Origin of the sequence: Clostridium sp. LS, assembly GCF_002760435.1 — a bacterium.
GTDB lineage: Bacteria > Bacillota > Clostridia > Clostridiales > Clostridiaceae > Clostridium.
The window spans coordinates 1-57671 of the sequence record NZ_AUUU01000111.1 but is presented as its reverse complement, the minus strand read 5'-3'; the positions used below and the strand labels follow the sequence as shown (position 1 = coordinate 57671).

Genomic DNA, 57671 nt, shown 5'->3' with positions numbered 1-57671 from the left:
ACATGCTTTGAAAGAAAAGGAATCTGCTTTCTATAATCGAATTTCAAATTGGGATGATTCTAAACTTAAAAATTTCATTGATTTACTAAAAGATTATAATGATTGTAATAATAAATAACATTCATTTCTATATTAATTTCATAAAATAAAAACGTTAATTGAAGGAAATCTGTTTTTATAGATGCTACATTTAACGCTTTTTATCCGATTAAATTTTTTACGTTGCCTATAATACTTAACGAATTATACTGTTTCTTGATTAATTAACTTGAATTTTTATTGCAAAACAAAAGGCCCTCAACAATTCTGTCAAGGGTTTTATTATCAATAGCAAGCATAACTTTTCACATGCTTAAGTTTTGATTAGTTTATTCATTAATTGTACTATTATAATTTGTGCAATCTCTAAATAAACAATTTAACATATTAACGCATTTTTCAATACATAAATCTATATCTTTAAATTCATTGTTAAATTTAATCTTATGACACAGCTCATCAATTAAAAAAAATGTATAATGATAAAATATTTTTTCTTCCTCTTCATTATTAAAAGGTAAAGATAAAGCCTTAAAAATTTCTTTTACCTTGATCCTTCTTTTTTTATCATATTCCTTTCTAACAGCAGCTATATCTTCATCTAAAAGCATTAATGCCTCCATTTCATCATGAAAAGTTTTAGAAAAATCATGATGCTTTAACATTAATTTTATAAATACTTTAAATATTTCTTTTGCCACCTCAAGATTATCTAGTTGTTTATCTACATGTTCTAACCAAAAAGTGTGAGTTGGATAATCAAATTTTTGATTAAGTCTTTCAATTACCTTAATATAAATTTCCTTCTTATCTTCAAAGTAAGCATATACTGAACCAGTGGCAACATTTGCTTCTTTAGAGATGTCTGCTGTTGTAGTGTTATAATATCCTTTTTCATTAAATAGTTTATAAGCGGCTTCTAATATCTTCTCATATTTTTCTAAAGCTCTTTTTTGTGTTGGTATCCTTGTTTTTCTCTCCATTTTTATCACCTATTTTAATAATAAGAGATAAAAAAATAAAAGTCAATAAAATATGAAATTCATTTCATGTATTGACTTTTAAATTTTTCAAGCATATTATATGAATATGAAGTTAATTTCATATTATAAAATAAAGATATTGGAGGATATTATGAATAAAAAACAAAAAATATTAGCATTTATTTCATTAGCAATAGCTTGTTTCTTGACTGTATTAGATTCAACTATAGTAAATGTATCATTGCCATCCATGGCTGATTATTTCAAAACAGATATAACAGGAATATCTTGGGTAAGTACAGCCTACCTAATTCCATTTTCTGCTCTATTAATAAACTTTTCAAAAATTGCAGATATTTTTGGAAGAAAGAAACTTTTTTTAATTGGTCTTTTAGTATTTGGTTCTTCATCTATACTCTGTGGACTTTCTACTTCACTTTCTATGATTATTACTTTTAGAATCATGCAAGGTATTGGAGCTGCTATCCTTGCACCACTATCCATTCCCTTAGGCATCGAATTATTTGGTAAAGATGCCATGTCAAAGCTTGCTATCGTAATTGGTATGACAATTTCTATAGCAGCAGCTTCTGGGCCTGTTGTTGGCGGAATTTTAAATGAAGCATTTGGTTTTAAAGCTATATTCTATGTGAATGTACCTTTTATTATTATTTCTTTAATTTTTGGTTCACGACATTTAGGAGAATGCTATGATAGGACAATTGAAAAGAAAATAGATTTTATTGGTTCTATATTATTAGCTTATGGTATTGGAGCGTTAACTTTTCTACTTGTTAAAGGAAGTTCTTATGGCTGGGGAAGTACAAAAATTATTACTCTGATTATAACTTCTGGAATTTCAATTATTGCATTTTTAATTTATGAATTTAAATCAAAAAATCCTATGATAGAATTTAGATTATTTAAAACAAGAAGCTTTACTTCTTCAATAACAATAATTGGAGTAATATTCTTTGCTTATATGCCTATTTCATATTTAATGAATTTCTATCTAGAAAATCAATTGGGTTATTCAGTATTAAAATCTGGAATGATACTAGGAATAGTAAGTTGTGTTTCATTCCTTACCTCTCCGATTTTTGGTCTTATATCCAAGAAATATGGTGCTAGAATTATCTCTTTTTCAGCAATAGTTTTTGTATCTATAGGTGATCTTATGTTTGTATTTATGAATGATTCTAACAATATACAGATAATTTTTAGTGCCTTCATTATAGTAGGCCTTGGTGTTGCTTCAACTTCACCACTGTATAAAAGTGCTTTTGATGAAATATCAAAAGATAAAAACGGTATTGCTTCTGGAATATTAAATAGCTTTAGACAATTGACTGCATGTTTAGCCATAGCCCTGGTTTCAACCCTAAGCAGCATGTATACTACCCAAGCTATAGATAATTCAAAAAGCAGAATAATAAATATAGTTAATAACAATGTAGTCCTTGAAGACCAAGTTAAATCCACAATAATCGATAAAATAAAGACGTCTGATACCAGTAAAAACTCTTCTTTTTCAAAGGAAATGGTTGATAAATTAATTGAAGAAAAAGAGGACTCAGTGTTAGCTTCTGTTCCGGATAATGCAAAGCCAACTATTATTGAAAACTTTAAAGTTCAAACACAAGAAATTCATAAGGTTTTAGACGAAGCTATCACAATAAAAAATGATGAAAGCAATAAGGTTTATAATAAATGCTTCTTACTCACAGCTGTTATTGCAATCTTTGGACTTATAGCAGTACCTTTTAACAAAAAGAAGGAACCTAAATTAAGTACAATAAAAGCAGAACTGGCATAACAGGGATTTGGCATATATGCACTCATAAACTTCATAACATATATGCCTCTTCTATTACATAATTAATTGACTTTTTAATTGCTCTCTATCCAAGGTATATTCCAATTTATTAATTTCTTTCCCTTGTTCCAAGACAACAACTTCTGGAGCATTTTTTATCGCATATTTCTCTACAAGATTTTTCTTTCTTGATGTGTCTACTTCTACAATCCTATAAGTATCATTTAATTCTCTATTAGCCTCTTCTAATAAGGTTCTAAACTCTAAACTCTTATTAACTAAGGCATCACTAAATAATAACAATACTTTTTTTTCACTTTTCAAAACATCTTCATTGAAACTATTCAGTTCTTCAATATAACGTTCAGCTGCTACAGCTGCAGTTGCTCCATCACCAGCAGCCGAAACTACTTGTCTTAAATATTTGACTCTATTATCTCCAACGGCATAAACTCCTTCTATCTGCGTTTCCATTTGGTCATTTACAGGAATATACCCCCTTGAATCCATTCCAATATCACTATTTTTGAGAAAATGCGTAGATGGCACCATACCTATAAAGAAAAACACTCCCTGGCAGCTAATCTCTTCGACTTTTCCAGTCTTTAAATTCTTAATTTTTACTCCCTCAACATTCTCTGTGCCTAGAACTTCCTCAATTGTTGAGTTCCAGATAAACTCCATCTTCTTATTACTAAAAGCTCTTTCGCTGCTTAACTTATTGCAATCAAGAATACCTTCATCGTGCAGTACTATGACAGTAACCCTATTCGCAAACTTAGTAATATACATTCCTTCTTCAATTGCCTGATCACCACTGCCTACAACTACAACATGTTCCCCTTCAAAGAACTCAGCATCACAGGTTGCACAATAAGCAACACCCGCACCTTGAAGTCTTTTTTCTCCAGGAATATCTAGTAATCTGGGTTCACTTCCGCAAGCTATAATAACAGCCTTAGCCAAAAATTCCTTCCCTTTTTTTGTTACAATCTTTTTTTCATTTTCAGATAATTTAGCCTCTACAACTTCGTCTCTTAAAAATTCAACTCCAAAGCCTTCAGCATGTTTCTTAAAATTATTCATAAGCTCTGGACCACTAATTTGATCATAGCCTGGATAATTCACTATTTCTCTCGTTGTATTTACTAAACCGCCAATGATTCCTTTGTTTATTACTAGGGTCTTAAGCTTAGCTCTTCCTCCATAAATTGCTGCCGAAAGACCTGCTGGTCCACCGCCTATAATAATTAAATCATAGGAATTCGTTATATCAACCATACCCCTAATCACTCCTCAAAAATTTCAGAAATCTTTTCTTCGATTTGATCATCTTCCACATGACCAGTTAGTTTTCCTTTATATTCTCCTTCTTTAAAAAATAGGATTTGAGGAACACCTTTTAAAGAAAATCTCTGAAATAAATTCTTTTGTTCCTCAACATCAACATAATAAAAACTATACTTCTCATCATATTTTAATTTTAAATCTTCTAGAATTGGCACTACACCTTGACATATTGTGCAGCTTTCCCTAGAAAAGATAACCAAGCTTGGCTCAGCATTATCATATATAATTTCATCAAACTGATTTGAATTTATATGTTGCAAAGACATATTATTCACTCCTCTATAATTATTTTTAAATTGTATAGGATGCACTTAAAACAGCTATCAGAGTGCTATTTTCTGATAGCTGCCCACATAACTCTTTATTAAATTTCTTCTGAGAATATCTGATAAATCGGAGCTCCTTCACACTGTGCTGGATATCGTAAACCAAGTAATACAGAAACTGAAGGCGCAACATCTACTTGCCTGATAATACGTTCAGTTGTAAATCCTGATTTAATACCTGAGCCTGCCGCCACAAAAATAGGTGAAACTGATGTATCAAAATACCCTTCTGAAGTTGAAATACTATCTCCATGGAGCCTATTATATTTTTCTTCAATAGAGAAGAATATGTCACCACATTCTGGTCCATGAGTACCAATTAAAACAGCATCTTTATTTCTAAGGCATATACCAACTACTCGTTTACCAGTTTTATCATCTCGATAATTATACAAATCAGAGATTATTTGTTCTTCCAAATCGTATTTATCTTTCGGATCAACAATACCATATTTATCTCGTCCTTTTAGATTAATATAAATATAATTACTACGAATTTGAACAGCCCTAGTTTTTTCCCAATCTACTTCTCTTGTTAAATTACCATCTTTGTCTTTTTTCAAAACTGTATAGCCAAGCTCTTCCATAACTTTTGTATTTAAACCACCATACTCACCTAAAATTGGAGGAACATTTTCTCCAACCATAAGACCATGATCACTTACAAGTAATACAGTCCAGCCTTCATCTAATAAATGAAGAAATTCCCCAATATAATCATCTGTTTGAATATAAAATTTTTCAATAAATCCTTGATATGTTTTTTCATCTGTGTAATCCCATGGCTGTAGTGTCTTTGCAAGATGCCATAACTGATGACCTGCGCAGTCCACATTATGAAGATGTGAAAATATAACTTCATATTTTTTCTCATTAATGCAGTAATTAAGACAATCAGCCTGCCACTTATTATAAATTGCCCAAGACGGTTCAAAGATTTCTCTTACAAGTTCATCATCTTCTCCACCAATTAAACTAACAGGTGGGACATGACCAACATTCTCAATAATATCTTTATATAAAGATTTTTGATGCCATAATTGATCATTTGAGATGTCAAGAGCATTACTAATCCAAACTCTAACTTTATTCCCTTGTGGATCAAGTTCTAAAATCTTCATAGAGCGGCATGCAGGCTTAGTTACTTCTTTTTTTGTAACATCATCAATTATACCTGTTACCATCTTATATCTCTCTAAAATAACAATTGGAGCATCTGATTTCTTATTTTTATAAATTGCTACTCTATCATACTCACCAGCTTCATTTTTTAGAATTAAGGCTGGACGTCTAGTTACACCACTTGAAGTTATTATAGTGAATTCTTTAGAACCTTCTGGCGCATTCTTCCATCCTTTTGCATCTTTGAGAGGCGAATTTACAATATCATAAGCTACCTTGCTTCCGATGACAATTTCCGTATCATTATCATCCATAATATAGGTTTTAATTTCCCCACCTTGACGGGCTTTATCTCCCCACCAAAGTTCCATCATTTCATCATCAACTTCCTCATCTAAAGTGCCTTCTAAATCTGTAATTATGCAACCAACACCTGCTGGCTTTTCTACTCTTGGCGCATAACGAACCTCTTCAATTTCAGGTGTAGCAACAATAATTTTTTCCCAATCAAGCTGTGCCACCCCCATATTAACAGACCCTGGCTGAGTTCCATCTACAACACTTAAGTTATCGCTATGAGAAGTTGGTGGCCAAGAACTGCCTGGCCAATGCCAAACTAGTGTTTTTAAATCTGCCTCTGATGTAATATTCCAAACTTGTTCAGCTGTACAATTACGCGAATCCATATTATAAACAACTGCATCAAGATTTTCAGGCGATTGTCTCCAATAACAAGTGATTCCATGAGTTCCTGGATAAGCACCTGTAGCAAGTGTTGTCCAACAAGGTGGCGTGATTGTTGGTATCGCGCCAATTTGTCTTAAATCTTCTCTTGCCGAACCACGTTCAATTAATTTTTTTAAATTCGGCATTTTTCCATCCTTTAAAAATTTCTGACTCACTCTTGGATCCATACCATCTACACCTAAGACCAATAATTTTTGAGTAAGTGCCGCCCTTTTCATAATATTCAACTCCTTTTATTAACTTTTCTTTATACGCATTAAAATTTTACGTTATTAAATGAAATGGACTTATTTTCAACTTTTCAAAAATATATTTAAGAACTTTTAATTTCAATATACTTCATGCGACTTTTACCATAATCAGTTATCTTATAAAACATTTTAAGTTTACCGTTCTTATCTGTAATAGCATTGGTAAGCTCTATAATACCAACAGCTTTTAACGAAAGGAGATACTCTTCAACATTTCTTTCGTTTATACTTCGATCAAAAGGATACTCATTATTAAGAATTTTTAGTATTTCTAGATTTGATACTCCTTCATTCTGGTAAATAACTTGTGCTACTCTAAATTTTATCGGAATCTTATTCATAGCAATGCCCCCTTAATAACTCCTTAAGTTAACTAAATCTTTCGGATTTCCTATTGTAAGGATTGTTCCAAAAGAAATGATCACAACTCCTATAATTAAGTTGGGCGTTATATGTAAATCATCTAACAGCCACCCGAAAAATACTGACCATAAGGCAAAAGTCACATTTAAGCCCATTGCTCTGCTTACACCAATCATATTCATCCCTTTATACCAAGATAAAAATGAAATTCCTCCAACAAAACCAACAAATGCAATGCACCAAACAGAACTTGTCATAAAACTATCAAAAACAAGCTGATAACCTGCTCCGCGAAATATAGGTAAGATACCAATAGTATACATAAAAAAAGAGGAAGCTTCCCTTATTCCAATTGCAATATCAGAATCGATTAAATCCATACCATAAGTTGATATTACACCTTCTAATGCCCACCCTAAGGTGGCAACCACCGCCAGCCCAATACCAACATAGAAATTAGGATAACTTAATCCTTCTGGTGGAATAAATCCAACAATAAACGCTCCAATAATAGCTAATATTATTCCAGCCCATACTCTTGTTGATATTCTTTCTTTTAGAAAAATATATCCTAATATAGCACCTATAGCTGGATATGCAGCAGTAATTGCAGCAGTGTAGGATGCACCAGAAAAATAAATTGCTAGCAAATTGCCAGACATTCCAATAGGGCCACCAAGAATAGCTGCCAATACTATCATTTTACCAGGTTTTGTCTTAACTGTTCGCATATACTCACGCCATTTGCCTTTAATTACATTATTGATAAATATCCACAATGCAGAAAATCCATCATGCAGACAAGCTCCAACCAATGGAACAAGGAATATATTGATATTATTTTTGAATGGCGCTAAGCCTAGCACCATTCCCATTAATACACCATCTAATCCCCAAGCAGCACCAGCAAGTAATCCTCTAACAATTCCTCTTTTAGTATAACTTAAATCGATATTTTGTAATAATAATTGCGTTTTATGATCCATTTCCTTCAAAACTCCTTAATTGTCGTGCTTCTATGCTAACTATGAATGCAAAGATAGTAAATTTTTTAAAGAATACATTTTCAAAATTTATTATTCTAAATCAGAATATACACATGATTTTTTAATCTTCGCTTTCTAAATCATTTCCTTGAATCAATTTAATTAATGAATCTCTAAGTTCTCCGAACTCTTCTGAAGATCTAATTTTTTTAAAACTATTATTATCATATTGTTGGAGTGGGTTCCTAAAATCACTAACAATTCTTCCCGGATTAGCATTCATTACAATAATCCTGTTTGATAAAAGAATCGCTTCCTCTACATCATGTGTAATAAAGAAGAAGCATTTGTTTGTATCTTTCCATATCTTCTTTAAATGCTTTTGCATAGATTCTCTTGTTAAAGCATCTAATGCACTAAAAGGTTCATCTAGTAGAACTACTTTTGAATCAGTAGCTAATGTTCTTGCTATTGCTGCACGTTGCTTCATACCACCAGACAATTGGTGAGGAAGCAGTTTTCTAGCTTTATCTAAACCTACTAAATTAATATAATGATTTACGATTGCTGCTCGTTCTTTCTTGGGAATGCCTTTCATCTTAAGTCCAAATTCTACATTCTTCTCTACGCTTAACCATGGAAAGATATTGGGTTGTTGAAAAACAACCCCAACATCTGGATTTGGCTTAGTGTGTGGTACCCCATTTATAAGTACTTGTCCTGAGATATCTGTATTATATCCAGCGATGGCATTTAATAATGAAGTTTTTCCACACCCAGACGGCCCAAGAACACAAACGAAATCATCATCAAATAATTTTAGATCAATATCATTTAATACATTCAAATATTGTTTTCCATTCTTATATATTAAATTAACATCCTTTAATTCAACAGAACAATTTACACTTCTTTCTTCTACTTCATTTTTCTCTATTAAGGATTCCATAATGTATCTCCTCTACTATTTATATAAATCATTTCTTACTGCTTTCTTGAATACTTCAACATCTGGTGAAGCGGTAACTGCTTTTTGAGATAACAAGAAATCACTTGTGTCTTTTAGAATTTGAGGCAGTGTACCTTGCTTGTCTGCAGTTCCTATATATTGTGCTTGCTGTGACTTATCTAAAACTGAAATTTGATTCATTGCTTGTTTTGTATCCTCTACACTAAGACCAAGTTCTGATGATAATGTCTTTACTACGTCATCTGTCTGTGTTTTATATGACTTAGTAGATTCATCTAATATATCAATATATGCTTTAACTACATCTGGATATTTAGATGCAAAATCATTACTTACAATACCAAATTCACCTGTAACTGCTCCTTTACTCGCAACATCTTGAGATGTAAGTATAACTTTTCCACCATCAGAAAGAAGTTTTGATTGTGCTGGCTGCCATATATAAGCACCATCAATTTCACCTCTGCTCCATGCTGCTATAATGTCTTGAGCATTCATATCTAAAATAGTTACATCTTTTTCTGAAATATTATTTTGTTTTAATGCAGAAAGTAAGCTAAAGTGTGAAGTTGACCCAAATGGAGTTGCAATTTTCTTACCTTTTATATCTCCGATTGAGTTGATTCCAGATGCATTTTTAGCAACAAGTGCTTCACTTGCACCAATAATATCATGTAAATAATAAATTTTATACGGAAGATCATTAACAATTCCACTTGTTCCTGGAGGTGTTCCAATAGTTGCTATATCTATAGATCCACTAGCCATTGCAGTGTTTACATCACGCCCTACATCAAATTGAACATATTTAATTGCCACTCCAGGGAATTTTTTTTCAAGTAACTTTTCGCCTTTTGCCAGAAGTTCCCCATTTGGAGACTGAAAATATCCCAAACGTATTTCTTTAGGCAGCGCTGAATCTGCTGATTTAGTAGCTTCTGCTGTACTGGATGTCTTCGGTGATGAGCAACCTGTTGTTAAAATCCCTATGGATAAAATAGCCGCCAAGAATATTGAATATTTTTTAATTTTCATAAATAACACTCCTTCAAATTAAATATAAACTTTGTTTTTTATTAACACTTAAAATTACAAGACTTTCTTACTTACTTTATTTCTGTAACCATGGTGAAGCTTTTCTAATTAAAAATCTCACAAAAGAATCTAGAATAATTGCTATAATTCCCATAATTATAACTCCTACATAGACAATATCATTTCTAAGATACTTACTTGCATCTAATACCATCCATCCTATTCCTGATACTGCCGCTACCATTTCTGCTGCAACTAGAGTTGCATAAGCGACACCAATAGCTGTTCTAAGGCTTGTCAATATATCTGGTAAGCATGATCTAAAAATAACACTAATAAAAAGATTAAATCCACTTGCCCCTAATGATTTAGCTCCATTAATTCTATCTACGGGAACTTTCTGTACGCTAAATATAACCCCAATTAATAAAGGTGCAAAAGCATTTAAAAATAATAAGATAATTTTTGATTCATCTCCAATTCCAAACCAAAGCACAATTAATGTGTAGTATGCTAACGGTGGAAGAGGACGATAAAATTCAATAAACGGATCTATAATTGCTCTTACAAGCTTTGAACTTCCTGCAGCTAGTCCTAAAGGAACACCGATTATTATTGCAAAGAAAATAGCGATAAAAAGTCTCTCCATACTTATAGCAATATGTGATACTAGGCTTTCTCCTTTATAACCTTGCTGAACTAATTCAACAAATGCCTGCCACACTTTTTGAGGTGTTGGAAGAAATACTGGATTAATCAAGCCTTTGCTAGTAGTAATTTGCCATATACAAAAAAACACTAGCACAGAGACAAATGAAACACCAAGATAAAAGCTTTTGCCTTTTTTTCTTTTTATTACTTTTACCGTTGTATTCTGATTATTCATAGTAGATGACTACACCTCCCTGTTTCTTTCCGTATTTATTTTTAAAATTCCTACTGTTCATACATACCCCCTAATCCATTTTTAGTATTCTTATCGATATACTATGTTTTACTGCTAAGTCTATATTACTAAATCCTCCAACCATTGTCAATAAAAATACCCCCAAAAACATATCGAAGAACTATGTTTTTGTTTTTTTAGATTTTTTTGAACATAAAATTATTTTTAGATAAATATATTTATTGTTCTTAAACCTTGACAACTACAGTCTTTAAAAGGTTCATTATTTGAACACATTTATATTATCATTGTTCATTGTTCAACACAATGAGTTCATAGAAAAATGTATAAAAACTCCTGCTGCAGTAAATATCTCTAATACTTATTGATTGCAATTCCCCATTTTATCCCATTTATACCTATTAATATTCAGATAAGTTATAACATATTTGGTTAGTTCCGAATTATGGGATTTTAAATTTTTTATCTAACCGACTTGCAGTATATATCTAAAAGATATATACTAAGTATATCTTTTAGATATATAGGAGGAATAAACCAATGAATGAACTTTTTATTTTAGGTGAATTAATGGAAGAACCCCAAAGTGGTTATGACCTACGTAATGCATTGCAGGTTACTTTAGGCCGTCACCGTAAAGTCAGCTATGGAGTGATTTACCCCCTACTTGAAAAATTGGAAAAAGAGGGGCTTGTAGAAATAACCAATATAGGATCAGACGGAAAAAATAAGAAGCTGACTACAATCACTGAAAAAGGAACAAAGCGTTTTTTTGAACTAATGAAAATGCCAGTTCCAAGCGGCGCCCATAATGCTGATATCTATTTAATAAAGCTTGACGTAATGCAACATCTTGCTATTGATGAACAAATACAAATATTAGATCAATTCTATCAGGAGCAAAAAGATATTATCGAAGATACGCAAAATGCATTGGAAAAACTAGCTGAAGAAAACTCAAAAGACCACTGGTATGCAACTAAGAAATTTGAGTTACGATTACATCAAGCAAATGTAGCAATTGAATGGATTGAAAGATTTAAACTGGAAATGCAGAAAGAATGGTGAACATAATGACAAAAGAAATAAAAATAGCCTTACTAATGGCTGCAAGCCTCTTTATGGAGATTTTAGATGGAACAATTGTAACTACTGCCCTTCCTAGAATGGCCCAATATTTTAGTACGAGTTCTGCAACAATTGCATTACTCGTCAGTGTGTATTTAATTACCGTTGCCGTTTTTATCCCTTTAAGTGGATGGATGGCTAATCGATTTGGTAAAAAGAAAATCTGGATTATTGCCGTTATAATTTTTACTCTTAGTTCATTAAGCAGTACAATAGCACCTAACTTCTCTTTCCTTTTGATAATGAGAATTATACAAGGAATTTCTGGTGCATTGATGACACCTACGGCAAGACTTATTGTATTAGAAAAAACACCAGCTTCACAGCTATTAAGGATGTTTAGCTATCTTATTTGGCCTGCACTTATAGCTCCAGCAATAGCACCAGTAGTTGGAGGATTTATTATTACTTACTGGAACTGGCAATGGATTTTCTTAATTAATATACCAATAGGATTAATTATAGTATTAATTGGAATAAAACTAATCGATAATGATAAAGAAAAAGAGAAAACTCCTTTTGATTTTTTAGGATTTATAGAAATTGCATTTTCATCTGGTATTATTTTACTTGGAGCAGAAGTAGCTACTCATGGAGAAAATTATTGGCTTATTGCATTAGGATTAATTATTTTAGGATTGATATTTGGCTTTGTTGTTTTCAAGCACCTAAAAACAATAGACAATCCATTATTTTCACTAGATTCATTAAAAGTAACTTCTTTTAGAATCTGCCAAACAAGTGGTTCTGTTATGTGGCTATGTGTTGGAGCATTACCTTATATATTAACAATCTTTTTACAAACTGTCCTTCATTGGTCTGCAGTAAAATCTGGCAGCTATGTGCTATTTATTTTTGTTGGAAATATAGGAATCAAGCCTTTCACTAATCCGATTATTCGCAAATTAGGTTATCGAGGTTCATTATTATCATCATTTGGAATGGTATTTATTACATCAATTGCCTTAGCATTTATTCAAATTGATACCTTACCTATTTGGATAATGTTTCTTGCATTAGTCTCCGGTGTTGGACGTTCATTAGCTTTAACTGCTTACAGTGGATTAAGTTTTTCTGAAATAGCTCCTAAAGATCGTAACAGTGCAAATACTTTAAATGCTGTTGTTTCAACATTAGCTCAAGGCATGGGAATATCACTTATTACTGTAATCGTGAATTTACTGCAAATTTTCTTTTCAATCACTATAGCATATAAATTAGGTTTTATTTTCCTTGGTCTATTGATGCTGTTTCCAGCAATTGAAGTACTGTTTCTACCTAAAAATATTGGACATGCTACAATTAACTAATTTCACTTACTGCCTAGATTGTTGAATGTAGATATTCACCTAATAAAAAAAATATATGATAATGGATATCTATGGTATATTTTCAGAAGCTAAATAAAATCAATAAAACTTATTAAATTTTGATTTTTGAGGAGACCTCTATAATAAAATCTTTAAATACTTTAGCTGAAAGAGTCATATATCCATTCTTTTACTATCCCATATGAAAAGTTCTGTGACAATAAGGTTCTTTCATTTTTAATACTGATAATTCATCTGTTATTAAATTTGTGGTATTAGGAACTATAGAAAAACCAAGATCAAACTTACCCTCCTTAGGGCCTTTTAAAATATCAAAATTTGATTTAACGAAAAATATTTATATTTTTGTACTTTTGCCATATATCTTAGATAAATCTGTAACTAAATCTACGGAATGGAAATAGCAGAACACCTGATATTGATGGGGAAGCTTTTGATATGATAAGATACTATTTTAGTTCTATACAGATTATCGTATTATAGTGGGTTTAATTGTAACGAGGAGAGGATTATCATTTAAAATCCTCTCCTTTTTACAATCAGCTACTTTAAAAATAATATTATAACTTTAAACAAATCTCCATCCACTTCTACATTAAAAGCTCCTCCTTGAGCTTCCACAAAACTTTTTGCAATTGCAAGGCCAAGACCTGAGCCTTCTGTATTTCTTGATTTATCTCCTCTTTGAAATCTTTCTATTATATCATGTGAGTCAAAATTTATTTCTTCAGCAGACATATTTTTTATTGTAATTTCAACTTTATCTTTTGCTTCTATTATGTCAACATAAACTCTTGTATCTTTCATTGCATATTTCGATACATTATTTAATAAATTTTCAAAAACCCTAAAAGTCTTTTGGCTATCTAATTCCAAGATTACTTTATTTTCAGAAAAATTGTTCTTTATTTTTAAATTTGCATTATTTAATTTATCTTCTAATTCAAACTGTGTCTGCTTCATTAATTCTACTATATCAACTTTATCTAAATTTAAAGTAATATTTCCGCTTGTTGCTTTACTCACTTCAAATAAATCCTCAATTAAAAATTTTAGTCTTTGGGACTTTTTATCTAATGTATCAATATATGATCTTTTATCTTCTTTTGTAATATTTTCATCCTTAAGTAAATTAACGTAAGTTATTATTGATGTTAATGGTGTCTTTAAGTCATGAGAAACATTTGAAATAAGCTCTGTTTTCATCCTTTGGCTTTTAACCTCTTCCTCTACTGCTTTTTTAAAACCTTTTTGTATCTTTTCAATTTGCTCTTTAATCGGATTAAACAACCCTACATCCTCAGCTATACTTGCTTCTAAATCTCCTTCCGCAATTTTATTTGTAGCGTTTAGCAGTATTTCAAATTTATTTCTTATATCATTTAATATTTTTCTAATTAAAATAAATAGAATCACGCAATAAAACGAAACTAGTAATATCGGACCTAAAAATATAGCAAACATTTCACTATTAGTTATAACGCATCCACCAATCCACAAGGCTAGTATAATTATTAGCATAATTATATTAATGGAAATTAGTTTGATAATAAGTCTATTAGATTTATCATTTAAATCTATATTTTGGGTTACAATACTAATATTTTTATATGCTTTTTGGATGTTTCTTTTGATCCATAAAATGATAATACCTATAAGAGTTTTTTCTTTAATGTACTTTATTAATCCTATGCTAAATATATTTTTTACTGATATTGTACACATAGCTGTTAAAGTAAAGAATATTGACCAAAAAATCAGATTAAATATGTAAACTGCGGGTTTACCGATAATTGGATCAATTCTAAGAATTTCAGATAAAGCAGTATTTACATATGCTCCATTTAAAGAATCACGTATTACTTCTGGAGCTGCTGAAATTATCAAAGCAATGATAGAACTCGTTAAAATAATTATGATTTCACATGGCAAGCTAAAAAACTTTTTGTATAAACTAATTTCATTTTCATATCTTAAAGGAATGCCTAAAGTTAAAAGAATAATAATTCCTGAAAAAATAAGAATATATGTATAAGTTACATTCTCATAGCCACTGCCTTCTGATCTAAGACTAGTTGAAATCTTATCAGAATATTTTAATTTATTATTTATTGCATATATAAAAGTCATATTTTTTATTGGATTTACAATATCATAATTATCTGTATAAACTAATTTTCTTAATACTAAGTCATTTACCGCACAATCCTCTGCTCCATAAATATTATTTGCATAGAACTGTCCATTTTCATCAAACCTAATAGCAATACAAAAAGAATATTTATCTCCTAATGAAGAAGTATTATTTGAATTAATTACTGAACTTAAATCATTACCATTATTTGATTTAATTACATTTCCGTCTTTGTCCAATACTGCATAATCAATATTTAAAAAATTATTCTCAAAATCCTTTTTCCAATATTTAATATAATCGTTTATTTTATCTTTTAAAACATTGTAATCATTACTATTATCAAATTCAGATTCAGGTTTGAGGTAAATATAACTTGCATCAATGGCTTTGCCTTGCATATTTTCCAAAGCTTCTTTATAAAGCACAAAAGTATTTTTTGAAAAATCTTCATCAAATTCTTCACTATGTGTATATATAAATAAATTATGATCGTTATTTCCTGCTTCATCTATCTTGGGGTAAATCCCTATCATAGCTATTCCAATTATTAAAATTGTAATTATAGCAACAAAGTTTGTAATGTTTCGTTCTTTATTTTTTATAAGTTTTTTTGCCTCAATTTTATTGTCTTTCAATTTTATATCCAACTCCCCACACCACCTTTAAATACTTGGGATTTTTTCTATCTATCTCTATTTTTTCTCTAATATTTCTAACATGTACCATTACTGTATCAGTATTTATAGCTTGTTCATTCCAAACTAATTCATATATCTCTTCTGCTGAGAAAACTCTGCCTGGACTTTTCATAAGCAATTTTAAAATTTTGAATTCTATTGGAGTTACCTTAACTTCTTCGCCATCTAAAATAACTTCCTTGGCATCTAAATTTAATTCAAGCCCACCAATTACATAGCTATTTTCATTTGACTCTAAATTATTTAATATATTTAAATATTTTGAATATCTTCTTAATTGAGAATTTACTCTTGCTAAAAGTTCCATTGGATTAAACGGCTTGGTTACATAATCATCAGCACCAATATTAAGCCCTATTATCTTGTCCATTTCTTCTGATTTTGCAGTTAACATTATTACCGGAAATTCATTATCCTCTCGAAGCTTCATAACCATTGTTGTACCATCCATTTTAGGCATCATAATGTCAACTATAGCTAAATGAATTGTCTCATTTTCTATAATTTCAAGCCCTTCTATTCCGTTACTAGCCTTGAAAACATTATATCCTTGATTTTTTAAATAAATTCCTATACCATCACATATTTCTTTTTCATCTTCCACTATTAAAATATTATACAAATTCATATTTTCATCCTCACATTTATACTTCATATGCCATGCACTCTCGCATTATATACTATTATATAACATTAATAGATAAAATAACTAATTATTAAGTTTAAGCCCTACAATGTTCTGAGCACAATTATAAATATATATGCTTAACCTAAAGGAATTCATTAGAAAAAACGAAAGAATTTCTAAAGATTTTTATATAATTTAATCCATTAATGGCTAATATTATAAATACCCATGATATAATATATGAATATCTAGGCTGTGCTTCTGTTATTAAGTAAGTTAATCCATAACCACAAAGAATTAAATAAAATAAGTTAATCTCTCTAATTAATTTTAGAGTACTTTTATTAAATAATCCTGCTAAAACTAACATCAACACCAATACGTATATAATTTGAAATATTGTTGATAATGGAATGTTAATGTTTTTTAATTCTTTCACCGGAAACATTATTGTATTTTCATTAACATCCTTTTGAGACCAAAGAACTCCTGAACAATCCCCTGCACTCCAAACAAGTGAGAATTTTTCTAGATAAAATATTCCTAATTTAAAAAATGAAGTATTTGCCAATCTTTCTCTTATAATTTTCTTACTTAAATTTTCTAATCCTTCATAATTGCCAATATTATCATCTATTATTTTTGCATCTTCTGCATTCCAAGCACCCAAACTGTTATAATTGGTTCCTTTGAGTACACTTGTTATATTAGGTTCACTCCCCTTCCATAAGGGATACTCTGTAATCCTTAATATTTGAAGCGTTGAACTAATAATACAGATAATAATAGCATAAGATGCTATGAGTAATGATATTTCCTTAAATTTTTCAAATAGTTTATTTCTTAAATACATTAAAATATATATTACATATGATACCAAAACAATAACAGCAACCATTCTAAATAAATTTCCTAATGCTAGAGTTACGCCACATAAAATATACAATCTAAGTTTATTTTTAATTTGAACTGCATTTAAAAATAAGCAAATGCTCAATAAATAAAAAGGCATAGCTAAATTTTCACTGCAAAATACTCCAACATAGCTTATGAATGGTGGAAAGATTGCGCCTATTAAAGCTCCTTTTAATGCGTATTCTTTATTCATATATAATTTATTGGTAATGTAATAAATTAAAATTAATACAAGAATGCTGCATATTAAATTTATAAGCTTAACAATCAATAAGTTGCTGACTGGAAACATATATCTTATGAATGCCATGTACAAAGTTATTATAGTTAAATGCGGAAATCTTCCGAAATAAGAAGTTCCATAAAACATTGACCTGTCACCATTAATAAAATTTCCCGCACTATCAAAAATTATCTTAAAATCTGAAGTTGGAATACTGTTAACATTTAATAGCCATAATACTCTAAGTGATAATCCAATTATTAAAATAAGTACCAGCTTATTCTTTGAACTTGTATTTATATTTATAAATTTATATCCCAAAAAAGCTGCTAATAAAGCTGTAAATCCAAATACTAAAACACTCGTATTAAAACCTTCTATGCTAATCCCTATAAGTCCAACAGCCACAATTACATCAATTATTAATAAAAATATAATTGAACCGCGCATAAATGTTGTAAATTTATTGATTAATTTAGCCATACTCGATCTCCCCTTGAGTTCAATATAGCTACACGAATTTTAATATTATCTTACTTAGTCACTTTTTGAGTATATTAAAATTCTAATATTTACAACTTAAGATAATATGTATTAAATTTTAAAGAAAAACAAAAGACTTTCAAAACATTTGTTTATTTTTTGAATATATATACAATAATAAAAGTTCTTTTAATTAAATTTTTACAAAAGTAAAAATGCAGCTTAGCGTGCCATAATATATTGACATACTAAACTGCAATAATAAAATTTATTAATCTATAAGTGTATACATTAGCTTTTTCAGTTCGCCTTTATCTCTACCGTTTCTTTCTGCATAATCATCAAATTGGTCCTTATCTATTTTATTAATGTCGAAATACTTTGCGTCTTTATTTCCGAAATAAAGACCACATGTGCTTGCCGTAGGAGACATCATATAACTTTCAGTAAGCTCTACTTTAAGCTCACCTTCTTTATCTAACAAGTTAAATAATTTAACCTTTTCTGAATGATCTCTAAGTGAAGGATAACCAATTGCAGGTCGTATTCCTCTATAATTACCCTTAAATATATCTTCCATAGATATGCTTTCATCTGCTGAATATGCCCAGTATTCTTTTCTTACTTTTTCATGAATATATTCTGCAAAAGCCTCTGCAAGTCTATCAGCAAGTAAAATAACCATTGTTGCACTATAATCATCACCTGAGGCTTTAAGCTTATCAGCATATTCTTTTGCACCTATTCCTCCAGTTGTGATGAAAGCACCTATATAATCCTTTATTCTAGTATCTTTAGGAGCAACAAAATCAGATAAACACATATATGTATTATCTTTTTTCTCCTCTTGTTGTCTAAGGAGATTAAAGGTAACTACTTCTGAATTATTATAAACTTCAATATCGTCTCCAATTGAATTTGCTTCAAATATACCAAAGGCTGCATTTGCTTTTAGAATATTTTCACTTTCTATTTTATCAAGCATTTTTTCAGCATCAGCTAATAGTTTTTTAGCTTCCTCGCCATACTTTGGATCATTAAGTATTTGTGGATATACCATTCCCATATCCCAAGCAATAAAGAAAAAGCTCCAATCAATATACTTTCTTAACTTTCCTATAGGGAAATCAATATATTTCTTAATTCCTAACATTTTAGGTTTATCTATCTCTTCTTTATCCCATTCCTTCTTAAAGTTATTTTTCCTCGCATATTCTAATGGGACAAATTTTCTAGGTGCTTTATTGAAAAGTTCTCTTAATTTTTCATATTCGGCTTCCAACGCTTTAAGATACTCTTCTTTTTTCTCCTTATTTAAAAGTAATTTTGCAGCTTCAACAGCTTTTGAAGCATCAGTTGTATGAATTACCCCACCTGAATACTTAGGTGCAATCTTAATTGCTGTATGGGCCTTAGAAGTAGTAGCTCCTCCAACCATAAGTGGAATTTTAAAGCCTTGCTTTTCCATTTCCTCAGCAACATTCGCCATTTCTTCTAAGGAAGGAGTTATAAGCCCACTTAAGGCAATAATATCTGCATTTTCTCTCTTGGCTGTTTCTAAAATAACTTCTGACGGTACCATTACCCCAAGGTCAATAACTTCGAAGTTATTGCAAGAAAGCACTACGGACACAATATTTTTTCCTATATCGTGAACATCACCTTTTACTGTGGCAAAAACCACTTTTCCGGCACTAATACTTCCTCCGCTACTCTTTTCTTCTTCTAAATAAGGCATTAAAACTTCAACTGCCTTTTTCATAACTCTAGCACTTTTAACAACTTGAGGTAAGAACATCTTTCCATCGCCAAAAAGTTTACCTACTTCATTCATACCATCCATAAGAGGTCCTTCTATTACTTCTAAAGATGTGCTATATTCTAATCTTACTTCCTCTACATCATCTTTAATATATTTATCTATACCTTTTATTAAAGCAGTTTTTAATCTCTCTTTTACATTTTCATTTCGCCAAGCTTCCTTGTTTTCTTCTGCCTTATTATCTACCTTATTAAAGCTGGCTGCAAACTCTAAAAGTTCATCAGCTGCATTTTCACTTTTATTAAAAATAACTGCCTCCACTTTTTCAAGTAAGCCTTTATCAATTTCATCATAAATTTGTATCATTCCAGGGTTAACAATACCCATATCCATTCCAGCCTTTATCGCATGATATAAAAACACTGAATGCATAGCTTCCCTTATTACATTGTTACCTCTAAATGCAAAGGAAAGATTACTTACACCACCGCTTACTTTTGCATGTGGTAAATTTTCTTTTATCCACTTTGTTGCATTAATAAAATCTACAGCATAATTATTGTGTTCTTCTATTCCTGTTGCAATTGTTAAAATATTAGGATCAAATATTATATTTTCTGGCAAGAATTTAACTTCATTTACTAAAATATCATAAGCTCTTTTACAAATATTAATTTTTTTCTCATAGGTGTCTGCCTGACCATTTTCATCAAAGGCCATCACAACAACAGCTGCTCCAAAGGCTTTTATAACTTCCGCCTGTCTTTTAAATTCCTCTTCTCCTACCTTAAGACTTATAGAGTTTACTATTGGCTTTCCTTGCAAAGCTTTAAGCCCAGTTACAAGAACTTCAAACTTAGAGGAATCTATCATCACTGGTACCTTTGAAATTTCAGGCTCACTTGCTAAAAGCTTTAGGAATTTATCCATTTCTTCTTTAGCATCTAAAAGAGCATCATCAAAGTTTATGTCAATTACCTGAGCGCCATTTTCCACTTGATCTTTTGCAATAGATAAGGCTTCTTCGTAATTTTTTTCTCTAATTAGCCTTGCAAACTTTGCTGAACCTGCTACATTTGTTCTCTCACCAATATTAATAAAATTACTTTCCTTATTTGCTCTAAAGGCTTCTAGGCCGCAATAAACTGTTTCTTTTTCAATATGTGGTATCTTTCTCGGCGGTATAACTTTTACAGCTTCACTTATTGCCTTTATATGAGCTGGAGTTGTACCACAGCACCCTCCAACAATATTAAGACATCCATCTTTTGCTAAGCTTTCAATTAAAGCTGCAGTTTCTTCGGGTTTTTCGTCATATTCCCCAAAAGAATTTGGAAGTCCTGCGTTTGGATAAACACTTATGTATCTATTTTGCGTTTTTGATAAATATTTTACAAATGGTATTAAGTCCTTTGCTCCAAAGGAACAATTTAGACCTATTGCAATTATACTTTCATCTACCATACTATTTGCAAAAGCTTCTAAGGTCTGACCAGATAATATTCTTCCGCTTTTATCTGCAATAGTCCCAGATATTATTACAGGTAAATCCTTATTCTTTTCTAAAAACGCAGACTTTGCCCCTATCAAAGCAGCTCTTGCATTTAAAGCATCAAAAATTGTTTCTATAAGAATCAAATCTACTCCACCATCAAGAAGTCCCATAGTCTGCTCTTTATACGCCTCTACTAATTCGTCAAAACTTATATTTCTATAACCTGGATTTTCAACATCAGGAGATAAGGATGCAGTTTTATTTGTAGGTCCAAGTGATCCTGCTACAAAACGCGGCTTATTTGGATTTTCTGCTGTAAATTTATCTGCAGCAGCTCTAGCTAGTTTTGCACCTTCAAAATTAAGTTCATATATCTTATCTTCCAGCTCATAATCTTTTTGAGATATACTCGTGCTATTAAAGGTATTAGTTTCAATTATATCTGCTCCAGATTCTAAATATGCTTCATGAATCTCCCTAATGATATGTGGATTAGTAAGATTTAAAATATCATTATTCCCTTTTTGATTACAAGAGAAGCTTAAGTTTCCCCTAAAATCTTTCTCTTCTAATTTATAGTTTTGAATACAAGTACCCATAGCTCCATCTAATACTAGTATTCTGTCCTTCAATAAATCTTTCATCAAATTGTTCCCTCCCCAAATATTTTGTCTCATTGCTTATTTTAAAAGAACATATAATCATCTTTTATATTTCTTATATCATATTCTAAATGATTTATTGTAAAGAGTCCAATTTTTTAGGTATTTTATCCATAATATTATTTACATAGTGTTTTATATTATGTCTTGTATATTTTGATGAACCAGAATAAAAAAAATTTATTCATAATTATGAACAATGTAACCGTTGTATTTGAATTCTGTGACTAAACTGTAACATTTTCGTCACTTGGCTGACAAAATTAAAACTTATTATAAATACATAAATATAATATTTTTAAAATTAATAATAAAGCAAATTGAGGAGCGAATCACATGACTATTGTAAAAAATATTTACAACACTTTTATTCGTAATAGAAACTATAGAAGTCTTATAAGATTTTGTTGTGTTGGATGCTTAAATACTATGTTTGACTTTGGAGTATTTTCCTTACTAAATAGTTTCTTTGGTATTAACTATGTTATAAGTCAAGTAGTCTCCTATTCTAGTGGTACTTTAAATAGCTATCTCTGTAACAAGTTTTGGACGTTCAATGATGCAAAAACAAATAAAAAAACAACAAAGGAAATTATTCAATTTATTGTTGTTAATTCAGCTTCATTGGGTGTAAGTTTAATTGGCTTAAGTATATTAATGAAAGATAATTCTATAAATCCGTTTATATCCAAAATTGCTGCAATGGTACTAGCTCAAATAGTTAATTTTTTAGGCTATAGATTTTGGGTATTTGGAAAATCTGCAAAACTAGAGTCTTGTACTAGTGATTTATTATAAGCCTCACTTGATTTTACTAATACTTTAATATAATTTTATTGTTAATTTATCAAAAGATAGAATAAATCTCACGGCTAAAGAGAACTATTTTCTTATATTCAAGCTGTAGAACATAAATTTAGGAGGAAGTAATTGTGACAGAAAAATTAAAACATACAAAGGAACACTTCGGAATAGGGATAATTTTATTGTTATCTATAGTATTAAACTTTGCAAATTTAGGCATAGAAGGAAATGCTAATACTTATTACTCAGCAGGGGTAAAAAGTATGATGATGAATCTTAAAAATTTCTTTTTTGTATCTTCAGACCCTTCTGGGTTTGTAACTATCGATAAACCACCTGTGGGATTTTGGCTTCAAACTATATCTGCAAAAATATTTGGCTTTAGCGGATGGAGTGTTATACTTCCACAGGCACTTGCTGGAGTAATTTCTGTATGGCTAATTTATTATCTTGTAAAGAGATCTTTTGGAACTTTAGCTGCATTAGTTTCAGCATTATGCCTTGCTACAACTCCTATTTTTGTAGCAGCAAGCAGAAATAATACAATTGATAATCTACTGGTTTTATCTTTATTACTTGCATGTGCAGCTATTTCTCGAGGCGCTGAAGATGGTAAATTCAAATATCTTATACTAAGTTTAATATTAGTAGGTATTGGTTTTAATATTAAAATGGTTGAGGCCTATATGCTAGCCCCAGCAATATTTATAACATATTTTCTCTCATCTGCAATACCTTATAAAACAAAATTCAAACATCTTTTTGCAGGAGGAATAATTCTTCTTGTAGTATCACTATCCTGGGCGTTAATTGTAGATTTAGTGCCAGCAAACGATAGACCTTTTATTGGCAGCAGCACTGACAATTCTGTTATAGAGTTAATTATAGGACATAACGGTTTAGAGAGAATAGGTCTTGGTGGAAGAAATGCTAATAGAGGAGTTAATCAACCGCAAAGATCAGAAAATCAGGATCAAGAATTACAAAATCAAGATGGTGAATCACGAAATCAAAATCGTTCGCCACAAAACCAAGATGGTGGATTACAAGATCAAATGCCAGCAGGTAGAAACGGTATGGGTAATAATTCAAAAACTGGTATTACAAGATTGTTTACTTATAACAATTTGTCAGATCAAATATCCTGGCTTTTACCATTTGCTATAATCGGGGCTATAATTGCAGCAATAGAAGAAAAAGTTAGATTATTGCGCTTTGATAATAAAAGAAAGTTATCATTACTATTATGGTTCACATGGTTATTACCTGAATTTATATACTTTAGTTTTTCAAAAAATGTAACTCATACGTATTATTTAACAACAATGGCACCTTCCATTGCAGCTCTGACTGGAATTGGCCTATCAACTATGTGGAAGCTTTATAATGAAGTAAATTTGAAAAGATGGCTTTTACCAGCAGCATTTATTGTAAATGGGCTCATAGAGATACTTATTCTATCTCCTAATTATAAGACCTCAAATGGCTATAGAATTACACTTATAGCAACAGGAATTTTATGCATAGGAGCATCTATAGTATTGATTATAAATGCTGTCATAAGAAGAAAAATTTCTATTCAGCCAGAAAAAACATTGGGAAGAAAATTAAATATAATACTTACTAGTATTGCTTTTATCGGTATTTTAACTGCTCCCGTAGTTTGGTCATCTACTACTCTATTTTACCCAATGAATGGAAGCAGTCCTGCTGCTGGCTTAGAACTTGCATCAGGTAGACAAAATAGAAATTCTAATGACAGCAGTGACACAAAGCTAATACAATTTTTAGAAAACAATAAACAAAACGAAAAATATCTTGTTGCAGTCCCTTCTGCAATGACATATGCATCTGATTTAATACTTAAAACTGGTGAGCCTATTATGACTATTGGTGGATTCAGCGGATCAGATCAAATAATCTCGCTAGAAGAATTTAGGCAATTAGTTGCTGATGGTTCTATAAGATATGCGCTAGTTGGTAGTCAAGGTCGTATGGGCGGAGGCTTTGGTGGCTCTAATTCAAACAGTCGAATTACAAACTGGATTACTGAAAACGGAAAGCTTGTCCCAGATAGTGAGTGGAAGGATTCAACTACTTCGGATGAACAAAATAATAATCAAAGATTCGGAGGCTTTGGCGGCGAAGCAGGTTCAGCTAAGCTATATGATTTAAGCGGACAATTTAATACTTCATCTATAAATTAATGTAATTCAATAGAAACATTTAAATACACAAAGAAACATGAAAATATTGTATTTTCAATTGGAGGTAATTTTATGAATGATACATTATACCTAGTAATTCCTTGTTATAATGAAGAAGAGGTTTTACATGAGACAGCTAAAAGATTAATAAAAAAAATTACTACTTTGATGATGAATGACACTATTTCTAAAGATAGTAAAATCCTTTTCGTTAATGATGGTTCAAAAGATAAAACTTGGAATATAATAGAAGAACTCCATAGTCAAAATAACATATTTTCTGGTGTTAATCTTTCTAGAAATAGAGGACATCAAAATGCATTACTTGCTGGACTTATGACTGCTAAGGAATTTGCAGATATGACCATATCCCTAGATGCAGATCTGCAAGACGATGTGGATGTTATAGATAAATTTGTAGAACAATACTATGAGGGAAGCGATATTGTTTATGGCGTAAGATCTTCAAGAGAAACAGATACATTTTTTAAAAGAACAACAGCCCTAGCTTTTTATAAATTAATGAATAAACTTGGTGTTGATTCTATTTATAATCATGCTGACTATCGTCTTATGAGTAAACGTGCTTTAGAAGGTTTAAGCCAATTTACAGAAGTTAATTTATTTCTTAGAGGTATGGTCCCTTTGATTGGATACAAATCTTCTATTGTAGAATATGAACGTCATGAAAGATTTGCTGGAGAATCTAAATATCCATTAAAAAAAATGCTTGCTTTTGCTTTAGATGGCATTACGTCTCTAAGCATAAAGCCTATAAGAATAATTACGGTTTTTGGATTTTTCATAGTCCTTTTTAGTTTCATAGCTTTAAGTTACACTTTTATAGTTAAATTTTTCGGAGAAACTGTTCCCGGCTGGACTTCTCTAGCTCTTTCAATTTGGCTTCTTGGCGGAATTCAACTTTTATCCCTTGGTGTTATCGGCGAATATATTGGTAAGATATATAATGAAACTAAGCAAAGACCAAGATTTATTATTTCTGATAAATTAATTACTATAGACATCCAAAAAAAGAATTAGTCTTTGGCCATAACCAGCTAAAAGGAATGAATTTGGTGTTTCAATTACAATAACTTAATATCTTTTATAAAAATGCACCTCAAAATATTAGATTCTTATCTCTAATATTTGAGGTGCATTTCATTATCTTATGCTAAATTTCTTTCGCCATCTTCTTGATTATTCTTTTTTGATTTTGATACCATGTGAATAACCCAAAGTATTATAAACCATACAGGTGTTACAAATAGGGCTATACGAGTTTCATTATTAAGTGCTAAGGTAACAATAACAAAAGCTAAAAACGCTAAAATTATATAGTTCATAATCGGATAAAGTGGCATTTTGAATTTGCTCTTAGCCGCAAGTTCAGGATTAGCTTTGCGATATTTTAAATGACAGATAACTATAATTGCCCAAATGAAAATAAAGCAAAATGTTGATATACTTGTAATTAATACAAATACGCCTTCTGGCATAATATAGTTTAGTATAACTGAAATTAATATTACAATCGCTGAAAATATTGTAGCATTAGAAGGTACTTGACTAAATGTTAATTTTTTCATTGACTGTGGTGCATTATCTTCTTTAGCAAGAGAGTAAACCATACGGCTTGTGCTAAAGATACCGCTGTTACAAGCAGATGCTGCTGATGTTAGTACAACAAAGTTTACAATACTTGCAGCTGCTGTGATTCCCACTGCAGAAAACACCTGTACAAATGGACTTTTATCTGGACTAATTGAAGTCCATGGGTATATACTCATAATAACAAAAAGTGCTCCAACATAGAAAATAATAATTCTAATTGGAATGTTGTTAATAGCCTTTGGAATAACATGTTCTGGGTTTTCAGTTTCACCAGCTGTAAGTCCAACTAATTCTATTCCAGTGAAAGCAAATACAACCATTTGGAAGGAAAGTATAAATCCATTTACTCCATTTGGGAACAAGCCTCCATGGCTCCAAAGGTTTGCAAAACTTGATGGGCCAGCATCTGTAGAAAATCCTTTAATAATCATAAATGTACCAATTATAATAAGTGCTAAAATTGCAACAACTTTGATTAACGCAAACCAAAATTCCATCTCACCAAATAACTTTACAGCAGTAAGATTCATAATTAACAAGATCACAAGAATTATAAAGCTTGGCACCCATCTGGCTATATTCGGGAACCAGTACTGTATATAAAGCCCAGCAGCAGTTACATCAGCCATAGCAAGTGAAATCCAGCAAAACCAATAGGTCCATCCAGTAATAAATGCTGCTCTTTCTCCTAGATAATCATATACAAAGTCTACAAAGGAATGATAATTTAAATTAGAAAGTAATAATTCCCCAAGGGCACGCATAATGAAAAAACAAATTACTCCAGTTATCATATACGCAAATAAAATTGATGGACCCGCCAAGTGAATGGATCTTCCTGAACCTAGGAATAACCCAGTACCAATTGCACCTCCAATTGCAAGTAATTGGACATGACGATTCTTTAGTCCTCTCGATAAATTTTGATTTTCTGTCATATATTTTCCGCCTTTCTAAATGGTGCTGTTTTTTATCTGTGTTACAGCAATCACAATTTTCTAGAGTTAAATATTTTAGAATTATAATAGTTTTGGATACTTCTAGACATAAGATTAGATAATTTAAGTTCTCATTAGCAAAACTAATATTAGAACTTCTAATTATCCCACTATAAAATTGATTTAGTAAATTGAGCCATTTAATCCCTCCATATTAGTCAAAACGCATGTACTAAAATGCCTATAACTATGTATTTATTTTGTGATTGGAGATACAAATGGGAATAGATAAGATATATTTGAAGTAATTGATATTGTATTACTTTTATTAGATATGTTACCTTTCCCCTGTCCTTTTACCTGAGAGTTTCGCATTTACGCTTTCTCCTTCGGTGCTCCATTTCCGCACATAAAAAATACTAGACCAAATATGCAAATATTCTGGTTTATTATTTTTTCAATTGTGCTTTTGAGTCTCTCCAAGGGTTCATCCAATAGCGGTCATCTCTAATTAAATTAGGTACCTGAAAGATTTACTTCTTCGGTGTATGCTTATATACATAACTCTCCCGCTATCTTCGTCTGAAATATTAATTTTATTATTAAAATATTAAATTTTACCGTTATATACTAATACATATTTGACAAAGTTGCAATATTTTTTTCATATTAATTTAAATATGAGGTGATTTTGCCACAATTCACAAAGTATAACTTACAATATTAAGTCTCTCTAAATGTCAATAAAACAAAATAACCTACGACAAAATATTTTATATTGTCGTAGGTCTTATTTAAGTTTTTAAGCTACTTTTTCAGTTTCAAAAATATTATTATTCCCATCACTATTGCAGTTACTGATATAATTATGTTAAAAATTAACTTATAATCATTTTGCGGCTTGATTGAAATAATCGAAGATTCACCTTTAATTTCTCTTATATCTAAAACATCATATCCTTCTTTAAGAATTAAATCCTTGTAATTTGAGATATCATAGTTCTTAGGATTTTGAATTTCAGCATTTCCAAATTTTAATGTAAATTCATCTGATTTTGATCCATCAAAAATGAGTTCATCAGCAATGTACTTTGCCTCTATTCCTTGAACTGTTATAGGTTCATCATCTTTATTATCTATAACAATTTCTACAGTATCATCTGCGACTTTGTATAAATTCAATTGTATTGTTAAATCGCTATATGCTGCATTTTCAAAATTCAAATTATAAAGAACCTTGGAGATTCCGCCATCAAAAGTAACCTTTCTTTTAAATATATTATCTGTTTTCAGTGTAATACTGCTTAATTTCAAATTCCTTAGTCCTTGGATTTTTAAAACTGTGGTATTTCTCCTCTCCTCTGCAGAGAATTCTGGAGAAATGGAATTTACAAAATACTCTTTTTTATAGTTCTTTTTTGATTCGACTTCACTTTCTAAAAAACTATTTATAGAGTAAGGTACAGGTTCATTATCTTTATCATAAAGCTCTATATCTGACATATCTTTTCTTATTTTGTTATAAACTTCTGGCGTCAGTCTTATGGCTTTATACTTATGACTACCTTTGCTTTCAATACTTGCATTATATGAATAGTTAATTGCATACACAGTAGTACTACATAAGATTGTAAAAATGACCATGCTAGCCATTAGTTTTTTCATCATTCGGAATTACCTCACCTATACTATCTATTTTTTTACTAAAATATTGATAAATAAATGATATTACTATAAGTGTCACACCAAAAATGAAATATGATACTATTCTATATCCTTGGGATATGAAAGAAAGGTCAATAATAAACAATTTTGCTACTGACAATATAGATAATCCGAGACCAAACCTCCTTATAAAGGCATACCGCTTTATAAACCCGAATGTAATCCATGCAAAGGAAGCAAGCAGATAAATTATACTTATGACCGCATTATTAAACCCAAGTCCATACTGAGTTATCAAATTTTGTGTTAAAACTACTACAAAATAAAAGGAAATGATAAGCGGATACCATTCAATTCCAAGATTCCCCTCTAACACAAGGCTTAAAATTAAATCCCTTAGCGCCAAAATTGCAAGTATAGCAATTATCGCCAATTCTAATGTTCCTATTATACAAACAACAGTATTAGCCTCGTAAAGAGCACCTCTTACTGGTGAAGCAAAGTTTAATAATAAAGCGGCTATTAATGCAATAATATAGATTACATAAGATATAACCTTCATAGCTTTATCATAAATATATTTTATTCTGGGAATAAAATAAGCAGTTAAAAAGCTGGCCAGAATCATTGCTGCTGTAATAAGATAATTCAAATTTAAACTACCACCTGCAAATATTCTTGATAAATAGCCTCCCACTTTATCTCCTATGATATATAATAAAAAAATCCACGAATTAATTGTCACAATATACTTAAAAAGCAATTTTGACTTTTCTGCAAAATCTTTTTTATATACTAATAAACTTAAAACTATAATGCTTCCTATTGTAATTGCAAGGTACTTATAAACAAAAAGTGGGTTTCCAAGATTTGTGACATCAAAAAGTATAAATGCAGCTAGGCACATAGACGAAATAATGACTCCAGCTTTTTTAAAGTCTTTTAATTCTTTATATATACCATATGAAAGCAGTGCAATACCTTCAATCAACCAGCCTAAGGATAACCACACCTTACCGAATTGGAACGGTATTACAAGAACTATAAAAGTAAGTCCAGTGATATAGAAAAGCGCTCTTGCTTTTTGCTCTTTTGTCATATAGTCTTCTACAAACTTTCCTAAAGACAAATAAACAACAGCAAATATAATAGATAAAATTCCTGTAAAATCTGAAAGTTTTAGAATATAAAATACTGAATATAAAAGAAAAGTACTTATTACTGTATTAAAAGTCATTAAAACAATATCTGCATTATTAAAGCTGAGTTTTTTTCTAAACGAACTTATGACAGGAATAATGGTATAGGTTATAAATGCAAAAATAATATAAAGTATTGTTATAAAATCACTTATAGAAAATTCTGCACTTCTAGGCCTTCCAAAAAACATAATGGCAGAAATATAGAATGATCCCATTACATTAAGTGCAAAGCCTATATATGCAGTTGCATTCCACTTCCTATTAACTGATATAATAAGCGCAAACATATTTAGTACTACAAAATAAACCATTGCACCATACACTATAGTTCTGCTTCCTGCAATTGAGAAGATGGGCAGATATCCTCCTATCATTGCAAAAATCGATATGGTTTGCGAATTGTACCTTTGAGATAAAACAAAAGCTAAAACTGTTATAAGAATACACATTCCTAAAGCTGTATACATATTCAGAATTCCGAATTTAAAGAAACTTAACGCAATGGCTACATATAATACAGCTACTCCGCCACTTGTAATTCCAAGAGAAAAAACATTTGGCTTTTTACGATTTAGTAATTCGCCAGCTATAAGCATTACAATACCAAATATAAAAGCAAGTGCACACTTCAAAGCATCAGGTAATCTAGTATATGCAAACTGAGATGCCGTAATTACACTTATGACAAGCAGTAAAACACCCAGCTTATTCATAATATTAAGTCCTATAAAGGACTCTATATTATTCTGTTTTACCCGTGCTTTTATTTCTTCCTCCGTAACTTTTTCCTGCTTTAACTTTGCAAATTCTTCAGCTCGATTCTCACTTAATTCTCTTACTCTCTTTCCAACTTCTTCGCGAGCAAGTATTATTTTTGCGTTAATAAGATCTCTTAACTCGCCAAGTTTTTTATAAATTTCATCCTCAATGTTTACCCTATTAGCCTTTAATATATTAACCATATCATCTATCTGTTTTTTTACTGAAACTTCTAGGTTGGTCAATCTACCAATTTCCCCTGAAATATTTGATTTATAATAAACATCTATTTTACTATTAACTACATTCAGTATCTGGATTTTTTCGTTATAAAATTGCTCATATAATGCATTTCTGAGCTTCTTGTTTTCTTCTGATATTTTTAAGTTATCGCTTTTTTCCTTCTCAAGAAATTCCTTATACTTTTGAAGCTCTGTTTTTAAGCTTTGATTTTCAATCAATATGTTGCTATTTTTCATATTAGTCAGTTCAGTTTCAAGGCTATATAAAACTTCTTTTTGCTTATCTATAATATTTTGTAAATTATCCACCGTCGACACCAGCGTCTCCCCTAACTTTCTCTGTATATTTAGTAATATTTGCAAACTGTATGGTTATAATTACTATATATTCTATCATATTCCATCGAGTAGAGCAAATACCCTCATACTAGGATTCAATCATGAGAGAAATAAACTTAAAATTCACTATAAATAGCTAACGTTAATTATAAAACTTGTTCTGTTCTTTCTATTATATCATCTTGAGTTTGCTTAGATAATACATTGAAGAATGCACTATACCCTGCTACTCTAACAATTAAATCTCTATATTTTTCCGGATTCTTTTGTGCATCAAGTAGTGTATCTCTAGATACAACGTTATATTGTACATGGAATCCCTCTAATCGATTAAAGAAAGTTCTAATTAATAAAATTAGCTTCATTCTATCCTCTTCTTTAGATAACATTTGAGGTGTAACTTTTTGATTTAATAGTACCCCTCCTGTAATATCGTGTGTTGGCAATTTTGAAACTGATTTAAATACTGATGTAGGTCCGTTTTTATCCATAGCATGAGATGGAGAACAACCTTCTGCCAAAGGTTCTCCTGCTTTTCTTCCATCCGGGGTTGCTAAAGTTCCAGCTCCCTGAGGTACATTTGCTGAAATTGAAGATGTTCCTGCATAATAGCAACCTCCAATTGGTCCTCTGCCATATCTAGTATTTTTATGTTTCTTTATTTCGTCAATATAAATATCATAAGCTTCTCTTAACAATAAATCTATATAATCATCGTCATTACCATATTTAGGTGCATCATTAATTAATATATCTTGAATATTTTTACCTTCTTCTCCTTCAAAATTATTAATTAAGGCATTCCAAACTTGTGCTGGGGTGAAGCTTTTATCTTCAAACACGCATTTTTTAATTGCTGCAAGAGAATCTCCAAGATTTGCAATTCCTACTTGAAGGTCACTTATAAAATCATATACAGCTCCACCTTCTTTTAAGTTTAATCCTCTTTCAATGCAATCAGCAGTTAAAGCCGAACATAATATGTCTGCTGTAACTTCTTCTATTGCTAAATCTGCACAGCTGTCTATAATTACACTATGTCTTGTGAATTCACGAATTATCTTATCCCAAGCTTTCATAACTTCATCAAAAGAAGTCATATCCTTAAAGTGGCCAACACCTTCACAAAGCTTAGTTCCTGACTCTAAGTCAACTCCATCATTCAATGCTATCAATAGAGATTTAGGGAAATTTAAGAAACTCATACCAGTACATCTATATCCCCATTTACCTGGAACTGCTACTTCAACACATCCAATTGCGCTATAGTTATATGCATCCTTTTCATCTACACCTTTTTCAATAAATGACGGAATAATAACTTCATCACTATTAAAGGCTGGCATTCCAAAGCCTAATCTTACTACTTCAATACATTCCTTCATAAAATCATCGGATAATCCTCTATGATAACGTACTGTTAAATTAGGTTGTGGTAATTTTGTCTGAGCAACACTCTTTAAAATTAAATAACTTAAAGGATTCACTGCATCCTTCTTATCTACAGTCTGCCCCCCTACTGTAACATTCTGATATAATGGACTACCTGCACTGAAACGCGTATGAGACCAGCTTCTTATTTTATTTATTGTAAAAGTCTTAAGCCATAAATTTGTTAATAACTCAGTAGCTCCAGCTTCAGTAATTAACCCAAGTTTTAAATCATTCTCATAGAAAGGATTTAAATACTGATCCATTCTTCCATAAGAAAGTGAATGTCCATTTGACTCAATTTGTAAAACTAAGTGAATCATCCATAGAGATTGAACTGCTTCATGAAAAGTTTCTGCTGGATAATTTGGAACTTTATTTAATATTCTTGACATTTCTATTAACTCTGCTTTTCTATTTGCATCTGCTTCCTTGTCTGCAAGTATTAATGCTAAGTCTGCATAGCGTTTTGCAAAATCTGCTACTGCATCAAGTACAATTAAGATTGCCCTGTAAAAATATGATTTATCTAAATTTCTATAATCAGTAAGATCTAATTCTTTTAATTTCTTTTCTGTTCTTTCTTTATAATTAATTAATCCTAGTTTTAATACAGTTTCGTAGTTAACTGCAATGTGTGCATCCCCTGAAGTAATATTACCTTCCGCTTTTATAATTCCCAAATCATAAAAAACTCTACTTTCAGCAGGCATTCCTGCAAGTCCTCTATCTTTTAAGGTTTTATGCTCCCAAAATGGTGCTATTTCTTGTAATGCTTCCTTGCTTTCTTCAGTAATATAGAATATATCACCATCACGTTTTTCAAATTCATCTAGTTCATCTATAACCCAATCCATTGCATATTCAGGAAAAATTGGTGCTGAACGATTTGAAGATGCCTGATTCCCTACAATTAAAGTTTTATCTTCAATAAATATGCTCATATTCTTTAATATATTTTCTAAACATAATGCTCTACGTAATACCATAGGTTTATCTGCATGTTCTTTATAACTCTCTGTTGTAAGTTTAGCTCTTTCTACACACACCATAGATTTTGCATTTAATAAGTCCTCTCTGAAATTATGCATTCTATCTGTTAGTTCTCCAAAATAACTCATAACTATTCTCCTTTCATTTCAAATATTAATTATTTCACTTGAAACTTGTTCTTTTTCTTTTATAACTCAATTATATATCTTTATTATACTTTGTCAATAAATTAGTTTCATTCGAAACTAATTTATTGTTTTTTTGAAATACAAAGTAATATTTATAAAAAAATTATGAGGTTAATATGTTATGAAATATACACATAAAAAAGAAAGCCTAATTATTTCATCAAGTGTTACATTAAAATATAATTAAATGATTTCTTCATTAGAAATCATTTAATTATATTCTTTAGTAATCAATCAACATAATTAGTCTTTCTTTAAGTTTGATATATTGCATCTATATTAATTTACACTTACCATTTGAACATCTACATTTTCTTTCTTTAAGCTTTCTAAAACATCTTCTGGAATATTAGTATCTGTGAATAAACAGCTTATCTCGTCAGCTTTAAATTGTGCTACTACTCCTCTCTCTGAAAACTTTGATGATTCTGTTAATATTATAATTTTATTAGCACTTTCAGCCATAGCCTGAACTGTTTCAGTCCGCATTAAGTTTTTTCCTGTAAATCCAATTTTAGAGTTATAGCCATCTGTTCCAATAAACAATTTATCTACAAAAAAGTCTTTAACAGATTTTCTAGTAAGAGGGCCTACTACAACCTGAGATTCTGGTTGATAATCCCCTCCAAGTAACACTACTTTCGCATTTCCTTCTCTAATATAGTTTGCAATAAATGTAGAATTAGTTATTATAGTTATATCCTTTTTATTGTATGCAAGTTCTTCTGCAAGTAAAGCACAGGATGACCCCGACTCAATCATAACTGTTTCACCATCACTCACAAGTTCACATGCTAAATGTGCTATTTTACGTTTTATATCATAATTAAAAGCTAACCTGCTATTAATATCATCACTTGAAGTCATGACTGCATAACCATGTTCACGCTTTAATAATCCTTTTTCTTCTAATGCACCAAGATCTTTACGTATAGTCACTTGAGACACATTTAAAAGCTCTGATAATTTGCTAACCTCTATACGCTTGTTTTCGTTGACAATTTCAAGAAGCTTTGTATACCTATCTGTCATAGAAACTCCTCCTTTTCTTTGGCATTTTCAAAAAAACTATGTAGTATGCCTTAGTCCAATGGTAATTATATCATAATCTATTTACAAAATGCATTATTTATATTTCGAATAAAAGTAAATGTGCTTATTAATGATTATATACTATTTTAAATAATAGTAAACAGCATTCTCAAATTCTTTTGAAACACATAGTTGTTTCATATGAAAGTTTTTATTTACACTTAAAAATTTTCATGTTAACATTAAATAAACAGATAACCCTTAAATTAATTGGGTAGTCTTAATACTAGTCTTATATTAATTCGTGTATGGAGGTGTTTTTATGAACGATATAAAAGCTTGTATTTTTAATATTCAAAAATACAGTATTCATGATGGTCCTGGAATCAGAACTGTAGTTTTTTTTAAAGGCTGCCCTCTAAGTTGCTTATGGTGTTCCAATCCGGAATCTCAAGATAATAAAATACAAATTGTATGTGATAAAACTAAGTGCGTACAATGCCTTCATTGCATAGACGTTTGTCCTAAAGATGCTATTTCATTAAATAATAATCATATAGAAATTAGTTCAAATAAATGTATTTCTTGTTTTACTTGCAAGAATTCCTGTCCTAACAAAGCATTTTCAGCAGAAGGCGAGTTTTTAACTCTTTCTGAAGTTATGAAAGATGTTATCAAGGATGAACTGTTTTACGAAGAATCTAATGGAGGTGTTACTTTATCTGGTGGTGAAGTATTAATACAGCATGAGTTTGCATCGGAACTTTTAAAACTACTAAAAGAAAAAAACATACACACAGCAATTGAAACTACCGGATATACTTCAAAAGAAATATTTGTACAATTTATTAAAAATGTAGATTTATTACTATTTGACATGAAACACTACGATAGAGAAAGGCATTTTAAAGCTACAAATGTTTATAATGATTTGATTATTGAAAATTTAAAACTTGCTATTGATATAGAAAAAGAAGTCATTATACGCATTCCTGTAATACCTAATATAAACTCTAGTTTAGAAGATGCTAAAGGATTTTGTAAGTTACTAAAATCAGTTAATGCAAAGAAAGTAAACCTACTTCCTTTTCATCAATTTGGACAAAAAAAGTACGAGCTCCTAAACAAACTTTATACGTTTGAGAATGTACAACAACTTCATGAGGAAGATTTATTGGAATATAAGAATATTTTCATTAAACATGGGTTTGATTGTTATTTCTAAAAGTAAAAATTAAGTACAAACAGAAAGTATTAAATTCTAATTTGTACTTTATTTTAGTTATTATTTTTTCCAAAACATCATTGAATTGATATTTACCTTATAAATCTTAATTGGTCTTTCTTCTAACTTAGTATTAACTAAAGAATACACCACTGGAACCACTACAAATGTGAGGAAAGTAGCTGATGCTAATCCAAATATTATAGTTACTGACATAGGCCCAAATAAAGCACTTTTAGAAAATGCAAGAGGTATAAGTCCTGTAATTGTTGCTGTTGAACTTAATATTATAGGTCTAAATCTTTGGCTTACAGCATGAAGGCAAGCTTCATCTATTGAAAGACCTTCTTTTCTGCCATCAATTATGTATTCAACAAGCAGAATTGCATTTCTTATTACTACTCCAATGAGGCTTATTATTCCCATTACAGCAGTTAACGATATGGACATTCTAAATATTAAAAGCCCTATTGCTACTCCCATTAAAGAAAGTGGAAGTGAGCACATTATAATCAAGGGCTGTATAAAAGATTTAAATTGAACAAATAGAATTACATAAATTATTATTATACAAAATACCCCCGCCAAGCCGAGACTAGTGAAATTCTTTTGTATTTGATGCTTTTCGCCGTCATAAAGGACATTTACTCCATTTAAGTCCATTTTATTTAATTCTTCATTTAAAGTATTTTCCACATTCACAGAGTTATAGCCTGTTTTTACATCGCTGTACACTGTTACAGCTTTGTCTTTCTTATAATGCTTTATTTGATCTAGTTGTGAATTAAGATTTATGGAAGCTACCTCTGATAGCAGCACCTTATTTTTTGTAATACTCGATTTTATTTCTAGATTCTTCAAATCTTCTACTGATGCTATATTTGATTTAACTAATATATCATAGTCACTTCCATTCTTCCTATACACAGAGCTGCTATATCCCTTTAGGGCAATGTTTATTTGTTTTAAAATATCTGATTTTAGCAAACCATGCTGCATGGCTTTAATGCTATCTATATTTACTTCATATTCGTAAGTCTTCTTCGCTGCATCATCCCTAACATTTAAGGTCCCTGGAATATTCCTTAATTTTTCTTGTATTTGATCTGATGCTGCATAAAGCTTATCTAAATCATCTCCTGTAAGTCTCAGACGTACTGGTGCACCTATTGGCTGTGCTTGTTCTAAAAGCTTTACTGTTGCAGCCCCTCCAGAAATTTTACTATCTAGTTGACTTTGCAGATACTCAGCTAATTTTTCTCTTGTGTCAAACCTTTTAGTTTTTCCAAGGTCTACCTTTAACATAATCTGAGCTGTATTTTTTGCTGGTGCAATACTAGGCACGGTAATATAAAATTTAGGCAAACCTCCACCTATAGCTGAAGTATAGCTTGTAACTTCTTCTTGTGATTTTACGACTTCTTCTACTTGTTTCACTAAGTTGCTTGTATTATCTATATCATCAACTTTTTCATTAGAAACATCTATATAAACAATATCTTTATCGGCATGAGGAAAAAACTGCATTCCTAACAATTTCATTAACCCCATTGATAGTATAAACACGCATATAGCTGTTATAATAACATTTCTCTTATGGTTAAGTCCGTAAGCTAAAAGCTTATGGAACATTTTTCTGACTTTACTTTCCTTATTTACATTCTTGCTCTTTTTAAAAAATAGAGATGACATAGCAGGCGTAATAAAAAGTGCTGAAATATATGAACATGTTATACATATCATTACAACTTGAGGCAATGTCCTCATAAATTCTCCAACTGCACCAGGTATATTTAAAAGTGGTGAAAAAGCACCTACAATAATTAAAGTAGAAGTAAATACAGGCACGAATAATTTTTTTATTCCATGAAAGGCCGCCTCATCTCCATTCATTCCTTTATCAATTCCAACCTGCACCACATCTCCAATTACAATTGCATCATCTACTAATATTCCAAGAGCAATAATAAGTGCTGTAGTAGACATTTGATGCACTTTAATTCCAAGTACCTCCATTGCAATAAATGACATAGTAATTGATATTGGAATTACCGCTGAAACTACCATTGCATTTCTAAATCCCATTCCTATAAGAACAGTTATTACTACAAGGATTACTCCATCTCTAAGATTTTCCATAAAGAACGAAACCGAGTTATTTACATCTTTAGGCTGAAATGTAACTTCATCTATTTTTAAATCTTGCGGTAATTGTTTTTTTATTTCATTCAATTTCTTTTTTACATCATCACCTATTAAAACTATGTTTTTATTATCTTGAAAATAGCCCGCAAGTAAAACTGAATTTTCCCCATCATAAGTATATTTATAATTAGAATCATCATTATAATCCATATGAACATTTGCTATATCTTTAAGCTTTATGGTTTGTCCAGTATCTGTTGAAACACCAACAATTGTATTTTGAATATCCTGAAGAGATGTAAAACTACCAGGAGTATTTACCTTTATCTTCCCATTGTTTAAATCTAAATCTCCAGATGGAATTTCTATATTTTGTGCTTTTAACACGGCACATACATCTTCAAGAGAAATAGAATATTTATTTATTTTGCTTAAATCTACATCTACTTTTACCTGCTTATCCTGTTTCCCTTTCACATCAAATCTGGAAATACCGCTAACGTTGCTTAATTGTTTCTTTATATCATCAGCATAATTTCCTAACTGTTCATAAGAATAATTATCACCAGATACACTTAATATCATTCCAGCTGTTTCTGTAAGATTCGTATTTATTTCACTATCTTGACAGCCATCTGGGAGTTCAGATTTTAAGTCTTTTATTTTGTCTCTTAAATCTCTCCATGCTTTATCCTTATCAGCATCATTGTTTAAGCAGACAATAACTATAGAAGCACTATTTTCAGAATAAGATTCTGCATAATCATAACCATCTATTTCTTCAACTTTTTCTTCAATTTTTTTTGTAACTAAACTTTCTATATCGTTTGGAGAAGCCCCCGGATAAATAGTTGTAATCATCGCAGCTGGAGATGAAACATCCGGACTTTCCTGCTTAGGAATAATATAATAACAGTAAAAACCACTTATAATAGCTATAACTACTAAAAATAGTATTACCTTTTTATTTTTTATGGCAGCGTTAATTAATCTCATAATGCATTCTCCTTTATTCTACCGAAACCTGATATCCAGCTTTTATATTTTTCATGCCTTCGCTTACAAGATTATCTCCAGACTTTAACCCATCAACACATACTTCATTTTCATTAGTTTGTCCGAGTGTTATATTTTTTCTTATAGCATGTCCATCTTCAACAACATAAACATAATCTTCTCCATCATTTAAAATACTGCTTATAGGAATCCATATTCCAGCCTTTTCTCCATTATTAATATTAACCTTTACTGATTGACCAATATAAAACTTACTATTATCTATTGGGCTTAAAAGTTTAATTTCTGCACTAAAGGTACCTGACTGCTTATCAGACATCTGAACAATATTTGTAATCTCTCCTTCAGAAGTTTCATCATCTATTTTAATTTGTGCTTTTGTTCCTATTTGGACTTTCTTTACATCCTCATCAGATAATCCAACAGTAACAACCTGATTTTCACTTCTAATTAATATAACTGGATAACCTGCCGCTTGCATTTCTCCTTCTTTACAAAGAACATCTACCACATATCCATCTTCATCTGCTGTAAGTGAGGCATCCTTATCCAAGTCAACTTTTGAATCATAATTAGCCTTTGCAGTATTTAATTGAGCTAATGCTGCTTGCTTATCCTCTTCCCTTGTTCCATTTTGAAGTTGAGTCAAAGTTTCTTTTGCTGCATTTAACGCACTTTCACTACCATCTAATTTATTTTTTATATCATTGATTTGTTGCTGGGTTACAGCCTTCATTTGATATAGAGTTACATTCTTATCATACAAATCCTTGCAATAATCATAGTTATCTTGAGCATTTTTTACAGCTATTTGTGCTTTATTTATATCCTCTACTGTCGCACCATTTACTGCTTTATTATATTGTGCAGTGGCTGCATCCATTTGAGCCTTTGCCCCTTCCATTGCAAAATTCAAATCAGTTTTATCTAAATCAACAAGGTTGTCTCCTTTTTTCACATGCTGTCCTTTCGATACGTATATTTTTGATATTTTAGCCGAACTTTTAAATGAAAGTTTTCTCACTTCACTTCCTCCTGTTATTCCTTCATATTCTAATGAAACAGGATAACTTTCATTATTGAGTTCTATAGCTTTTACTGGATATATTTTTACATCTGCTTTTGAATCTGATTTACTACATCCACTTAATACAATAAAATTAAAAAACGCTAAACAAACAGCTAATATCTTCTTATTCATATACCCTCCCCATTTTCAAAACATCATATGTAGAATAAAATAATTATCTTTTTTCTATAATTTTCACTCAATAAAAAATTACTTGTTACTTAGTATCCATGGTTTTTCTATACTTTCTCTCAGATTATTATGAGTATTAACAAGTTTTATTAATGAAGTATCTAAATCATTACTAGCCACAACTTGCTTGTCATAATCATTTTGCAGCATTAACCCCATGTCTACTTGTGCTTTAGCAAATGTAAGCTTTGTATTTGTTGAATTAACTTGTTCTTTCAATCTCTCAATCTTATTTTCTAAATCAAGAAGGGTTGAATAATTTACTTTTAAGACATTTTTAAGACTCTTCTTAGTATCCTCTAATTTAACTTTAGATTCATTGTAATTATATCTTCCATCTAAATAAGATCCATAAGAATTGAGTTTCTCATAATAGCTTAATAGCTCCTGTTCATAGTTAATTAAACTTAAAGCATATGTTCCAGAATCAAAAACAGTATTACCATCAGCATCTGTTATAACACATTTTGATTTATCTGGTTCTGCAGGAGGCTCTTCATCCATAACATCCTTTATGCCATCCTCTTTAAAATCCTTCAAATAATCTTTAGTCAAATCTAGTATTTTATCATCATACTTAAAATACATATCAAGTTTGTTATCAATATAATCATCAATAGAGCCATCTATTTTATATTTTGTATAATTCATTTCGTATTCCAATTCATATGTATTTTTCAAATCTAGATCTGTCAATACTTTAAAATAATCTTTACTATCATTTAATAAATTTTCTTTTGCTGTAATATCATCTTGTAGGGATTTAAATTCAATCTGTGCATCATTAACTTGGTTATCTGTAGCCATTCCTAAAGATAGTTTTCCCTTTAGATAATCCAATTCATTTTTCTTTAATTCTAAATTTCTTTTAGATTTACCTATATCAATTTGTTTTAAATAAATGTCATTAAATTTATTTGTAATATCACTTGCAATTTGGTCTTTTAAAAATTTTTTTGATTGCTCTGTTTGTTTTTCCTGAAGTTGAAGTTTATCGTATGGATAATCGTATACCTTTTGATTTATAGCTTCATAAAAATCATTGCTTTTTTCTTGAAAATTCATTTTATCTTGATAGTATTTTATTTCTTTTGATTTTAATGCTAATTTGTCACTATTATTAATTGCTGCTTCTATTGCTTTGTCTAAAGTAAGAAGCGTTTTCCCTGCAGTAGCTTCTCCACTTTGAAGGTTAGAAGAATTCTCATTGTCATAAGAAAAGTCTAATTCTGATGCATTTGAACTTCCAGTATTATCAGATGCAAATGCTGGTACAATACTACTATTTATTACACTTAATATAATTCCAATTGCAATTACATTTTTCATATTTTTTCTCATTTAATATTCACCTCTTTTATTAAATCAATATTAATCTTTACATATAATCTACATATGTATATTATCTTTACAACTGTATATTTATAATTTATACTTTAAGCATGAACATATCAAGAAACAATAAATTTGATTTATATAGTTAATCTACAACATTAACATATGTGTAGATTATTTCTTTAGGAGGAATTTATGACCAACGAAATAGTTGATGGGACGCTCGATTTGAGAATAAGAAGAACACACAAATTGCTATTTGATTCGTTAACTTCTTTGCTTACAGAAAAAGCTTTTGAGGATATACGTGTTTCCAATATATGCGATAAAGCAATGGTTCATAGAACTACTTTCTATAAACATTTTGAAGATAAGTATCAATTGCTTGATTTTTTACTAGGCCAGATTATGATAGATTTTAAAGAAAAAAGCTTAAATTCTGCTTATGATGTAAATTCAAGAGAGTATTATGTAAATTTAATTAGACTTCTTTTTGAACATATGCATGAAAATAAAAAATTATATTCTATAGGGTTACTGAATAATGGCTCAACAACAAAGCTATTAAAGAGAACAGTAATTGAATGTATAAAGTCAAGCTTAGAAGGTAATATAGCAAATGGAGTTAAGCTTGCCATTCCAGTACCAATTATTTCAGAATTTTATTCTGCTGCAATAGTAAACTTAGCCAAGTGGTGGCTTGAAAACAATATGCCTGTTTCTATTAATGATATGGTTAACTATGGTGATATAATGATTAGTTATTTATCCATAGATGAGTAGCTTAAAAACATTTATAAGAATCAATTACTTTTAAAGCAGCAAAAAAAGAAGTGATATTCTTAAAAAAATTTCACTTCTTATTTTTTACACATAATTTTTTTTGAATAACCAAAGCATTTACCGATAACTTTGATCACCTTTTTTAACTGCTTTAAATGTACAAACTAATTTACAATTCCCGCAATGCAAACACTTTCCTTATAGATTATATTTCCTTGGTGGGTTACCAGAAAAATCTGCAATAACTGCTTTTGCATTTGCTAAATAGAATACTTCAAAAATTGGATTTGAAGCTTCTTTATATGTTCCTTTTACAATAGGACTTAGCATACATCCTTCTTTAACTGCCATATTATTTTCAAATACAGCCTTTCCGCTTAGTCTAATCCATGCATATTCAGGACTAGAAACAGATATCTCTATTTCTGGATTTACTTTCATATCTTTGTATACATCTTTAGTATTGTTTGTACAAAACCATAACTTCCCTTCCTGTTCTGAAAAAAACATAAACGGGCGGCATTTAGCTTTTCCATCGCGGCCTACTGTCGCTAAATATTGAACTGGGTTAGCTTGTAAAAATTCAACTACTTCTCTCATTTTTGATCTCCTTTATTCCTAAAACATTTTCTATAATTATTTAAAACTTATATTCTAAGTTCATTACTTCACGAAGTGGCCACTTCCTATGTTTTCATTATAATTAACTAAATTAATCCTGTGAAGTAAGCACTTTAAAGTGGTATAGTTTCCTATAGGATACTAATAAAAAATAGAGTTATCGAAAGTATTTTCATAAATACTAATTCACTAATATTAATATTGATTTTCTTTAATGCTAACTTTATAATTATTTCAATAGTATTTAATATAAAGTAAGCATTCAAAAGTATACCATTTAGAAAGGAGTGCGTTTAGATGGTTAAAGAAGTGCCTGCTTGTCCTGTAGAAATGACTTTGCAGCTTATAGGAAATAGGTGGAAGGTCTTAATAATGAGAGATTTACTTATAGGAACGAAGCGCTTTGGAGAACTAAAGAAATCTGTCGGTTCAATAACCCAAAAGGTTCTTACTCAAAATTTGAGAGAGATGGAAGAGTCAGGTTTACTTATTCGTAAAGTTTATGCTGAAGTCCCTCCGAGAGTTGAATATACTTTAACTGAAGTTGGATATAGTTTAAAACCTGTCCTTGACTCTATGAATAAATGGGGAAATTCCTATAAAAAAAATCTTTCCTTATAAAGAAATACAAAGGTTTCATAAATTTTTATCACTAAAACTAAAGAGATTTATGATAAGTGAAAGAACGGACAAATAAAGTCCGTTCTTTTCTAAGTTATTTTAATAATGTTATATCCTTAAACTATGCTATAATCTGTTTATAATGGTAAAATAAAGTCAAGGAGTGAATAAATGAATATAAGGAAAATTAAAAAAGAAGATATTAATAAAGTTATAGATATTTTAAATAGAAATTATGATGAAGTAATGATAAAAACTCATTCAAAAGACGTTCTTGAAAAATTTAAGCAGCATAATACTTTAAGTGATTGGGAAATTCAAATGACTTGGAAGGAAATCTTTGTAGCAGAGAATGAAGGAGAAATAATTGCTACTGGTGCTCTAGCCGACTTTGGAGATAACTGTTCTCCTAAGTATTGTATATCGAACTTCTTTGTACATCCTCAAAATCATGGTAAAGGCGTAGGCAAACTGCTCTTTTCATATATATTAGAAACTTCAAGAGATAAAAAATTGAGTTTATTACATGTACCAAGCAGTAGAAATGGATTTGAATTTTACAAAAGAATGGGATTTGTTGAAGATGAGGTTCAAAATGATGAAGCTGACGAAATTACATGGATGACTCTCAAAATAGCTAAATGATATTATTATAAAAATATTGTTTTGTATCTGCTACAACAAGAAAGGAATGATCAATTTATATGACAAAATCCAAAAAATTTAAAGCGGAAGCTTTTGATATTATGCAATACTTTTATGGTTCTGTGCACGAACCATTGATTCATTGTCTTATTGATTTTTCATGTCATATAGATAAAGCTGCTCTTATAAAAGCTGTAACTTTATCCTTAAAAACAAATCCTTTAATTAGCTGCTGCTTCAATATAGCAGCAAGAAGACCTTATTGGGAAGAAAAAAATTTCACAGGAGAAGACATTGTTCGTGTTGTTATAGCAGATTCAAATGAAGAAGAACAAAAAACAAAATTATTAGCATCTACAATTGATATAACTAAGGAACCTCAGTTAAAGATTTACCTCTTTCAGAAACAAGATACTGATACATTATGTATTATAATAAATCATATGTTGTGTGACGGAGCAGGTTTTAAGGAGTATTTATATACGCTTAGTAATCTTTACAATGAGTGTAAAAGTGGTAATAAAAACTTACTTAATGCAAAATCACTTCCAAGGAATTCTTATCAAATTCTAAATAATTTCAAATTCACAGAAAAATTAAATGTTTTCTTCTCAAAATATAACCTTTCTAAACAAGAAAATGAGTTAAAATATTCACTTCAAGGTGATAAGAATAATCCTCTTTTCGTTGCTCTCGATATTACAAAAGATGAATTTGCTCATATAAAGGCTTATGCTAAGAATAAAGATGTAACTGTAAATGACTTAATAATTACGGCTTATATGAAGGTTTTACATAAGAGGACAGGTGAAGAAAGAATTATAATTCCTTGCCCAGTTGACTTGAGAAAATATTTATATCCTAATCAAGAACACGGTATCTGTAACCTTACCAGTAATTTTATCTGTGATGTTATAATTATGAAAAATGATTCATTTGAAGACATCCTAATACAAGTTTCTAAGCAGATAAAAGAGCAGAAATCAAATGATAATTGTTTAAAACCTGTTATAATATTAGAACTAGTTTTTAATTTATTGCCATTTGCAATATTACATAAGGTATTCAATAAATTTTTTACTATTCCAGTAACGTCTTTTACTAATCTTGGAGTAATAGATAAAAAACAGCTTAGGTTTAATGATGCAGAGATTACTCATACTTACATTACAGGCGCTGTGAAATATGTTCCTTATTTTCAAATAGCAGTATCAACTTATGATAATACGTGTACATTAAGTTGTAACCTATATGGTACACCTGAAGATAAAATATGCATTGAGCAATTTTTAATGGATATGAAGAATGAACTTCTATGCCATAAATAATGTTTATTCTTTAATTATATGCGAATACTAAGATAAGCACTGAGAAATACTAAGGTAAATTAATTTTTAAGAATTAGGAGAACCTATTATGCTAATTTATGCTATTGTATCCATTACCTCTGCATTCATCTTCTACACAATTGGTGTATGGAGTGAAAAAATGCAAGGCAAGCTCAAAATTTGGCACTTAATTATATTTTATTTAGGATTAATATTTGATACTTTAGGAACAACAATTATGAGTAAAATTGCTGCGGGTGGTTTCCAATTGAATTTTCATGGTATAACTGGGCTACTAGCAATATTTTTGATGCTTTTTCATGCCCTTTGGGCCACAATTGTTTTAATAAAAAATAATGAAAATGCTAAAATTAAATTTCACAAATTTAGCATTTCAGTATGGATTATTTGGTTAATACCTTTTATATCAGGCGCAATTTTAGGAATGGCAAAAAGTTAACCTCATAGTATAAATACTTTTATTTATTATATTATTATTTAAGAAATAATACTTGCTTCTATTGGTGTAAATTGAGCTAAATCGTAAATACCTAGTATATTTTCAATTTGAGCTACTTCATTGACTATATTTGTAAATCCATCCTTACCAAATTTTTGTTCTTCTATTTCCTCAAATAGGTCTCCTAATTTATCAAATTCTTCTCGGCTTATTAGTTCATGAAAGATTGGAAAAACAACTGTGTCTTCACGAGCAGAATGGGGCTCGTACATGTTTATATATGTTATTAATGATTGTATTAAGTATATACTATTTTGAAAATAAAATGTTTTTTCTATTGATGAAAGATGTAGTATATTTTCAGTTATTCTGCTAGCTGCATCATGTTGAATACGAAGCGTATTTATAAGTTCAATATGCCTATTATTTTGTAAAAATCTTGGAAATACATATTGTTCCTCTAATTTTTGATGATACCCTTCGATAAATTTATGAGTTATACACGCAGTTCTATTAATAATATAATAAATGTTTAACTGATTATTTATTTTTTGACCTCTTAAGTATTTTATTGCATCATTATAAATCAATAATACACGATGTAAAATTCCATGTTCTCGCATTAAATCTTCTGTAGGAGAAATCTCTATTTCTTTATCATTATTTTGCCTTGTATCGGTTATCATTAATAATCACACCTTTATCATACTAATTTTAGCTCTCTCTAGATTGTAAATTATTATTTTAATGTATGTATTTAAATTTTTAGTTGTGAAGAAATATAAAATTTTTATTTATATAAATTTTAGGACGTTTAATCCCTAACTTAAATTTATTTAAGATTTCAATATAAATAATAAAGCTGAAATTTTCTAAGTTTAAGAAAATTTCAGCTTTCTATTTTTTGTAATTCTTAAAATTATAAATGCATTCTAAACCCAAATGTTTACTATAAATATTTCTATAAACAAATTTCCAATATCCCACGACTACATAAATTGTAGCTATAGTATTAGACTGCTCACCTATAAATTATATATGGAATCATCTAATATTATCTCATTTTTTCGTTCTTAATTATGTAATCTAATAACATCTCGCAGCCTTCATATATTTCATTGTATGTTGTATCAAAATCTCCGCTATACCATGGATCAGCAATGTCCTTTGGATTATTAGTAAAATCTAAAAGCTTGTACACTTTCTTTTCACGATCTTCTTTTATAATCTTAAATATATTATTTATATTCTTTTGATCCATAGCCACTAAATAATTATATTCACTATAATCTTCTTTTCTTAATTGTACTGAACGCTTTCCTTCACAAGTTATATTATGTTCCATAAGCTTTCTTCTTGCAGGTGGATAAACAGAATTTCCAATCTCCTCCATAGACGTAGCACACGAAGCAATATAAAATTTATCTGATAATTTTTTCTCTTCTACCATATTTTTAAATATAAATTCTGCCATAGGAGATCTGCATATATTTCCATGGCATACAAACATTACTTTTACCATAAAAAACTCCTTCTATAATTTAACTTTAATTACCAATTTCACTTATCATCATTCGAGCATTTGAGACATACTCAGACTTTGGATAGTTATCCTTCACTTTATTAAAATATGTAATGGCGTTGGCCTTATCATTTGTCTCTTTATAACACATGCCTATTTGAAAAGTAATCCATGGCATTATATCTAAGTTAGGATCTATCTCTGAAGTTATTATTAATTTGGGAAGCGCCTCAGTATAATTCTGTTGCTTATACAATTTATTTCCTTCATTATATATCTTCCATAATGGATTTGGATTTAAACTCTGCCAAAGCTCATTAAATCTTATTTGGGTCTGATTATCAAAATTCCTGCCTTTCATGTTTATTAAAATGCCAGCAGCTTTCTCATACCTTTCGTCATTTAAGAGTTTTTCAGCATCATCTAACATATGAACAGTATCTTTATTATAATTATCCGCCTCTAATTTAGCATCTGTTATATTCTTTTGAGTGTTTTCTTGTTTTTCATTTGATATAGTTTTTTCTTCTACCAAAGACTCATTTTCATCTGATTTTTTATTTGCTTCCACCTTAGAATTAGATATATTGTCAGCTTGCACTTTGTCTTCGGCCCATTTACTGCTTGTCTTAAATTTTGTTATAACTCCTTGAATAGTTTCTGGATAAAAATAGTTCATGCCTACCCCAATAATAACAATAATGACAATTAATAAACTTATGGCACTCTTTTTTATTAGATTTTTAGCTGTACCAGCTTGCACTTTTTCAGTATTAGACATATGTTCAACTGTTTCTAAAATCATTACATCATTAGATATAGATTTTTTAACTGATAAGCTTTCCATATATTCATTTATTAATTCATCATACATTTCATATTTATAAAGACTTTTAAAAGTTTTTTCAGCTTTTTTATAATCATTTATATTTACATAAAATAATCCCAAAAATTTAATAGCTTCTGTAAAATCTTTATTATAGGATAAAGCTTTTTTTAAATCATCTATTACTAAGTCGAAGTTGCCTTTCTTCATTTCTCCTATCGCTGTGTTATATAAAATAATAGATTTCTTAATATTATCATCAATTCTATATTTATTTAACTCTATTTCTTTTATATTAATTGGATGAACCTTCTTTATTTCTGAATCAAAATCAACCAAATATCTCCCCCCTAAAAACTTTATGTTCCCAAAAAATCAGACATCCTGTATACACGTATTCTAACAAATTATGCTATTAAATTCAATTAAAAGTGCTATTGGTAAAATCTTGTCTATCTATTATATGCCCATCAACTAATTTTCCTGCAGTTTCCCTAGCATTTATTATAATGCGTATTTTCTCAAATAAAAATGCCGCCAGATACTATTTATAACAGCATCCAACGGTATGATTAGAGACTCCTCTTTGCCCCATATTTTATTAATATATTTTCAATATACTTATTCTTGCATAATTCTAGTGGTGTGTGTCCTACATTATTCTTCGAATTTATATCCACTCCGTGAGATATAAATATTTTTAAATACTCCTCAAAATCCTCATTATCACCGCAAAGTATATAATCATCATGTAAAACAGTATTATTATACTTGTCAGTATGTTTTATATCTGCACCATAACTAAGAAGAAGATTCAAAAGCTCAACTGAGAAACTAAAGTTACAATTAAATATAGGAGTTTTACCTGTTATATTTTCGGTATTTACCTTAGATCCTCTTTCTAATAACAATTTAATAACATCCATTCTAGGTCTTATTCTTGCACAAAGTCTATGTAACGGTATTTCTTTATAAGAACTTTGATTGCTATTTATATCAGCACCATTATTAATTAACAGTTCTATTACTTCAAAATAATTATTTCCACAATTATCTATCGCAAAATGAAGCAGACTTTTATCATCGTATTTTTCATTAACATTACCACCATTTTCTATAAAATTTTCAATTTCATCCAACTTCCCCTTTTCTATTGATCTTGAAATAGATTTTGGTTTTGAACCAAACAAAATTTCATGGATCTTCATGATAATTACCTCCAATAAGTTAGTCTAAATTTATTTATTCTAAATTTAGCTAGTTGTTCCTTAAATCTTATATTTCCTTCCTATTAATTCTTCTATACATTTTACCATTCATTCCAATAATCTTTCAATATTAAGTATTTCTTTGGCGTATATCTTTTGCTATTATATTAAATAAATTAAAAAGATCAGTTACCTAGAAAACTGTAACTAATCTTCCTTAAATTCTGATTATCATCGCTTTATTTATTAATAACTCTATTTTGTATTTATGATTCTTTCATTTTCTATTCTTTTCCAACTATTCCTTCTGTTTTTCCATGGCCTTTATCTTTATTATTGGGAAAACCAATTTCTGCTCCAACATCAGATTTTACTGTATTTGAACTAGTTCTTTTTTTAGATAGAGAATTCTTGTGCACTCCACTATTATTTAATGTCATTTGAATATACCTCCCTTAATTATAATTTTCTTTGTAATAATATATTAACCACTATCATAAATTATAATCGCTATAAGTGTTAGTAAAAAAAGCAAAATAAATATAATCGAGTACTACAAATTTAGTTTTTATCACATCGCTATCTAATTATATCCAAATCCAAGAATAGTAAAATACTTATCCTGGCTGTCAGCAGCCATCTTTATTTCTATCTTATGTTCTCTGCTGCTTTCCTCTTGATATAAAATAGCTGCATTACAGTGAGTCCATCCTACTTCACGTGGATTTGCAGTAAGAACATATTTTCCGTCTACATAAACCTCTGCCTTACCAAAATCCATTCTTCCTGAATCCTTAAAAACTAACAAAAGATTGCGACTGTTAACAATCAAACAAAAGCTTTCATTTCCGGATTCAGGCGTATGCATCCAATTATATGGAAATTGTGGTGTTCCAAAGGGATTAACATCCATTTCTACAAACTGAAGGTCTTTATCTGTTTCCTTAAAACTTCCTTGCTCGATTACTGCTCCACATGCATTGTCCTTCTTATCAATGAGATGTATATCTACAAACGAGTTTCCAATAACTGGAACTTTATCAAGTACTATATCTTCTTCATCATAAGAATTTTTTAATGTCTGTACAAATAAATAAGTGAGGCAGTCTGCCATTATTACATGTCCATCATTAGAAGGATGGAAAATATCGTAAAAATACTGTCTTTTAGTTATTATGTTTCCTTCCTCTTTCGTAAGTCTGAATTGTTCAACCAAAGCATCAGATAAACTTACCATTGGCAGATCATAAAGCTTTCCTACCGGTAAAAGTCTTTCCTGAAGATTAAAGTCATTAGCAAATACACTAAACAATAAAACTACTGCAGGCTTATTCTCAGCAGAAAGTATATTTAGAACCAAGCTTTCGAAACAAATGCCTTTAGTCTCGTCTCCCTCATCATTTACTGCAAATTCAATAATAACTATATCTGGTTTCACTTTTCCATCTTTGAGAACATCTCTGTCATACCGTATCATACCTAATTCAGAAGGTGTTCCCCCTACTCCTGCCTTTACAAAATAAACATTGTTCCCCCCATCATTTCCAAACATTTCTTTAAATTTTACATATGATCTGTAAGCATAACACTCTGTGTGAATAGGTTTTGCTCCTGCCCCCTGAGTGATGGAACCTCCGATATAAGCAATAGTGATATCTTCTCCTTTTCTTGCTCTATCTATTGCAGTTTTAAGCCTTCTGTTATTACCTATATTCAACAGCGACTTTGAAATCATAGAATTATATTGAGCACTTCCAAATTCCACTGGTGGATCAACAGAAATTTCCGGCACTTCATATCCATCCTGTAGATAAATCTTCACTGTTGCCTTTGCTGTTAATCCTGGTTTTTCAAATTCAAAAGCCATCTTTCCAACAACATCGTCATCCTCTAACCACACATAATCTTCAAGCTTAAGTATTACCTCAGAGCCATCCTTTGTGCAAGGTATCTTAATTTGTGTTCCACCTCCATATCTATCTATTTTTCCGTAGTTGTGAAATACAAAATCAATATCTCCCACATCATAAGATGCTGTTACAGTCACTCCAATACTGTGAACAATTTTATGAACACCTTCCCAGCTTTTTAGAAATTCAAGGATATTTTCATCCTCAACACCTCCTACAAATTGAGCGTTAGTTGCTAAACGTCCTTCATCTAAATAAATATCTTGGGAAGGCTTTGCTTCCAATCGCGCAGTAGCTTCTAAAATTTTATCTATCATAATATAAAAGCCGCTGCGTTTTTCTTGTGGATCTTTAGGGGCTTTAGGCCCTGATTGCGTATTATTTTTCATATTGATTATTCCTCTCTTATATATTTTCTATAATCTATGGTTTTATCAACAGGTTTAACTAGTGATTTATCTTGCCACTTTCCCTGACTATAGCGTATGACACTTGCTATAGCCGTAATAGTCCATGTTAATCCACTTGTGATCCATACACTCCAAACTCCTAAAAAAGGAATCATAGCGAGACTAATAGAAAATCCAACTCTTCCGGCTACTTCAACAAAACCGTTAATCATTGCATAAAATGCATCTCCAGTACCATTTAACACGCCTCTTGTAACATAAATCATTCCAAGAGGGAAATATGCACAGCTAGTAATCTTTATTGCCTTGTCCCCAAGATTTATTACAGCCTCATCTTTAACAAACACTTCCATAATTGCCTGTCCACCAAATTGAGCCGCTAAAAGTGCTAAAAAACTAAAGCCAGCTACAATTAGAATACTTTTATGATATCCTTTTTTTACTCTATCCAATTTATTAGCACCAACATTCTGCCCTGCAAAGGTAGACATAGCTGCACCTATAGAATTAAATGGCTGTTGTATTAGTTGTTCTACTCTACTGGTAGCAGTATAGGCTGCAACGGCTGTCTCTCCAAATCCATTTACGACACTCTGGAGTGCTACTAAAGATACTGCAATCAACGAGTTTTGTGCTGCAACAGGCACACCTATTCTTATGCATTTAGTAATAATTGAGTTACTTACTTTCCAATGTTCCCTCTTTAATTTGAAATATGGATTCTTGAGTAATGCAAAAACTAGACAGCCCACTGCAGCACATGCCTGTGAAATAACTGTAGCAAAAGCCGTTCCTGATACACCCAAGACAAGTTTTAAAACAAAAATCAAATCTAATATGACATTAATTGCACAAGAAACAATTAAAAAAATTAAAGGTGTACTTGAATCTCCTAAAGCTCTAAGTATAGCAGCTATAACATTATACGCTGCCACAGCTATCATTCCTCCAGATGCTATTCTTAAAAATGCTACAGAATCATCTAAAATTTCAGGAGGTGTATTCAAAAGTTGCAAAACCTGGCGCGCAAAAACCGCACCTATTATACTCATAATTATCCCTGACACTCCAATTACATAGGTTGAATTAGCAATAGCTCTTTTTACTTGTGCTTCTTTCTTAGCACCAAAATATTGTGAAATAATAATGCCAATTCCAACCGATAATCCTAAACATACTGAGAAAAAAAGAAAGCTTAAGGAACCACAGGCACCTACTGCTGCTAAAGCATTAGCACCAACATACTTTCCTACAACAATAGAATCAATTAAGTTATAAAACTGTTGGAATACGTTACCAATAAGCATCGGCCAAGTAAATTTTATAATATGAGAAACTTCATTCCCTTCTGTCATATCATGTACATATTTCTGTGACATATTTTAATACTCTCCCTCTTTTGTTAATTCACATTCATAATTATTATATTACATGAATTTAATAAATTTAGCTGGCAATATATTAACCCAGTGTAGACATATATTGCAGTACGTGTTATATTTTTTATATTCTATTGTCCTCAAAAATTTATTACATCTTTTTAAAGAACCTAAGTAGACTAATATTTTAATCATACTATGTAATAATTTACTGGGAATTCTATGCTAACAAACATTTCAATAAATTGGAGGCGCTCTTTATGTATCCTTTTTTCGAAGCAAGCAAATCAGGGGAACAAGACTTTTTTCGCTCAGGTATTTTGGCAAATTTCAGCTTTCCTCCACATTTACATCCATATGTGGAAATAGCTTATGTTATTGAAGGCTCTATAGAAGTTACAATAAATGATGTGTCATACTGTCTGAAGGTTGGCGAGGCAGCTGTAATCTTTCCTAATGATGTACATAGCTTTAACAGTGAAGAATTTTCGAAAATTTTGCTGTTTATTTTTTCACCTGACATAGCGGGAAGTTTCTTTGGTATACGAATGGATAAGACATTGAAAAATCCATTTATCCCTAAATCCACCATTGATGAGGGAATAAGTACTCTTTTATTTATGCTGTATGATGAATTCAAAAATAATAATAACAAATATGTTATTAAAGGACTTCTATATACAATACTTGGAAAGCTCGATGGCTATTTTATATTAAAAGAAAGCAGCAAATTTTATAACAGTAAAATGCAAAATCTACTGAAATATATAGAGGCACACTATCTGGACAATATTTCTTTAGATATCATTGCTAAAGATTTAGGTTTCAGTAAATTCTATATTTCAAGAATTTTTTCTAATAAAATCGGCTACCAGTTTAATGATTATGTAAATAGACTACGGATAAATAAAGCCCAGAAGCTGCTTATGGAAACAGATCTTCCAATCACAGTTATAGCTTTGGAATGTGGATTTGAAAGTCAAAGAAATTTTAATAGGATTTTTAAAGACCTTACCTCTATTACTCCTACAAAGTTCAGAATCGAAAGTTCTAAGCACTAATTCTTATTTATAATTTATAACAAAATTATAGTCAAGACTTTCTTAATCATAAAAAAGCCTCGACTAACATTTCTGATTATTATTTTATTAATGTATTAAATTCTACTATTTACAGAATGAACTTAAAATAATATTCCTTAATTTTCTAGTAAGGGGACTTGTACCACAATCGGTTTTTTGCGTCATAAACAAAAAGGTTAACTCTTCCCTTGGACAATTACAGAAATAACAACCAAGCCAGCCAGCCCATCCATATTCTCCTGGACTGCCTAAATCCCCTGCTCTGCTGCAATCTGTCATTACTCGCATTAAATTTCCATAGCTATGACCGCATAAGGTAAGCCAATTATCAAAATTATTCTGTTGCGCAGCACTTAATGATCCTGACGTTAGATAATTAACTGTGTGAGGACGTAAAATCTGAACTTCATCTAAATTTCCTTTATTCATAAGCACGGAAGCAAATCTTGCATAATCGTCTATGGTAGAAACAAGACCAGCTCCTCCAGATTCAAATGCTGGCTCCCTGTCCATCTTATTAATTATTCCCAAATTGTTTCCAGTATAGAGTTTTAATTCATCATTATTATCTTCATAAGCTTTTACAAGGCGATTTCGTTTTTCTTCCGGTAACCAAAATCCAGTATTTTTCATACCTAATGGTTCAAATATCTCCTCTTTTAGAAATTCACCAAACCTTTTACCACTAACTATTTCAACAACAGCTCCAAGTACATCTGCTGATGTTCCATACTCCCAGGAAGTACCAGGCTGAAATGCTAATGTACATCTTCCTAATTATTCATAGCTTCTATTGTGTTCATTGGTGAATCACCAAGCAGCCTATAATCAATTTCTTTAAATAAAGCTTCTGTATCCTTCCCTACTCTGTGATTTCCGCCATATACTAAACCTGACGTCATTGAAAGTAAATCTTTAATAATTATTTCCCTTTCAACTGGAACCAAACTATCACCTTTTTGCACCATTTGTTCTTTAAATCCTGGAAGGAACTTACTTACTGGCTCATATAAATCGATTTCCCCTCGTTCCAGAAGTATCATCACAACAGCTGCAGTAATAGGCTTACTCATTGAGTATAATCTTTTAAAGTTCTTAAGGAAATGCTATTATCTTTTATTAATGAATATTTTAGATAACCGAATCAACTATTCCTACATCAATCTTCTTGCTATCAATGGCATTCAATAATTCAGGTGTTTTTTGAAAAATTGCTACATTTATTGGATCTATTTATGAAGGCATATTCAGATAATATAACTTAAAAAATTGAGTCAAAAAATAATGTTAAAGAATATTATACTCAGGGTTAATAAAAAATTACTAGGGAGTATTTAATGAAGAAGTCAATAATAAGTTGCATTATTTGTAGTTTAATTGCCTTTACTCTTATAAGTTGCAGCGGTCTTACTATCAGTTTTAATTCAGATGATAAATCAGCCGCAAAAGAAACTAAACAAGATCAGAATACTGAAAGTAAATCAGATGATGTTTCGGATAAAACAACTGAAAGCGAAAGCAAAAAAGCTGGAAGTTTTGATGATAAATCTGATAGTAACGCTAAGACAAATGCAGATGAAAATAAGCAAAGTCAACTTCCTGATGATAAATCTAATGTAACTATTAATATAAATGGTGATACAAAACCTGAAAAAAAAGATGTTATAATTATACGAGATCCAATTCCAACAAATACTGCTCATGAAAGTTTTATTTTTTGTAATAGTGACTCATCTTATCTAACTAAAAGCCAAATTTCATGTTTAAGTAACATCGAATTAGGTATTGCTAGAAATGAAATTTATGCTAGACATGGTTATATATTTAGCTTAGAACAATTTAGAACGTATTTTTATGCTCAAAGCTGGTATAAACCAATTACTAAAAATGTCTCTCTAAATAATATAGAGACTTATAATGTAGAACTTATAAAAGCAGAAGAAGATAGAAGAGGAATCAAATGGAACTAACTAGAAAATTAATGTAAATTCCAATAACCTTCTTATCTAGAATATATTATTATTTTAAATATACATTATAAAGAGAAAAACTTCTTTATTTTAAAATAAAATGTACCCTTTGTCAAAGACAGTTTAAAAAAAGTCTAAGCAAAGTTAAGAAG

Annotated in this window: 45 protein-coding genes, 1 pseudogene and 1 riboswitch (1 of these 47 running past the window's edge); of the genes and pseudogenes, 15 read left to right on the top strand and 31 right to left on the bottom strand. The window is 30.3% G+C overall.

The genetic code is table 11. The features are described 5' to 3' along the window. Positions 1 to 118, top strand: the end of a protein-coding gene (locus tag COL3_RS21735) for a MarR family transcriptional regulator (protein ID WP_008421198.1). The gene continues 347 nt to the left of window position 1, outside the view; only the last 118 of its 465 coding nucleotides appear in the window; its start codon lies off the left edge, out of view; its stop codon occupies positions 116 to 118. 250 nt (positions 119 to 368) lie between these two features. On the opposite strand, the gene COL3_RS21730 is transcribed toward COL3_RS21735, so the two are convergent. After that, positions 369 to 1022: a TetR/AcrR family transcriptional regulator gene (locus tag COL3_RS21730; protein WP_008421201.1), complete on the bottom strand. Its 654-nt coding sequence runs from the start codon at positions 1020 to 1022 to the stop codon at positions 369 to 371. A 151-nt stretch (positions 1023 to 1173) separates the two neighbouring features. Between COL3_RS21730 and COL3_RS21725 the strand changes: the two genes are divergently transcribed. Continuing rightward, on the top strand, positions 1174 to 2838 hold the full coding sequence (locus COL3_RS21725; RefSeq protein ID WP_008421202.1) for a DHA2 family efflux MFS transporter permease subunit: 1665 nt from the start codon (positions 1174 to 1176) through the stop codon (positions 2836 to 2838). 54 nt (positions 2839 to 2892) lie between these two features. Here the strand turns inward: COL3_RS21725 and trxB are convergent, their stop codons facing one another. From trxB to COL3_RS21685, 8 genes are all read right to left on the bottom strand, one after another. Further along, positions 2893 to 4119 carry a thioredoxin-disulfide reductase gene (gene trxB / locus COL3_RS21720; RefSeq protein ID WP_008421204.1) on the bottom strand — a complete coding sequence of 409 codons (1227 nt, stop codon included), beginning with the start codon at positions 4117 to 4119 and terminating at the stop codon, positions 2893 to 2895. Between the two features lie 8 nt (positions 4120 to 4127). Further along, a complete protein-coding gene (locus COL3_RS21715) occupies positions 4128 to 4454 on the bottom strand; it encodes a thioredoxin family protein (protein ID WP_008421205.1) in 327 nt (108 codons plus the stop codon). Positions 4455 to 4552: 98 nt separating this feature from the next. After that, on the bottom strand, positions 4553 to 6601 hold the full coding sequence (locus COL3_RS21710; RefSeq protein ID WP_008421207.1) for an alkaline phosphatase family protein: 2049 nt from the start codon (positions 6599 to 6601) through the stop codon (positions 4553 to 4555). 95 nt (positions 6602 to 6696) lie between these two features. Beyond that, the gene (locus COL3_RS21705; protein ID WP_008421209.1) at positions 6697 to 6975 is read right to left on the bottom strand and encodes a hypothetical protein; all 279 of its coding nucleotides are present in this window, start codon (positions 6973 to 6975) and stop codon (positions 6697 to 6699) included. Between the two features lie 12 nt (positions 6976 to 6987). Further along, a complete protein-coding gene (locus COL3_RS21700; protein ID WP_008421212.1) occupies positions 6988 to 7983 on the bottom strand; it encodes a DMT family transporter in 996 nt (331 codons plus the stop codon). A 121-nt stretch (positions 7984 to 8104) separates the two neighbouring features. Beyond that, a complete protein-coding gene (locus tag COL3_RS21695) occupies positions 8105 to 8932 on the bottom strand; it encodes an ABC transporter ATP-binding protein (RefSeq protein ID WP_008421214.1) in 828 nt (275 codons plus the stop codon). A 15-nt stretch (positions 8933 to 8947) separates the two neighbouring features. After that, positions 8948 to 9988 carry a glycine betaine ABC transporter substrate-binding protein gene (locus COL3_RS21690; RefSeq protein ID WP_008421216.1) on the bottom strand — a complete coding sequence of 347 codons (1041 nt, stop codon included), beginning with the start codon at positions 9986 to 9988 and terminating at the stop codon, positions 8948 to 8950. Positions 9989 to 10064: 76 nt separating this feature from the next. Next, positions 10065 to 10874, bottom strand: coding sequence for an ABC transporter permease subunit (locus COL3_RS21685; RefSeq protein WP_008421218.1), 810 nt, complete (start codon positions 10872 to 10874; stop codon positions 10065 to 10067). Positions 10875 to 11435: 561 nt separating this feature from the next. Between COL3_RS21685 and COL3_RS21680 the strand changes: the two genes are divergently transcribed. Both COL3_RS21680 and COL3_RS21675 read left to right on the top strand, forming a co-directional pair. Next, a complete protein-coding gene (locus COL3_RS21680; protein WP_008421220.1) occupies positions 11436 to 11963 on the top strand; it encodes a PadR family transcriptional regulator in 528 nt (175 codons plus the stop codon). A gap of 5 nt (positions 11964 to 11968) precedes the next feature. Next, entirely contained in the window at positions 11969 to 13333 is a 1365-nt protein-coding gene (locus COL3_RS21675; protein ID WP_035282955.1) for an MFS transporter, read from the top strand. Positions 13334 to 13897: 564 nt separating this feature from the next. Here COL3_RS21675 and COL3_RS21665 read toward each other — a convergent pair. From COL3_RS21665 to metH, 4 genes are all read right to left on the bottom strand, one after another. Then, positions 13898 to 16138: a HAMP domain-containing sensor histidine kinase gene (locus tag COL3_RS21665; protein WP_008421224.1), complete on the bottom strand. Its 2241-nt coding sequence runs from the start codon at positions 16136 to 16138 to the stop codon at positions 13898 to 13900. Next, positions 16113 to 16817: a response regulator transcription factor gene (locus COL3_RS21660; protein ID WP_035282978.1), complete on the bottom strand. Its 705-nt coding sequence runs from the start codon at positions 16815 to 16817 to the stop codon at positions 16113 to 16115. Before COL3_RS21660 ends, COL3_RS21665 begins: the two co-directional genes overlap by 26 nt. 142 nt (positions 16818 to 16959) lie before the next feature. Beyond that, a complete protein-coding gene (locus tag COL3_RS21655; protein WP_008421228.1) occupies positions 16960 to 18438 on the bottom strand; it encodes a glycosyltransferase family 39 protein in 1479 nt (492 codons plus the stop codon). Between the two features lie 271 nt (positions 18439 to 18709). Then, complete coding sequence (metH, locus tag COL3_RS21650) at positions 18710 to 22339, bottom strand: methionine synthase (protein ID WP_008421230.1); 3630 nt, start codon at positions 22337 to 22339, stop codon at positions 18710 to 18712. A 354-nt stretch (positions 22340 to 22693) separates the two neighbouring features. On the opposite strand from metH, the gene COL3_RS21645 reads away from it, so the two are divergent. The 3 genes from COL3_RS21645 (at position 22694) to COL3_RS21635 (ending at position 26409) form a co-directional block, all read left to right on the top strand. Beyond that, positions 22694 to 23155 carry a GtrA family protein gene (locus COL3_RS21645; RefSeq protein WP_008421232.1) on the top strand — a complete coding sequence of 154 codons (462 nt, stop codon included), beginning with the start codon at positions 22694 to 22696 and terminating at the stop codon, positions 23153 to 23155. Between the two features lie 134 nt (positions 23156 to 23289). After that, positions 23290 to 25368 (top strand): glycosyltransferase family 39 protein, encoded by a 2079-nt coding sequence (locus COL3_RS21640; RefSeq protein WP_008421234.1) that lies wholly within the window; start codon positions 23290 to 23292, stop codon positions 25366 to 25368. A gap of 72 nt (positions 25369 to 25440) precedes the next feature. Continuing rightward, positions 25441 to 26409 (top strand): glycosyltransferase family 2 protein, encoded by a 969-nt coding sequence (locus COL3_RS21635; protein ID WP_008421235.1) that lies wholly within the window; start codon positions 25441 to 25443, stop codon positions 26407 to 26409. A gap of 128 nt (positions 26410 to 26537) precedes the next feature. On the opposite strand, the gene COL3_RS21630 is transcribed toward COL3_RS21635, so the two are convergent. The 5 genes from COL3_RS21630 to COL3_RS21610 form a co-directional block, all read right to left on the bottom strand. Beyond that, the gene (locus tag COL3_RS21630; RefSeq protein ID WP_008421237.1) at positions 26538 to 27920 is read right to left on the bottom strand and encodes an amino acid permease; all 1383 of its coding nucleotides are present in this window, start codon (positions 27918 to 27920) and stop codon (positions 26538 to 26540) included. A 338-nt stretch (positions 27921 to 28258) separates the two neighbouring features. Further along, positions 28259 to 28413, bottom strand: a riboswitch (glycine riboswitch). Positions 28414 to 28727: 314 nt separating this feature from the next. After that, on the bottom strand, positions 28728 to 29588 hold the full coding sequence (locus COL3_RS21625) for a hypothetical protein (protein WP_008421239.1): 861 nt from the start codon (positions 29586 to 29588) through the stop codon (positions 28728 to 28730). Further along, positions 29566 to 32106 (bottom strand): DUF2339 domain-containing protein, encoded by a 2541-nt coding sequence (locus COL3_RS21620; protein WP_008421242.1) that lies wholly within the window; start codon positions 32104 to 32106, stop codon positions 29566 to 29568. Before COL3_RS21620 ends, COL3_RS21625 begins: the two co-directional genes overlap by 23 nt. A gap of 167 nt (positions 32107 to 32273) precedes the next feature. Next, complete coding sequence (locus tag COL3_RS21615; RefSeq protein ID WP_008421244.1) at positions 32274 to 34679, bottom strand: glycyl radical protein; 2406 nt, start codon at positions 34677 to 34679, stop codon at positions 32274 to 32276. 339 nt (positions 34680 to 35018) lie between these two features. Beyond that, on the bottom strand, positions 35019 to 35771 hold the full coding sequence (locus COL3_RS21610; RefSeq protein WP_008421246.1) for a DeoR/GlpR family DNA-binding transcription regulator: 753 nt from the start codon (positions 35769 to 35771) through the stop codon (positions 35019 to 35021). A gap of 322 nt (positions 35772 to 36093) precedes the next feature. On the opposite strand from COL3_RS21610, the gene COL3_RS21605 reads away from it, so the two are divergent. Continuing rightward, a complete protein-coding gene (locus COL3_RS21605) occupies positions 36094 to 36996 on the top strand; it encodes a glycyl-radical enzyme activating protein (protein WP_008421248.1) in 903 nt (300 codons plus the stop codon). Positions 36997 to 37056: 60 nt separating this feature from the next. Here COL3_RS21605 and COL3_RS21600 read toward each other — a convergent pair whose 3' ends face one another. The 3 genes from COL3_RS21600 to COL3_RS21590 all read right to left on the bottom strand — a co-directional run bounded on the left by COL3_RS21600 (position 37057) and on the right by COL3_RS21590 (position 42760). Beyond that, a complete protein-coding gene (locus COL3_RS21600) occupies positions 37057 to 40137 on the bottom strand; it encodes an efflux RND transporter permease subunit (protein ID WP_008421250.1) in 3081 nt (1026 codons plus the stop codon). Positions 40138 to 40150: 13 nt separating this feature from the next. Next, positions 40151 to 41359 (bottom strand): efflux RND transporter periplasmic adaptor subunit, encoded by a 1209-nt coding sequence (locus tag COL3_RS21595; RefSeq protein ID WP_008421252.1) that lies wholly within the window; start codon positions 41357 to 41359, stop codon positions 40151 to 40153. Positions 41360 to 41437: 78 nt separating this feature from the next. Then, positions 41438 to 42760 carry a hypothetical protein gene (locus COL3_RS21590; protein WP_008421255.1) on the bottom strand — a complete coding sequence of 441 codons (1323 nt, stop codon included), beginning with the start codon at positions 42758 to 42760 and terminating at the stop codon, positions 41438 to 41440. A gap of 189 nt (positions 42761 to 42949) precedes the next feature. Here COL3_RS21590 and COL3_RS21585 point away from each other — a divergent pair, with 189 nt between their 5' ends. Continuing rightward, positions 42950 to 43537 (top strand): TetR/AcrR family transcriptional regulator, encoded by a 588-nt coding sequence (locus COL3_RS21585; protein WP_008421258.1) that lies wholly within the window; start codon positions 42950 to 42952, stop codon positions 43535 to 43537. Positions 43538 to 43735: 198 nt separating this feature from the next. Here the strand turns inward: COL3_RS21585 and COL3_RS21580 are convergent, their stop codons facing one another. Next, the gene (locus COL3_RS21580; protein ID WP_008421260.1) at positions 43736 to 44137 is read right to left on the bottom strand and encodes a pyridoxamine 5'-phosphate oxidase family protein; all 402 of its coding nucleotides are present in this window, start codon (positions 44135 to 44137) and stop codon (positions 43736 to 43738) included. A 318-nt stretch (positions 44138 to 44455) separates the two neighbouring features. On the opposite strand from COL3_RS21580, the gene COL3_RS21575 reads away from it, so the two are divergent. The 4 genes from COL3_RS21575 (at position 44456) to COL3_RS21560 (ending at position 47212) form a co-directional block, all read left to right on the top strand. After that, on the top strand, positions 44456 to 44779 hold the full coding sequence (locus tag COL3_RS21575; protein ID WP_008421263.1) for a helix-turn-helix domain-containing protein: 324 nt from the start codon (positions 44456 to 44458) through the stop codon (positions 44777 to 44779). 171 nt (positions 44780 to 44950) lie between these two features. Continuing rightward, entirely contained in the window at positions 44951 to 45424 is a 474-nt protein-coding gene (locus COL3_RS21570; RefSeq protein ID WP_008421266.1) for a GNAT family N-acetyltransferase, read from the top strand. Between the two features lie 59 nt (positions 45425 to 45483). Further along, positions 45484 to 46752: a condensation domain-containing protein gene (locus COL3_RS21565; protein WP_008421268.1), complete on the top strand. Its 1269-nt coding sequence runs from the start codon at positions 45484 to 45486 to the stop codon at positions 46750 to 46752. Positions 46753 to 46840: 88 nt separating this feature from the next. Next, the gene (locus tag COL3_RS21560) at positions 46841 to 47212 is read left to right on the top strand and encodes an HsmA family protein (protein WP_008421270.1); all 372 of its coding nucleotides are present in this window, start codon (positions 46841 to 46843) and stop codon (positions 47210 to 47212) included. Between the two features lie 38 nt (positions 47213 to 47250). Here COL3_RS21560 and COL3_RS21555 read toward each other — a convergent pair whose 3' ends face one another. The 7 genes from COL3_RS21555 to COL3_RS21530 all read right to left on the bottom strand — a co-directional run bounded on the left by COL3_RS21555 (position 47251) and on the right by COL3_RS21530 (position 54467). Further along, complete coding sequence (locus COL3_RS21555) at positions 47251 to 47898, bottom strand: hypothetical protein (protein ID WP_008421271.1); 648 nt, start codon at positions 47896 to 47898, stop codon at positions 47251 to 47253. Positions 47899 to 48266: 368 nt separating this feature from the next. Next, a complete protein-coding gene (locus COL3_RS21550) occupies positions 48267 to 48734 on the bottom strand; it encodes a low molecular weight protein-tyrosine-phosphatase (protein WP_008421273.1) in 468 nt (155 codons plus the stop codon). 25 nt (positions 48735 to 48759) lie between these two features. After that, on the bottom strand, positions 48760 to 49899 hold the full coding sequence (locus COL3_RS21545; RefSeq protein ID WP_008421275.1) for a tetratricopeptide repeat protein: 1140 nt from the start codon (positions 49897 to 49899) through the stop codon (positions 48760 to 48762). A gap of 233 nt (positions 49900 to 50132) precedes the next feature. Beyond that, positions 50133 to 50768, bottom strand: coding sequence for an ankyrin repeat domain-containing protein (locus COL3_RS21540; RefSeq protein WP_008421277.1), 636 nt, complete (start codon positions 50766 to 50768; stop codon positions 50133 to 50135). Positions 50769 to 51052: 284 nt separating this feature from the next. Continuing rightward, positions 51053 to 51208: a hypothetical protein gene (locus COL3_RS28940; RefSeq protein ID WP_008421279.1), complete on the bottom strand. Its 156-nt coding sequence runs from the start codon at positions 51206 to 51208 to the stop codon at positions 51053 to 51055. Between the two features lie 143 nt (positions 51209 to 51351). Next, positions 51352 to 53067: an SGNH/GDSL hydrolase family protein gene (locus COL3_RS21535; protein ID WP_008421281.1), complete on the bottom strand. Its 1716-nt coding sequence runs from the start codon at positions 53065 to 53067 to the stop codon at positions 51352 to 51354. A gap of 5 nt (positions 53068 to 53072) precedes the next feature. Further along, the gene (locus COL3_RS21530) at positions 53073 to 54467 is read right to left on the bottom strand and encodes an MATE family efflux transporter (RefSeq protein ID WP_008421283.1); all 1395 of its coding nucleotides are present in this window, start codon (positions 54465 to 54467) and stop codon (positions 53073 to 53075) included. Between the two features lie 260 nt (positions 54468 to 54727). Between COL3_RS21530 and COL3_RS21525 the strand changes: the two genes are divergently transcribed. Then, a complete protein-coding gene (locus COL3_RS21525; RefSeq protein WP_008421287.1) occupies positions 54728 to 55528 on the top strand; it encodes an AraC family transcriptional regulator in 801 nt (266 codons plus the stop codon). A 105-nt stretch (positions 55529 to 55633) separates the two neighbouring features. On the opposite strand, the pseudogene COL3_RS29645 reads toward COL3_RS21525, so the two are convergent. Next, a pseudogene (locus COL3_RS29645) lies at positions 55634 to 56260 on the bottom strand (serine hydrolase domain-containing protein); the annotation flags it as partial. A 62-nt stretch (positions 56261 to 56322) separates the two neighbouring features. After that, positions 56323 to 56622 (bottom strand): serine hydrolase, encoded by a 300-nt coding sequence (locus tag COL3_RS29640; RefSeq protein ID WP_008421292.1) that lies wholly within the window; start codon positions 56620 to 56622, stop codon positions 56323 to 56325. A gap of 264 nt (positions 56623 to 56886) precedes the next feature. Between COL3_RS29640 and COL3_RS21515 the strand changes: the two genes are divergently transcribed. Beyond that, on the top strand, positions 56887 to 57519 hold the full coding sequence (locus COL3_RS21515) for a YARHG domain-containing protein (protein ID WP_008421294.1): 633 nt from the start codon (positions 56887 to 56889) through the stop codon (positions 57517 to 57519). Positions 57520 to 57671 lie beyond the last annotated feature (152 nt).

Bases quoted from the DNA above. Each gene is read 5' to 3' on its own strand.
- COL3_RS21730 (WP_008421201.1), bottom strand. From the start codon at position 1,022: ATGGAGAGAAAAACAAGGATACCAACACAAAAAAGAGCTTTAGAAAAA.
- COL3_RS21725 (WP_008421202.1), top strand. From the start codon at position 1,174: ATGAATAAAAAACAAAAAATATTAGCATTTATTTCATTAGCAATAGCT.
- trxB (WP_008421204.1), bottom strand. From the start codon at position 4,119: ATGGTTGATATAACGAATTCCTATGATTTAATTATTATAGGCGGTGGA.
- COL3_RS21715 (WP_008421205.1), bottom strand. From the start codon at position 4,454: ATGTCTTTGCAACATATAAATTCAAATCAGTTTGATGAAATTATATAT.
- COL3_RS21710 (WP_008421207.1), bottom strand. From the start codon at position 6,601: ATGAAAAGGGCGGCACTTACTCAAAAATTATTGGTCTTAGGTGTAGAT.
- COL3_RS21705 (WP_008421209.1), bottom strand. From the start codon at position 6,975: ATGAATAAGATTCCGATAAAATTTAGAGTAGCACAAGTTATTTACCAG.
- COL3_RS21700 (WP_008421212.1), bottom strand. From the start codon at position 7,983: ATGGATCATAAAACGCAATTATTATTACAAAATATCGATTTAAGTTAT.
- COL3_RS21695 (WP_008421214.1), bottom strand. From the start codon at position 8,932: ATGGAATCCTTAATAGAGAAAAATGAAGTAGAAGAAAGAAGTGTAAAT.
- COL3_RS21690 (WP_008421216.1), bottom strand. From the start codon at position 9,988: ATGAAAATTAAAAAATATTCAATATTCTTGGCGGCTATTTTATCCATA.
- COL3_RS21685 (WP_008421218.1), bottom strand. From the start codon at position 10,874: ATGAATAATCAGAATACAACGGTAAAAGTAATAAAAAGAAAAAAAGGC.
- COL3_RS21680 (WP_008421220.1), top strand. From the start codon at position 11,436: ATGAATGAACTTTTTATTTTAGGTGAATTAATGGAAGAACCCCAAAGT.
- COL3_RS21675 (WP_035282955.1), top strand. From the start codon at position 11,969: ATGACAAAAGAAATAAAAATAGCCTTACTAATGGCTGCAAGCCTCTTT.
- COL3_RS21660 (WP_035282978.1), bottom strand. From the start codon at position 16,817: ATGAATTTGTATAATATTTTAATAGTGGAAGATGAAAAAGAAATATGT.
- COL3_RS21655 (WP_008421228.1), bottom strand. From the start codon at position 18,438: ATGGCTAAATTAATCAATAAATTTACAACATTTATGCGCGGTTCAATT.
- metH (WP_008421230.1), bottom strand. From the start codon at position 22,339: ATGAAAGATTTATTGAAGGACAGAATACTAGTATTAGATGGAGCTATG.
- COL3_RS21645 (WP_008421232.1), top strand. From the start codon at position 22,694: ATGACTATTGTAAAAAATATTTACAACACTTTTATTCGTAATAGAAAC.
- COL3_RS21635 (WP_008421235.1), top strand. From the start codon at position 25,441: ATGAATGATACATTATACCTAGTAATTCCTTGTTATAATGAAGAAGAG.
- COL3_RS21630 (WP_008421237.1), bottom strand. From the start codon at position 27,920: ATGACAGAAAATCAAAATTTATCGAGAGGACTAAAGAATCGTCATGTC.
- COL3_RS21625 (WP_008421239.1), bottom strand. From the start codon at position 29,588: ATGATGAAAAAACTAATGGCTAGCATGGTCATTTTTACAATCTTATGT.
- COL3_RS21615 (WP_008421244.1), bottom strand. From the start codon at position 34,679: ATGAGTTATTTTGGAGAACTAACAGATAGAATGCATAATTTCAGAGAG.
- COL3_RS21610 (WP_008421246.1), bottom strand. From the start codon at position 35,771: ATGACAGATAGGTATACAAAGCTTCTTGAAATTGTCAACGAAAACAAG.
- COL3_RS21605 (WP_008421248.1), top strand. From the start codon at position 36,094: ATGAACGATATAAAAGCTTGTATTTTTAATATTCAAAAATACAGTATT.
- COL3_RS21600 (WP_008421250.1), bottom strand. From the start codon at position 40,137: ATGAGATTAATTAACGCTGCCATAAAAAATAAAAAGGTAATACTATTT.
- COL3_RS21595 (WP_008421252.1), bottom strand. From the start codon at position 41,359: ATGAATAAGAAGATATTAGCTGTTTGTTTAGCGTTTTTTAATTTTATT.
- COL3_RS21590 (WP_008421255.1), bottom strand. From the start codon at position 42,760: ATGAGAAAAAATATGAAAAATGTAATTGCAATTGGAATTATATTAAGT.
- COL3_RS21585 (WP_008421258.1), top strand. From the start codon at position 42,950: ATGACCAACGAAATAGTTGATGGGACGCTCGATTTGAGAATAAGAAGA.
- COL3_RS21580 (WP_008421260.1), bottom strand. From the start codon at position 44,137: ATGAGAGAAGTAGTTGAATTTTTACAAGCTAACCCAGTTCAATATTTA.
- COL3_RS21575 (WP_008421263.1), top strand. From the start codon at position 44,456: ATGGTTAAAGAAGTGCCTGCTTGTCCTGTAGAAATGACTTTGCAGCTT.
- COL3_RS21570 (WP_008421266.1), top strand. From the start codon at position 44,951: ATGAATATAAGGAAAATTAAAAAAGAAGATATTAATAAAGTTATAGAT.
- COL3_RS21565 (WP_008421268.1), top strand. From the start codon at position 45,484: ATGACAAAATCCAAAAAATTTAAAGCGGAAGCTTTTGATATTATGCAA.
- COL3_RS21560 (WP_008421270.1), top strand. From the start codon at position 46,841: ATGCTAATTTATGCTATTGTATCCATTACCTCTGCATTCATCTTCTAC.
- COL3_RS21555 (WP_008421271.1), bottom strand. From the start codon at position 47,898: ATGATAACCGATACAAGGCAAAATAATGATAAAGAAATAGAGATTTCT.
- COL3_RS21550 (WP_008421273.1), bottom strand. From the start codon at position 48,734: ATGGTAAAAGTAATGTTTGTATGCCATGGAAATATATGCAGATCTCCT.
- COL3_RS21540 (WP_008421277.1), bottom strand. From the start codon at position 50,768: ATGAAGATCCATGAAATTTTGTTTGGTTCAAAACCAAAATCTATTTCA.
- COL3_RS28940 (WP_008421279.1), bottom strand. From the start codon at position 51,208: ATGACATTAAATAATAGTGGAGTGCACAAGAATTCTCTATCTAAAAAA.
- COL3_RS21535 (WP_008421281.1), bottom strand. From the start codon at position 53,067: ATGAAAAATAATACGCAATCAGGGCCTAAAGCCCCTAAAGATCCACAA.
- COL3_RS21530 (WP_008421283.1), bottom strand. From the start codon at position 54,467: ATGTCACAGAAATATGTACATGATATGACAGAAGGGAATGAAGTTTCT.
- COL3_RS21525 (WP_008421287.1), top strand. From the start codon at position 54,728: ATGTATCCTTTTTTCGAAGCAAGCAAATCAGGGGAACAAGACTTTTTT.
- COL3_RS29640 (WP_008421292.1), bottom strand. From the start codon at position 56,622: ATGAGTAAGCCTATTACTGCAGCTGTTGTGATGATACTTCTGGAACGA.
- COL3_RS21515 (WP_008421294.1), top strand. From the start codon at position 56,887: ATGAAGAAGTCAATAATAAGTTGCATTATTTGTAGTTTAATTGCCTTT.